This window comes from Bradyrhizobium sp. UFLA05-125 (genome assembly GCF_059803515.1).
This window is the reverse complement of sequence record NZ_JBANBJ010000005.1, coordinates 1-54253: the sequence shown is the minus strand read 5'-3', so window position 1 is coordinate 54253 and position 54253 is coordinate 1. Positions and strand designations below refer to the sequence as shown.

Annotated in this window: 60 protein-coding genes, 1 pseudogene and 1 riboswitch; of the genes and pseudogenes, 26 read left to right on the top strand and 35 right to left on the bottom strand. The window is 64.0% G+C overall.

All coding sequences use genetic code 11. The features are described from left to right. The first annotated feature begins 49 nt into the window (after positions 1–49). Positions 50–373 carry a DUF1476 domain-containing protein gene (locus SO156_RS07890; protein WP_458147130.1) on the top strand — a complete coding sequence of 108 codons (324 nt, stop codon included), beginning with the start codon at positions 50–52 and terminating at the stop codon, positions 371–373. A gap of 11 nt (positions 374–384) precedes the next feature. Here the strand turns inward: SO156_RS07890 and SO156_RS07885 are convergent, their stop codons facing one another. Beyond that, positions 385–1359: a LysR family transcriptional regulator gene (locus tag SO156_RS07885; protein ID WP_498534407.1), complete on the bottom strand. Its 975-nt coding sequence runs from the start codon at positions 1357–1359 to the stop codon at positions 385–387. A 116-nt stretch (positions 1360–1475) separates the two neighbouring features. Here SO156_RS07885 and SO156_RS07880 point away from each other — a divergent pair, with 116 nt between their 5' ends. After that, a complete protein-coding gene (locus SO156_RS07880; RefSeq protein WP_498534406.1) occupies positions 1476–2303 on the top strand; it encodes an isocitrate lyase/PEP mutase family protein in 828 nt (275 codons plus the stop codon). On the opposite strand, the gene cynS is transcribed toward SO156_RS07880, so the two are convergent. The 3 genes from cynS to SO156_RS07865 all read right to left on the bottom strand — a co-directional run bounded on the left by cynS (position 2290) and on the right by SO156_RS07865 (position 5866). Then, on the bottom strand, positions 2290–2778 hold the full coding sequence (cynS, locus tag SO156_RS07875; RefSeq protein ID WP_498534405.1) for a cyanase: 489 nt from the start codon (positions 2776–2778) through the stop codon (positions 2290–2292). The genes SO156_RS07880 and cynS overlap by 14 nt on opposite strands. 116 nt (positions 2779–2894) lie before the next feature. Continuing rightward, positions 2895–4517 carry a tetratricopeptide repeat protein gene (locus SO156_RS07870; protein ID WP_498534404.1) on the bottom strand — a complete coding sequence of 541 codons (1623 nt, stop codon included), beginning with the start codon at positions 4515–4517 and terminating at the stop codon, positions 2895–2897. A gap of 152 nt (positions 4518–4669) precedes the next feature. Further along, the gene (locus SO156_RS07865) at positions 4670–5866 is read right to left on the bottom strand and encodes a TrmJ/YjtD family RNA methyltransferase (RefSeq protein WP_498534403.1); all 1197 of its coding nucleotides are present in this window, start codon (positions 5864–5866) and stop codon (positions 4670–4672) included. Positions 5867–6204: 338 nt separating this feature from the next. On the opposite strand from SO156_RS07865, the gene SO156_RS07860 reads away from it, so the two are divergent. Both SO156_RS07860 and SO156_RS07855 read left to right on the top strand, forming a co-directional pair. Further along, positions 6205–7419, top strand: a complete 1215-nt coding sequence (locus SO156_RS07860) for an NADP-dependent isocitrate dehydrogenase (RefSeq protein ID WP_498534402.1) — start codon at positions 6205–6207, stop codon at positions 7417–7419. A gap of 97 nt (positions 7420–7516) precedes the next feature. After that, complete coding sequence (locus SO156_RS07855) at positions 7517–8014, top strand: DUF3455 domain-containing protein (protein ID WP_498534401.1); 498 nt, start codon at positions 7517–7519, stop codon at positions 8012–8014. A gap of 4 nt (positions 8015–8018) precedes the next feature. On the opposite strand, the gene SO156_RS07850 is transcribed toward SO156_RS07855, so the two are convergent. Further along, on the bottom strand, positions 8019–9245 hold the full coding sequence (locus SO156_RS07850; protein WP_498534400.1) for a cyclic nucleotide-gated ion channel: 1227 nt from the start codon (positions 9243–9245) through the stop codon (positions 8019–8021). A gap of 5 nt (positions 9246–9250) precedes the next feature. Next, positions 9251–11929 carry an alanine--tRNA ligase gene (gene alaS / locus SO156_RS07845; RefSeq protein ID WP_458147121.1) on the bottom strand — a complete coding sequence of 893 codons (2679 nt, stop codon included), beginning with the start codon at positions 11927–11929 and terminating at the stop codon, positions 9251–9253. A 207-nt stretch (positions 11930–12136) separates the two neighbouring features. After that, positions 12137–12227, top strand: a riboswitch (glycine riboswitch). Positions 12228–12370: 143 nt separating this feature from the next. Between alaS and gcvT the strand changes: the two genes are divergently transcribed. From gcvT to gcvP, 3 genes are read left to right on the top strand one after another with little or no spacing between them, the layout of a single operon-like run. Next, positions 12371–13519: a glycine cleavage system aminomethyltransferase GcvT gene (gcvT, locus tag SO156_RS07840; RefSeq protein WP_458147120.1), complete on the top strand. Its 1149-nt coding sequence runs from the start codon at positions 12371–12373 to the stop codon at positions 13517–13519. A gap of 9 nt (positions 13520–13528) precedes the next feature. Continuing rightward, positions 13529–13897 carry a glycine cleavage system protein GcvH gene (gene gcvH, locus SO156_RS07835; protein WP_284273791.1) on the top strand — a complete coding sequence of 123 codons (369 nt, stop codon included), beginning with the start codon at positions 13529–13531 and terminating at the stop codon, positions 13895–13897. A gap of 13 nt (positions 13898–13910) precedes the next feature. Next, complete coding sequence (gene gcvP / locus SO156_RS07830; RefSeq protein WP_498534510.1) at positions 13911–16778, top strand: aminomethyl-transferring glycine dehydrogenase; 2868 nt, start codon at positions 13911–13913, stop codon at positions 16776–16778. A 4-nt stretch (positions 16779–16782) separates the two neighbouring features. On the opposite strand, the gene SO156_RS07825 is transcribed toward gcvP, so the two are convergent. The 5 genes from SO156_RS07825 to SO156_RS07805 form a co-directional block, all read right to left on the bottom strand. After that, positions 16783–17406, bottom strand: coding sequence for a hypothetical protein (locus tag SO156_RS07825; RefSeq protein WP_498534399.1), 624 nt, complete (start codon positions 17404–17406; stop codon positions 16783–16785). Next, complete coding sequence (locus tag SO156_RS07820) at positions 17384–17761, bottom strand: hypothetical protein (RefSeq protein ID WP_498534398.1); 378 nt, start codon at positions 17759–17761, stop codon at positions 17384–17386. The genes SO156_RS07825 and SO156_RS07820 overlap by 23 nt, the downstream gene beginning before the upstream one ends. 106 nt (positions 17762–17867) lie before the next feature. Then, positions 17868–18128: a hypothetical protein gene (locus SO156_RS07815; RefSeq protein WP_498534397.1), complete on the bottom strand. Its 261-nt coding sequence runs from the start codon at positions 18126–18128 to the stop codon at positions 17868–17870. A gap of 100 nt (positions 18129–18228) precedes the next feature. Beyond that, a complete protein-coding gene (gene recA, locus SO156_RS07810) occupies positions 18229–19317 on the bottom strand; it encodes a recombinase RecA (protein WP_498534396.1) in 1089 nt (362 codons plus the stop codon). A 1724-nt stretch (positions 19318–21041) separates the two neighbouring features. Then, entirely contained in the window at positions 21042–21212 is a 171-nt protein-coding gene (locus tag SO156_RS07805; protein ID WP_458151035.1) for a hypothetical protein, read from the bottom strand. A 282-nt stretch (positions 21213–21494) separates the two neighbouring features. On the opposite strand from SO156_RS07805, the gene SO156_RS07800 reads away from it, so the two are divergent. Together SO156_RS07800 and SO156_RS07795 are read left to right on the top strand one after the other, a co-directional pair. Further along, positions 21495–21683, top strand: a complete 189-nt coding sequence (locus tag SO156_RS07800; protein WP_458151034.1) for a hypothetical protein — start codon at positions 21495–21497, stop codon at positions 21681–21683. 188 nt (positions 21684–21871) lie between these two features. Next, a complete protein-coding gene (locus SO156_RS07795) occupies positions 21872–22105 on the top strand; it encodes a DUF6894 family protein (protein WP_458151033.1) in 234 nt (77 codons plus the stop codon). A gap of 18 nt (positions 22106–22123) precedes the next feature. Here SO156_RS07795 and SO156_RS07790 read toward each other — a convergent pair whose 3' ends face one another. From SO156_RS07790 to SO156_RS07780, 3 genes are all read right to left on the bottom strand, one after another. Beyond that, positions 22124–22474, bottom strand: coding sequence for a hypothetical protein (locus SO156_RS07790; protein ID WP_458151032.1), 351 nt, complete (start codon positions 22472–22474; stop codon positions 22124–22126). Between the two features lie 102 nt (positions 22475–22576). Then, the gene (locus SO156_RS07785) at positions 22577–22807 is read right to left on the bottom strand and encodes a hypothetical protein (RefSeq protein WP_458151031.1); all 231 of its coding nucleotides are present in this window, start codon (positions 22805–22807) and stop codon (positions 22577–22579) included. 79 nt (positions 22808–22886) lie between these two features. Continuing rightward, positions 22887–23180, bottom strand: a complete 294-nt coding sequence (locus SO156_RS07780; protein WP_498534395.1) for a lysozyme inhibitor LprI family protein — start codon at positions 23178–23180, stop codon at positions 22887–22889. A gap of 353 nt (positions 23181–23533) precedes the next feature. Between SO156_RS07780 and SO156_RS07775 the strand changes: the two genes are divergently transcribed. Then, positions 23534–23998, top strand: a complete 465-nt coding sequence (locus tag SO156_RS07775) for a PaaI family thioesterase (RefSeq protein WP_458151029.1) — start codon at positions 23534–23536, stop codon at positions 23996–23998. A gap of 1 nt (position 23999) precedes the next feature. Here the strand turns inward: SO156_RS07775 and SO156_RS07770 are convergent, their stop codons facing one another. Beyond that, on the bottom strand, positions 24000–24293 hold the full coding sequence (locus tag SO156_RS07770; protein ID WP_458151028.1) for an HdeA/HdeB family chaperone: 294 nt from the start codon (positions 24291–24293) through the stop codon (positions 24000–24002). Between the two features lie 198 nt (positions 24294–24491). Here SO156_RS07770 and SO156_RS07765 point away from each other — a divergent pair, with 198 nt between their 5' ends. Continuing rightward, a complete protein-coding gene (locus SO156_RS07765; protein WP_458151027.1) occupies positions 24492–24734 on the top strand; it encodes a PilZ domain-containing protein in 243 nt (80 codons plus the stop codon). Positions 24735–24785: 51 nt separating this feature from the next. Here SO156_RS07765 and SO156_RS07760 read toward each other — a convergent pair whose 3' ends face one another. Beyond that, complete coding sequence (locus SO156_RS07760) at positions 24786–26771, bottom strand: pyrroloquinoline quinone-dependent dehydrogenase (protein ID WP_498534509.1); 1986 nt, start codon at positions 26769–26771, stop codon at positions 24786–24788. A 57-nt stretch (positions 26772–26828) separates the two neighbouring features. Further along, positions 26829–27059, bottom strand: a complete 231-nt coding sequence (locus SO156_RS07755; RefSeq protein ID WP_458151026.1) for a hypothetical protein — start codon at positions 27057–27059, stop codon at positions 26829–26831. 156 nt (positions 27060–27215) lie between these two features. Between SO156_RS07755 and SO156_RS07750 the strand changes: the two genes are divergently transcribed. The 3 genes from SO156_RS07750 to SO156_RS07740 all read left to right on the top strand — a co-directional run bounded on the left by SO156_RS07750 (position 27216) and on the right by SO156_RS07740 (position 29537). Further along, complete coding sequence (locus SO156_RS07750) at positions 27216–27620, top strand: hypothetical protein (protein ID WP_458151025.1); 405 nt, start codon at positions 27216–27218, stop codon at positions 27618–27620. Positions 27621–27760: 140 nt separating this feature from the next. Continuing rightward, positions 27761–28087: a hypothetical protein gene (locus tag SO156_RS07745; protein ID WP_458151024.1), complete on the top strand. Its 327-nt coding sequence runs from the start codon at positions 27761–27763 to the stop codon at positions 28085–28087. A gap of 259 nt (positions 28088–28346) precedes the next feature. Beyond that, positions 28347–29537 carry a GNAT family N-acetyltransferase gene (locus tag SO156_RS07740; protein WP_498534508.1) on the top strand — a complete coding sequence of 397 codons (1191 nt, stop codon included), beginning with the start codon at positions 28347–28349 and terminating at the stop codon, positions 29535–29537. 2 nt (positions 29538–29539) lie between these two features. On the opposite strand, the gene SO156_RS07735 is transcribed toward SO156_RS07740, so the two are convergent. The 3 genes from SO156_RS07735 to SO156_RS07725 form a co-directional block, all read right to left on the bottom strand. Further along, entirely contained in the window at positions 29540–30205 is a 666-nt protein-coding gene (locus SO156_RS07735) for a DsbA family oxidoreductase (RefSeq protein ID WP_458151023.1), read from the bottom strand. Between the two features lie 93 nt (positions 30206–30298). After that, entirely contained in the window at positions 30299–30850 is a 552-nt protein-coding gene (locus SO156_RS07730) for a hypothetical protein (RefSeq protein ID WP_498534394.1), read from the bottom strand. A gap of 75 nt (positions 30851–30925) precedes the next feature. Next, on the bottom strand, positions 30926–31747 hold the full coding sequence (locus SO156_RS07725) for a helix-turn-helix domain-containing protein (RefSeq protein WP_458151021.1): 822 nt from the start codon (positions 31745–31747) through the stop codon (positions 30926–30928). Between the two features lie 101 nt (positions 31748–31848). On the opposite strand from SO156_RS07725, the gene SO156_RS07720 reads away from it, so the two are divergent. Together SO156_RS07720 and SO156_RS07715 are read left to right on the top strand one after the other, a co-directional pair. Then, entirely contained in the window at positions 31849–32079 is a 231-nt protein-coding gene (locus tag SO156_RS07720; RefSeq protein ID WP_498534393.1) for a hypothetical protein, read from the top strand. A gap of 32 nt (positions 32080–32111) precedes the next feature. Next, on the top strand, positions 32112–32510 hold the full coding sequence (locus tag SO156_RS07715) for a hypothetical protein (RefSeq protein WP_498534392.1): 399 nt from the start codon (positions 32112–32114) through the stop codon (positions 32508–32510). A gap of 206 nt (positions 32511–32716) precedes the next feature. On the opposite strand, the gene SO156_RS07710 is transcribed toward SO156_RS07715, so the two are convergent. Then, positions 32717–33271 carry an SET domain-containing protein gene (locus SO156_RS07710; protein WP_498534391.1) on the bottom strand — a complete coding sequence of 185 codons (555 nt, stop codon included), beginning with the start codon at positions 33269–33271 and terminating at the stop codon, positions 32717–32719. A gap of 254 nt (positions 33272–33525) precedes the next feature. Here SO156_RS07710 and SO156_RS07705 point away from each other — a divergent pair. Beyond that, positions 33526–33819: pseudogene (locus SO156_RS07705) on the top strand (hypothetical protein); the annotation flags it as partial. Here the strand turns inward: SO156_RS07705 and SO156_RS07700 are convergent. Together SO156_RS07700 and SO156_RS07695 are read right to left on the bottom strand one after the other, a co-directional pair. Continuing rightward, complete coding sequence (locus SO156_RS07700) at positions 33816–33956, bottom strand: hypothetical protein (protein WP_458151017.1); 141 nt, start codon at positions 33954–33956, stop codon at positions 33816–33818. The pseudogene SO156_RS07705 and the gene SO156_RS07700 overlap by 4 nt on opposite strands. A gap of 30 nt (positions 33957–33986) precedes the next feature. Continuing rightward, a complete protein-coding gene (locus SO156_RS07695; RefSeq protein ID WP_498534390.1) occupies positions 33987–34703 on the bottom strand; it encodes a TetR/AcrR family transcriptional regulator in 717 nt (238 codons plus the stop codon). A 107-nt stretch (positions 34704–34810) separates the two neighbouring features. Between SO156_RS07695 and SO156_RS07690 the strand changes: the two genes are divergently transcribed. From SO156_RS07690 to SO156_RS07670, 5 genes are all read left to right on the top strand, one after another. After that, positions 34811–36211, top strand: a complete 1401-nt coding sequence (locus SO156_RS07690) for a carotenoid oxygenase family protein (RefSeq protein WP_458151015.1) — start codon at positions 34811–34813, stop codon at positions 36209–36211. Positions 36212–36344: 133 nt separating this feature from the next. After that, positions 36345–36827, top strand: a complete 483-nt coding sequence (locus SO156_RS07685; protein WP_458151014.1) for an MAPEG family protein — start codon at positions 36345–36347, stop codon at positions 36825–36827. A 77-nt stretch (positions 36828–36904) separates the two neighbouring features. After that, positions 36905–37477 carry a hypothetical protein gene (locus tag SO156_RS07680; protein ID WP_498534389.1) on the top strand — a complete coding sequence of 191 codons (573 nt, stop codon included), beginning with the start codon at positions 36905–36907 and terminating at the stop codon, positions 37475–37477. Between the two features lie 15 nt (positions 37478–37492). Continuing rightward, positions 37493–38047, top strand: a complete 555-nt coding sequence (locus tag SO156_RS07675) for an inner membrane-spanning protein YciB (protein WP_498534388.1) — start codon at positions 37493–37495, stop codon at positions 38045–38047. Between the two features lie 117 nt (positions 38048–38164). Then, the gene (locus tag SO156_RS07670; RefSeq protein ID WP_458151011.1) at positions 38165–38461 is read left to right on the top strand and encodes a hypothetical protein; all 297 of its coding nucleotides are present in this window, start codon (positions 38165–38167) and stop codon (positions 38459–38461) included. A gap of 113 nt (positions 38462–38574) precedes the next feature. On the opposite strand, the gene SO156_RS07665 is transcribed toward SO156_RS07670, so the two are convergent. Together SO156_RS07665 and SO156_RS07660 are read right to left on the bottom strand one after the other, a co-directional pair. Further along, positions 38575–40530 carry a DEAD/DEAH box helicase gene (locus tag SO156_RS07665; RefSeq protein WP_498534387.1) on the bottom strand — a complete coding sequence of 652 codons (1956 nt, stop codon included), beginning with the start codon at positions 40528–40530 and terminating at the stop codon, positions 38575–38577. Positions 40531–40664: 134 nt separating this feature from the next. Continuing rightward, positions 40665–42320, bottom strand: a complete 1656-nt coding sequence (locus tag SO156_RS07660; protein WP_498534386.1) for a fumarate hydratase — start codon at positions 42318–42320, stop codon at positions 40665–40667. 251 nt (positions 42321–42571) lie between these two features. Here SO156_RS07660 and SO156_RS07655 point away from each other — a divergent pair, with 251 nt between their 5' ends. From SO156_RS07655 to SO156_RS07645, 3 genes are all read left to right on the top strand, one after another. Continuing rightward, positions 42572–43051: a hypothetical protein gene (locus tag SO156_RS07655; protein ID WP_458151008.1), complete on the top strand. Its 480-nt coding sequence runs from the start codon at positions 42572–42574 to the stop codon at positions 43049–43051. A 112-nt stretch (positions 43052–43163) separates the two neighbouring features. Further along, on the top strand, positions 43164–43337 hold the full coding sequence (locus SO156_RS07650) for a hypothetical protein (protein WP_498534385.1): 174 nt from the start codon (positions 43164–43166) through the stop codon (positions 43335–43337). 81 nt (positions 43338–43418) lie between these two features. Next, complete coding sequence (locus SO156_RS07645; protein ID WP_498534384.1) at positions 43419–44093, top strand: methyltransferase family protein; 675 nt, start codon at positions 43419–43421, stop codon at positions 44091–44093. 1 nt (position 44094) lies between these two features. Here SO156_RS07645 and SO156_RS07640 read toward each other — a convergent pair whose 3' ends face one another. The 10 genes from SO156_RS07640 to flgB form a co-directional block, all read right to left on the bottom strand. Beyond that, on the bottom strand, positions 44095–44802 hold the full coding sequence (locus tag SO156_RS07640; protein ID WP_498534383.1) for a glutathione S-transferase: 708 nt from the start codon (positions 44800–44802) through the stop codon (positions 44095–44097). 142 nt (positions 44803–44944) lie between these two features. Continuing rightward, positions 44945–45634 carry a lectin gene (locus tag SO156_RS07635; RefSeq protein WP_498534382.1) on the bottom strand — a complete coding sequence of 230 codons (690 nt, stop codon included), beginning with the start codon at positions 45632–45634 and terminating at the stop codon, positions 44945–44947. A gap of 148 nt (positions 45635–45782) precedes the next feature. Then, on the bottom strand, positions 45783–46754 hold the full coding sequence (locus SO156_RS07630; RefSeq protein ID WP_498534381.1) for a Tim44 domain-containing protein: 972 nt from the start codon (positions 46752–46754) through the stop codon (positions 45783–45785). A gap of 149 nt (positions 46755–46903) precedes the next feature. Beyond that, positions 46904–49480 (bottom strand): cell cycle histidine kinase CckA, encoded by a 2577-nt coding sequence (cckA, locus tag SO156_RS07625; protein WP_498534380.1) that lies wholly within the window; start codon positions 49478–49480, stop codon positions 46904–46906. A 153-nt stretch (positions 49481–49633) separates the two neighbouring features. Continuing rightward, the gene (flhB, locus tag SO156_RS07620; RefSeq protein ID WP_458151689.1) at positions 49634–50713 is read right to left on the bottom strand and encodes a flagellar biosynthesis protein FlhB; all 1080 of its coding nucleotides are present in this window, start codon (positions 50711–50713) and stop codon (positions 49634–49636) included. A gap of 176 nt (positions 50714–50889) precedes the next feature. After that, positions 50890–51660, bottom strand: a complete 771-nt coding sequence (gene fliR / locus SO156_RS07615) for a flagellar biosynthetic protein FliR (protein ID WP_458151690.1) — start codon at positions 51658–51660, stop codon at positions 50890–50892. 17 nt (positions 51661–51677) lie between these two features. Then, the gene (fliQ, locus tag SO156_RS07610; RefSeq protein ID WP_007612284.1) at positions 51678–51941 is read right to left on the bottom strand and encodes a flagellar biosynthesis protein FliQ; all 264 of its coding nucleotides are present in this window, start codon (positions 51939–51941) and stop codon (positions 51678–51680) included. A 115-nt stretch (positions 51942–52056) separates the two neighbouring features. After that, positions 52057–52365 (bottom strand): flagellar hook-basal body complex protein FliE, encoded by a 309-nt coding sequence (gene fliE, locus SO156_RS07605; RefSeq protein WP_458151692.1) that lies wholly within the window; start codon positions 52363–52365, stop codon positions 52057–52059. Between the two features lie 17 nt (positions 52366–52382). Then, on the bottom strand, positions 52383–52808 hold the full coding sequence (flgC, locus tag SO156_RS07600; protein WP_498534379.1) for a flagellar basal body rod protein FlgC: 426 nt from the start codon (positions 52806–52808) through the stop codon (positions 52383–52385). Between the two features lie 18 nt (positions 52809–52826). Then, positions 52827–53231, bottom strand: coding sequence for a flagellar basal body rod protein FlgB (gene flgB, locus SO156_RS07595; protein WP_458151694.1), 405 nt, complete (start codon positions 53229–53231; stop codon positions 52827–52829). Between the two features lie 350 nt (positions 53232–53581). Between flgB and SO156_RS07590 the strand changes: the two genes are divergently transcribed. Continuing rightward, positions 53582–54253: flagellar biosynthetic protein FliO (locus tag SO156_RS07590; protein ID WP_498534378.1), on the top strand; the 672-nt coding region annotated here is incomplete at its 3' end.

Here is a 54253-nt window from a genome sequence, read left to right as displayed (position 1 = left end):
CAACGCAGCGCCACCGCCGGATTCAGCAAGGGAATTGGAACGGAAAAGCATGACCACTTTCGACAAGCGCGAGGAAGGCTTCGAGAAGAAATTCGCCCTCGACGAGGAGCAGAAATTCAAGGCCGAGGCCCGCCGCAATCGCCTGCTCGGCCTCTGGGCCGCCGAACAGCTCGGTCTCGCGGGGGATGCGGCCACGACTTATGCCAAGGAGGTGGTCGCAGCTGATTTCGAGGAAGCCGGCGATGGTGACGTCCTGCGCAAGGTTTTGGGCGATTTCTCAGCCAAAGGCGTGGCCGTCACCGAGCAGGCGATTCGCACCAAGATGAACGAACTGATCGCGGTGGCGGCGGCCGAGGTGAAGACGGGGAAATAAGCGAACGCCTTCTAGGCGGCACGCCGGCGCGCACGTGTTTTGCGCGCCGCGCGACCTTTCCGCGGACGCCCGGCCACGACAGCGCCGACAGCGCTGTAGTCACGCCGAATCGCCTCCAGCAACCGCCGCGCAGCCATGCTCAAAAATCCGTCTCGCCGGGTGACGACGGTCACATCGTGACTTGCCGACAGATCGCCGACAGCAATGGTCGACATGGTGCCCGAGGCCATCTCCTCGGCCACATGGCTTTGCGCGAGCAGCGCAAGGCCGAAGCCCGACTCGACGAGGCGCTTCTGCGCGGTGAGGCTATCGACCGGCGTCCACTCCACCTCGCCCAATCCTTGCGTGAGAAACAACGCAAAGACGTGTGAAGCCGCGATCTCGCGGCGCCCGGGTATCTCGGGAAACGCGATCCAGCGTTGCTCGCGAAGCTCGGCGAGACGACCGACGTGCCTGCCGGCGAGCGGATGATCCGGCGCGCAAACGACCTGTAGCCTTTCAGTCAGGACCGGCTCGCAAGCGAGGTCAGCCGACCGGTCGACATTGTAGCGCAGCCCGATCGTCGCCTCGCCGCGGCGGATGAGGTCGCTGACCTCGGCGCTGGTGGCGGTGCGAAGCGCGAGCGTGACGTCCGAATTCGCTTTCGCAAATCCTTTCATGATCTCCGAGAGGCGGCTGTCGGCGAGCGTGCCGGTCACGGCGAGCGAGACTGGTCCCGAATTCTGCTTCGTCAGAGCGCGTATCGCCTGCTCGGCATCCTGCGCGGCCGCGACGGCACGCTCGGCATAGGGGACCAGTACGCGCCCGGCATCGCTCAGCAGCGTACGGCCCGCGACCCGCTCGAACAGGGGCACGCCGAGCTCCTGCTCCAAGAGCGCAATGCGGCGCGAGATCGCCGGCTGCGAGCGATGCAGCACCTTGGCCGCATTCGAGATGCCTCCCCTGCGGTGAACGGTCAGGAACGTACCGAGGGCATCGCGGTCCATCGCGGACACCTCATGCAAAAAGCTGATGATGTGGAGAGAAATAACAAATTTGGCGAATGGAGGAAATGCTCCTATCGCTGGTGTCCGAACAGACACCAGCACACGGGAAGCAAGCCATGGCGAACCAATTGGAGAAGGCACAAACGTTTCGAGCCCTGCACGAGCGGCCAGGCGCCTTCATCATTCCCAATCCCTGGGACGCCGGCACCGCAAAACTGCTTGCAGCCATGGGCTTCGAGGCACTCGCCACCACCAGCCACGGCCTCGCCAACATGCTCGGCAGCGCGACCGTCAGCCTGGATGCCATCCTCGACAATTGCCGCGCGATTGCGGCGGCGACCGACCTGCCGGTGAGCGTCGATCTCGAGAACTGCGGCGCGCATGAGCCGAAAGGCGCGGCCGAGGCCATCCGGCGCGCGGCCGAGGCCGGCGCAGTCGGCGGCTCGATCGAGGATTCAACGGGCGATCGGGCGCGGCCGATCTATGATTTCTCGCTCGCGGTCGAGCGTGTGCAGGCCGCCGTCGAGGCGGCGCGCGCGCTGCCCTTCCCGTTCACGCTGACGGCGCGCGCCGAGAACCTGCTGAAGGGCCGCAACGATCTCGACGACACGATCAAGCGCCTTAGGGCGTTCGAGGCCGCAGGCGCCGATGTGCTCTATGCACCCGGCGTCTACGACCTCGCGACGATCAAGACGATCGTCTCGTCGGTGACAAAGCCCTTCAACCTGGTGATGGGCTTTGCTGACCCGACGCTGACGCTCGCGCAATTGTCCGAGGCGGGCGTCAAGCGCATCAGCGTCGGCGGCGCCATGTCGCGATTTGCGCTCGCAGCCTTCCTGCGCAGCGCGCGCGAGATGAAGGAGACAGGGTCCTTCACCTATGTTCGCGAGATGGCGCCGATCAAGGAGCTCCGCGACGCCTTCGCCGCGGTCACTCCTCCTTGAAACCGTACTCCGGCACGTTGCCGCTGGCGCCATAATATTTGTACGGCAGGAATTTGCCGCTCATGGTGACCTGGACGCGGTCACCCTTGGGGTTGGCGACGCGCTCGATCGCCATATCGAAGTCGATCGCCGACATGATGCCGTCGCCGAACTCCTCCTCGATCAGGGCCTTCCAGGCCGGACCGTTGACCATCACCATCTCGTAGAAGCGGTAGATCAGGGGATCAGTCGGCGGCATCGGCGAGCCCGTGCCGCGCATCGGCACCTCGTTGAGCATCGCAGTCTCCGCCTTAGACAGGCCGAACAGCTCGCCGGCATTGGCGGCCTGCGGCTTGGTCAGCTTCATCTGGCCCATGATCGCGCCAACGATCAGCACCTCGGAATAGCCGCCGATCTTGTCGCAGATGTATTTCCAGCTCCAGCCCTTCTCGCGCTTGATGTCGAGCAGTTTTTCGGTGAGGTCGGAACGTTTCATGTTGGGGACTCCCTTGCAGGCCGTTGTGTCGCGCTATCGCTTCCCTTGCGGCGGATAGGATAGCGGCAACCTCGTTTCGTGCCGTATGGACGAGCACGAAACGTGCCAATCGGCTGTCAGGGATTCGCGCTCAGGCCCTTCAGTTCGACAGTGGCGGCCTGACTTTCGATGAAGGTCTTCGGACAATCAGCCGCCGCTAGCTCAAACAATGGCCGCGCCTCTTCCTTTGAGCCGCGCTGCAAGGCGAACTCGGCGGCATAAAAATTCGCCTCGCAGACCTGCTCCTTTTTCTTCCTGGGGTCGGCATCGTCGGCAGCGCCGCGCACTTGCTGCGGCGTCATCGTGCCAAGAAAGAGGTTGACGATCGGCGCGGGCCATTTGGTCGCATCCAGTTGCTTTACATCTTCGCTGAGCCGGCTCGGTTGGTCGCTGCGCTTTGCGACGATTTCGCGCCACACGACCGGATAGGCGCCTTTTGGATCAAGCTGGATCGCCTGATCCAGGTCGGTCAACGATTTGGCGAATGAAGCACTCTGCCAATAAACCCTCGCACGATGAAAGTAGGCGCGCGCATTCTTGGTATCGAGTTGCAGGAGTTGATCGTAGTCCGCGATCGCGCGGCCGAAGTCCCCCTTGGTTTTGTACGCGTTGCCGCGAAGCGATATTGCATCCTTATCTTTGGGATTGAGGCGGATCGCCTCATGATAGTCTGCGATAGCGCGGTCAAGGTCCCCTTTTGCGTAGTAGGCTGCTCCCCGAGCGCGGAGCGCAGGGCCATCTGAGGCAGATACAACGGACTCACCATCGACGGACGCAGAAGCTGGGTCACCGTCTTGACCTTGAATCTGAGTCTTCCGATCGGGGGATCCTTCATCCTGATGTGCCAGCTGCATCGCCTGGGTGTAATCGGCAATGGCGCGGTCATAGTCGCCCTTTCGAGCATAGGCGACACCGCGACAGACGTAGACAGATCGGCTTCGTGGGTTCAGCTCGATGATCCGGTCATAGTCGGCCATAGCGCGGTCGAACTCGCCCAGCTGAAGAAAGGATTCGGCGCGGAAGTAGTAAAAATTCTCGTTCCTTGGCTTGATCTGGATGGTTTGATCGAGTTCGGCCAATGCGCGCTCTTTGTCACCCTTGGCGAAGTAAACCCGGCCGCGGCACAACTGGCCACCGCCGGTTTGCGGGCTGATCTCGACCGCTCGGTCACAGTCGGCCATGGCACGACCCGGGTCTCCATTGCGGATGTAAGCGAGGCCCCTGTCGACATGCGCTTTGACATTGTCCGGATGGATCAGAAGGGCCTGATCATAGTCGGCGATAGCGCGGACGAAGTCGCGTCTCGCCAAGTGGACTTGGGCTCGTCCAAGATATGCATAGGTACTCTTGGGATCGAGCTCGATCACCTTGTCGTAGTCAGACAGCGCGGCCTCGGGCTCTTGCTTCTGGATATGCGCAGAAGCCCGATAGAGTCGGGCGTTCAGATTGTTCGGATAGTGTTCGATGATCTGGTCGTAGTCGGCGATCGCACGGTCGACCTCACCTTTCTGGCGATAGAACATGGCGCGGCGGAGATGCGCCATGACAACACCTTGCTGCATCGCCGTCGCCGACTCGATAACAGCCGTGCATCCCGCGATCCGGTCATCGACACTGAAATTTCCGACCGCGTTGCACTTGGCGGTCAAGGGCATTTCCGCGCGGGCGGTCGATATTTCGAGCAAGGTCGTCAGCGCCAAAGCGCTTGCGCCTCCTGCCGCACAGACGAGTGCGCGGCCTGTCATTCCAAACATGCAGTCCCCAACTCAATTCCCAGGGACCATATTAGCAACCAACGACACTCCTGCACAGCCCTTGGTTGCGGCGCTCGCAAACCGCGGCGCGCCCAAAGCTATGTCGGCTGCGCCATCATATCTTGCAGTCGCACCAGCTCCGCTTCCAAATCCCGCTCCACATCCACCGCCTTGATCTCGATCACCCGATAGTCCCTCGCCTCGAGCCACGCCCGCCTTGCCGCTCGGTCCGCCGCGATGGTCTCGCCCTCGCCCGGATTGACCAGCTCGATCGCAAGCCGGTGCACGAAGGAAACGAAGTCCGGGATGTGACGGCCGACCGGCGTCTGGCGCTTGAACTGGCCGGCGAAGCGACGATCGCGGGTCAGGGCCTGCCAGAGCAGGCGTTCGGCGTCGGTCGGGTTGCGACGAAGCAGGCGCGCGAGCCCGCGCACGGTGCTGCCGCTGTCGGGCGCCGCGCCCTGGCCGTGCTCGGCGAGCAGCGCGCGCAGCCGCGTCGCCTGCTCGCCGTCGAGCACGCCGCCCTTGGCCGGGCCCTTGCGCCCTTCAGCGATCGCCATCACCACGCCGTGCAGGGTGTGCATGTCCTGCTTGGTCGGCTCCATGCGGGTGAAGATGTTGCGCAAATTGACCAGCATGGTGTCGCGCTTCTCGGCCGGGCGCAGGAATTCGACGCGGTCGAGCTCGCGCACGAGGTTATCGAAGAAGGCCTGGATCTGGTGCTGCGAGGCGCGCTCCGAGCGCTCCGGCATGCCGTGCGGCAAGGCGCCCTCCGTCGCCCGCTTGAACCATTCGTAGCCGACCAGCAGCACCGCCTGCGCGAGATTCAGCGAGGCGAAGCCCGGATTGACCGGGAAGGTGACCACCCGGTTGGCGAGCGCGACCTCCTCGTTGGTCAGCCCCCAGCGCTCGCGGCCAAAGAGAATGCCGGCCTTTCCGCCGGTGGCGAGATGGCCGGCGATCTCGGTCGTCGCCGCTTCAGGGCCGACCACTGGCTTCGCCTGGTCATGGGCCCGGGCGGAGGTGGCGAACAGCAGGTCGAGGTCGGAGACAGCCTGTTCGACGGTATCGAACAGCTCGACCCGCTCCAGGATATGGTCGGCGCCGGCCGCGGCGCGCTGGGCGGCGATGTTGGGCCAGCCGTCGCGCGGCTTGACGATGCGTAAACGGCTCAGGGCGAAGTTGCCCATGGCGCGGGCCGCCATGCCGATGTTCTCGCCGAGCTGCGGCTCGACCAGGATCACGATGGGACCGTCGAGGGCGAGGCCCGCCTTGCTCTTGTCAGTCCCCGACATCTCGTTTTGCTTTCACGCTGGTTCTCAAGGCCTTGGAGAGGCTGCCTTAGGAATTGATTCAAGCCGGCCACCGGCCGGCTCCGCCGATTGCGCCTCGTTTGCCTGTCCTGACGGAATTCTCAAGCGAAATAACAGGGTTAGATTCGACTATTGAATCTCGCCCGAAACTTCAGCGCCATCCCGGACCGCAGCGCCGCTGCGGCTCCCCATCTTAAGGATGCTGGATGGGCTAAAAGTGCATAATCCCTTGGCTTTCGCCCGCCGCTTCCCGGTGCTATGAGGCGGCGGATATTCCCGTTGGCGCCGCCTGGCGCCGTTCCCAAGAGGCTTCCCCGATCATGGCAAAAATCAAGGTGTCCAACCCCGTCGTCGAACTCGATGGCGACGAGATGACCCGGATCATCTGGCAGTACATCAAGGACAAGCTGATCAACCCGTTCCTCGATGTCCAGCTGCTCTATTTCGACCTGGGGATGGAGCACCGCGATCAGACCAACGATCAGGTGACGATCGACGCCGCCGAGGCGATCAAGAAGGTCGGCGTCGGCGTGAAGTGCGCCACCATCACCCCGGACGAGGCCCGGGTGAAGGAGTTCAACCTCAAGCAGATGTGGAAGTCGCCGAACGGCACGATCCGCAACATCCTCGGCGGCGTGATCTTCCGCGAGCCGATCATCTGCAAGAACGTGCCGCGTCTCGTTCCCGGCTGGACCAAGCCGATCATCATCGGCCGCCATGCCTATGGCGACCAGTACCGCGCCACCGACATCAAGTTCCCGGGCAAGGGCACGTTGTCGCTGAAGTTCGTCGGCGAGGACGGCACCGTGATCGAAAAGGAGGTCTTCAAGGCCCCCGGCGCCGGCGTCGCCATGGAGATGTACAATCTCGACGACTCCATCATCGACTTCGCCCGCGCCTCGTTCAACTACGGGCTGATGCGCAACTACCCGGTCTATCTCTCGACCAAGAACACGATTCTGAAGGTCTATGACGGCCGCTTCAAGGACATCTTCCAGGACGTCTTCGACCGCGAGTTCAAGAAGGAATTCGACGCCAAGGGCCTGACCTACGAGCACCGCCTGATCGACGACATGGTAGCTTCGGCGCTGAAGTGGTCCGGCGGCTACGTCTGGGCCTGTAAGAACTACGACGGCGACGTGCAGTCCGACACGGTGGCGCAGGGCTACGGCTCGCTCGGCCTGATGACCTCGGTCCTGCTCACGCCCGACGGCAAGACGGTCGAAGCCGAAGCCGCCCACGGCACGGTGACCCGCCACTACCGCGAGCACCAGAAGGGCAAGGAGACCTCGACCAACTCGATCGCATCGATCTTCGCCTGGACCCGTGGCCTCGCCCACCGCGCCAAGCTTGACAACAACCCGGAGCTGGCGAAGTTTGCGGCCACTCTGGAGAAGGTTTGCGTCGACACCGTCGAAGACGGCTACATGACCAAGGACCTCGCGCTCCTCGTCGGCGCCGACCAGCGCTGGCTCTCCACCACCGGCTTCCTCGACAAGGTCGCCGAGAACCTCGCGAAGGCGCTTGCGGCCTAGGCGCTGTCCGCATTTTCGCCTGAGTGACATTCGACAGCATCCTGGGCCGCGCTCAGCGCGGCCCTTCATTTTGACGCCCATTGCCCGGAGACCGACCATGTCCACCAAGCTCGCCGTCCCCACTTTGCTGCTCTCGGCCCTGATCGGACCGGCCGCAGCCGCGGAGCTCCCCGAGGCGATCGCCGCCCCCGGTGAGACCGTCGTGCTCAACGTCCACGCCGAGGGCGCGCAGGTTTATGAGTGCAAGGCTGGGACCGACGGCAAGCTCGCCTGGGCCTTCCGCGAGCCGATCGCGACTCTGCTTTCCGACGGCAAGACAATCGGCCGCCACTATGCAGGCCCCAACTGGGAGCACGCCGACGGCAGTGCCGTGGTCGGCAAGGCCATCGGCAACGCGCCAGGCGCAACCGCAGGCGATATCCCCTGGCTGAAGCTGGACGTTGCCTCGCGCCGCGGCAGCGGCGTTCTCACGCCCGTCACCACCGTCCAGCGCATCAACACCCATGGCGGCAAGCTCGACGGCGCATGCGAGAAGGCCGGCGAGTTCAAGAGCGCGCCCTACTCGGCCGATTACGTCTTCCTGCGCAAGGGCTGATCGCTCAGCGGTCGGTGTGCTCCTGCTCCGCCTGCGCGATCTCAGTCGCCGCGAGGTCGCCCGTCTCTTCGAGCCGCGCCTTGGCCGTCTTGTGCACATGCGCGGCGAGCGTCGGCATACGTTCGATCAGGGCATGAAAATGTTGGGCGTCGAGCACCAGAAGGCGGGTCTTGCGCGTGGCGGTCACCGTGCCGCTGCGTTTGGTTTTGTGCAGCAGTGCGATCTCGCCGAAGAAAGTGCCGTCGGCAAGCCGCACGCGCTGGCTCGGGAGTGAAATCTCGACCTCGCCTGCGGTGATGAAATACATCGACGAGGCGACATCGCCGCGGCGAACCAGGATCTCGCCCTGCTCGATGGTGCGGGCCCGCAGGAGCCGCATGATGTCCGCGATCTCTGATGCCGAAAGGGGCGAGAACAACGGCACGCGCGCGAGCATGCCCCAGGTGACGACGAAATCGCGCCGCTTCACCTCTTCGGCAAAGGCGCTCGAGATGATCGCGACCGGCAACGCGATCATGGCAAAGCCGCTGATGATGGCGAACACCGAGACGAACTTGCCGAGTGGCGTCACCGGCACGACGTCGCCATAGCCGACCGTGCCGAGCGTCACGATCGCCCACCACATCGCCTGCGGGATGGTGCCGAGCTTCTCCGGCTGAACCTCGCGCTCGATGGCGTAGAGGAGTGAGGCGAAGGTGAGCACCACGCCGATCAGGATGACAATGCATCCGATCAAGGCGCGCCGTTCGGCATGGACGGCTGCAAACAGCGAGCGCATCGCCGGCGAATAGCGGATCAGCTTGAAGAACGGCAGCACGCCGAGCGCAGCCAGCGTCGCGTGCCGGCCGGTGGCCAGCACGATCGCTGCGGGCAGGAACGCCATGAGATCGATGATGCCGAGCGCAGAGAAGACGTAGGACAACCGGTCGGCAAGCGCCGACCCCTTGCCCTGCGTATGGCCCGCGACCGTCCATAGCCGCGCCGCGTATTCCAGCGCGAACACCATCACTGAGAAGATGGCGACCGCCGAGAACAGCGGGTCGAATTGCGCATCCAGATCCGGCACCGAGGCAAGCGTCATTGCCACGACGTCGAGCACGATGACGGCAATGATCACCTGGATGAAGCGCGACCCGGCGGAATAGGCCAGCGGATCGTGCTCCAGAAGCTCATAGAGGCGATCCCTCAAATTGGGATCGCGCAGCCCACGTCCTCGCGGAACGAGGCGCACGGTGTCTACGCGCCGACCATGGCTTTTTCGATCGCCGAGAGCGCCGCCGCTGCATTGGCGCCGTCGGGCCCGCCAGCCTGCGCCATGTCAGGCCGGCCGCCGCCACCCTTGCCACCGAGCGCTTCGGAGGCGACGCGAACCAGATTGACGGCATTGAAGCGCGAAGTCAGGTCGGCGGTGACGCCGACCACGACGCCCGCCTTGCCGTCCTCGGTGACGCCGACGATCGCGACCACGCCGGAGCCGATCTGCTTCTTGCCGTCGTCGGCAAGGCTCTTGAGATCCTTCATCTCGATGCCTTCGACCGCACGCGCCATCAGCTTAACGTCGCCGACCTCGCGCACGCCTGCGGCAGCGCCATTGCCGGACGATGCGCCCCCGCCCATCGCGAGCTTCTTGCGGGCGTCGGACAATTCGCGCTCGAGCTTCTTGCGCTCGTCCATCAGTGCGGTGATGCGCGCCGGAACGTCCTCGAGCGAGGTGCGCAGCTCGGCGGCTGCGGTCTTCGCCAGCGCCATGGTGTCGTTGGCGTGCTTGCGCGCATGACGCCCCGTGAGCGCCTCGATACGGCGCACGCCGGAGGCGACCGCGCTCTCGCTCGTCAGCGTGATCAGGCCGATATCGCCGGTGCGCTTGACATGGGTGCCGCCGCAGAGCTCGACCGACCAGCCGAGCGCGTTGGCGCCGTGTTCGCGCGCGGTCTTGCCCATCGAGACGACGCGGACCTCGTCGCCATATTTCTCGCCGAACAGCGCACGCGCACCGGCTTCGCGAGCCTCATCCACGCCCATGACGCGGGTCGTGACCTCGTCATTCTCCAGCACCACGTCATTGGCGATGTCCTCGACGCGGGCGAGCTCCTCCGGTGTGATCGGCTTCGGATGCACGAAGTCGAAGCGCAGGCGATCGGGCGCGACCAGCGAGCCGCGCTGCGCAATGTGGTCGCCGAGCACCTGGCGCAGCGCCTCGTGAAGGAGATGCGTCGCGGAGTGATGCGCGCGGATCGAGGAGCGGCGCGCGTGGTCCACCTCGAGCTGAAGCGCAGTGCCGGCCTTCAGCGTGCCCTGCTCCACCGTGCCGATATGCACGAAGAGATCGCCAAGCTTTTTCTGCGTGTCGGTAACGCGGAATTTGATCCCGCCCTCGCCGACCATGACGCCGGTGTCGCCGACCTGGCCGCCGGACTCCGCATAGAACGGCGTCTGGTTGAGCACGATCGAACCAGTCTCGCCGGCCTTGAGAGTATCGATTTCCTTGCCGTCCTTGACCAGCGCCGCGACGACGCCTTCGGCGCTCTCGGTCTCATAGCCAAGGAATTCGGTGGCACCGAGTTTTTCGCGCAGCGGAAACCAGATCGCCTCAGAAGCGGCCTCGCCGGAGCCCGCCCAGGACGCCCGCGCCTTCTCGCGCTGGCGTTCCATCGCATCGGTGAAGGCGGACTGGTCGACACTGATGCCGCGCGACTTCAGCGCGTCCTGCGTGAGGTCGAGCGGGAAACCGTAGGTGTCGTAGAGCGTGAAGGCGACGTCGCCGTCGAACATGTCGCCCTTCTTCAAGGACGCGCTCTTCTCGTCGAGAATCGCAAGGCCGCGCGCCAGCGTCTTGCGGAAGCGAGTCTCTTCCAGCCGCAGCGTTTCCTCGATCAGCTTTTCCGCGCGCACCAGTTCCGGATAGGCCTGGCCCATCTCGCGGACCAGCGCCCAGACGAGGCGATGCATCAGCGGCTCTTTCGCGCCCAGGAGCTGCGCATGGCGCATCGCGCGGCGCATGATCCGGCGCAGCACGTAGCCGCGGCCCTCGTTCGAGGGCAGCACGCCGTCAGAGACGAGGAAGGCCGAGGAGCGCAGATGATCGGCGATGACCCGGAACGAGGCCACCGTCTGCTCATTCGGTCCGCTGCCGAGCGCGGACGCGGTCGCATCGATCAGCTGACGGAAGAGATCGGTCTCGAACACGCTGTCGACGCCCTGGAGGATGCAGGCCATGCGCTCCAGGCCCATGCCGGTGTCGATCGAGGGACGCGGCAACGGCTGGCGCTCCTCCTTCGTCACCTGCTCGAACTGCATGAACACGAGATTCCAGAATTCGAGGAAGCGATCACCATCCTCTTCCGGGCTGCCCGGAGGTCCTCCCCAGATGTGCTCGCCGCGATCGATGAAGATCTCCGAGCACGGGCCACACGGGCCGGTATCGCCCATCGCCCAGAAATTGTCCGAGGTCGGAATACGGATGATGCGATCGTCCGAGAAGCCCGCGATCTTCTTCCAGAGGCCAGCCGCTTCGTCGTCAGTGTGATAGACGGTGACGAGCAGCTTGTCCTTCTTCAGCCCGAAATCCTTGGTGATCAGATTCCAGGCGAGCTCGATCGCGCGCTCCTTGAAGTAGTCGCCGAAGGAGAAGTTGCCGAGCATCTCGAAGAAGGTGAGATGGCGTGCGGTGTAGCCGACATTGTCGAGGTCGTTGTGCTTGCCGCCAGCACGCACGCATTTCTGCGAGGTGGTGGCGCGCTGATAGGGGCGCTTCTCGACGCCCGTGAAGACGTTCTTGAACTGCACCATGCCGGCATTGGTGAACATCAGCGTCGGGTCGTTGCGCGGCACCAATGGCGAGGACGGCACGATCTCGTGGCCGTTCTTGGCAAAGAAGTTCAGAAAGGTCGACCTGATCTCGTTGACGCCGCTCATGTTCATCCAATCGGGTGTGGTCCCGCCCAAACCTGAATTAAGGCTGATATCTGCGGGCGATAGCGCTTTTAGACAAGGTGAGCTGCCCTGTCCAGAAACTGTGCAGAGAGATCAGAGGGTTGCCGCAGGCGCGCAATCCTCGTTGATAGCTGTTGCAGGCGCGTTGACAGGCTTGGCCGGCCTGTGTTCTGTACCTACCTGTATCGTACGGCCACGTCGGGAGAGACCGGCTTCAGGTAGCCGGCGCCGAAGGAGCAACCGCCCCGGAAACTCTCAGGCAAAAGGACCGCGTGGCTTTGACAGCATCTGGAAAGAGGCGCTGACGGGCATTGATGCCCGGGTGGCACCCGCCGACGGGATAATACTCTCAGGCACAGCGACAGATGGGGCTTCGACTGGTTTTTCGGGGAATCCTCCCCGGGAACCGCGAGGGCCCCTGTGATGCTTGCGCGCGACGACCAAAACTCCCTCAGACGCACCCCCCTTTACGCCCTGCATGTGTCCCTTGGCGGCAAGATGGTGCCGTTCGCGGGCTATGAGATGCCCGTGCAGTACCCTGCGGGCGTCCTGAAAGAGCACCTGCATACCCGCAGCTCCGCCGGCCTTTTCGACGTATCCCATATGGGCCAGATCGCGCTCCGGCCGAAGTCCGGCAAGGTCGAGGACGCGGCCCGCGCGCTGGAGCGGCTGGTGCCGCAGGACATCGTGGCGCTCGCGCCGGGGCGGCAGCGCTATGCCCAGTTCACCAATCCGGACGGCGGCATCCTCGACGATTTGATGGTCGCCAATTTCGGCGACCACCTGTTCCTGGTCGTCAACGCCGCCTGCAAGGCCGAGGACGAGGCGCATCTGCGCGCGCGGCTCTCCGATGGCTGCATCATCGAGTCGCTGAGCGACCGCGCGCTGATCGCGCTTCAGGGTCCGAAGGCCGAAGCCGTGCTGGCGAAACTTTGTGCAGAGGCGCCGTCCATGAAGTTCATGGACGCCGGCCCGCGCAAGGTCGATGGCATCGACTGCTTCGTGTCGCGCTCGGGCTATACCGGCGAGGACGGGTTCGAGATCTCGGTTCCCGCAGGCGATGCCGAACGCCTCGCCAAGGCGCTGCTCGCAAATTCCGACGTGCTGCCGATCGGCCTCGGCGCCCGTGACAGCTTGCGGCTCGAAGCCGGGCTTTGCCTTTACGGCCACGACATCGACACCGCGACCACGCCGGTCGAGGCCGCGCTGGAGTGGTCGGTGCAAAAGAGCCGCCGCACCGGTGGCGCCCGCGCCGGCGGTTTTCCGGGAGCGCAAAAGATCCTCGCCCATTTCGATCAGGGCGCATCGCGCCGCCGCGTCGGGCTGCGGGCCGAAGGTCGCGCGCCGGTGCGCGAGGGCGCGCTGTTGTTTGCGGACGCGACGTCGAGCGAAGCGATCGGCACCGTCACCTCCGGCAGTTTTGGCCCGAGCCTGAATGCACCGGTGGCGATGGGCTATGCGCCGACCGCACAGAGCGCGCTCGGCACAAAGCTCTTTGCCGAAGTGCGCGGCCAGCGGCTGCCGCTCACCGTCGCCGCCATGCCATTCGTGAAAAACACCTACAAACGCTGAGGACAGAGAATGACCACGACGCTGTACACCTCCGACCATGAATGGCTTGATATCGACGGCGATGTCGCAACCGTCGGGATCACCGATTACGCCCAGCAGCAGCTCGGCGATGTCGTGTTCGTCGAGCTGCCCAAGGTTGGCCGCGCGCTGAAGAAGACGGAGGCTGCGGCCGTGGTCGAGTCCGTGAAGGCCGCGTCCGACGTCTATGCGCCGATCTCGGGCGAAGTGCTCGAGGTCAATCAGGCGGTCGTCGACGAGCCGGCGCTGGTCAATTCGGACGCCGCAGGCAAGGCCTGGTTCTTCAAGATCAAAATTGCCGACAAAAGCGAGCTCGGCGGCCTCATGGATGAAGCCGCCTACAAGGCGCATACGGCGTAAGCGAGGACCAATGATGACCGCGCACCGCAAATCCAACGGCGACACCGCCGCTTCTTTCGTTCGCCGCCACATCGGCCCCTCCGCGCGCGATGTCGCGGCGATGCTGGACACCGTCGGCGCGAAAAGCGTGGACGCGCTGATGGCGGAGACGCTGCCGGCCTCGATCCGGCAGGCAGCCCCCCTCGATCTCGGCAGGCCCTTGAGCGAGACCGAAGCGATCGCGCATATGGGCGAGCTCGCGGCCCAGAACCAGGTCTTCACCTCGCTGATCGGCCAAGGCTATTCCGGCACCATTTTGCCGGCGGTGATCCAGCGCAACATTTTGGAAAATCCCGCCTGGTACACGGCGTATACACCCTACCAGCCCGAGATCAGCCAGGGCCGGCTGGAAGCGCTGTTCAACTTCCAGACCATGATCTGCGATCTCACCGGGCTCGACGTTGCCAATGCCTCGCTGCTCGATGAGGCAACGGCTGCGGCGGAAGCCATGGCGCTCGCGGAGCGGCACTCGCAGGTGAAAGCGCAAGCCTTCTTCGTCGACAAGGACGTGCATCCGCAGACGCTCGCGGTGATGCGCACCCGCGCCGAACCCCTGGGCTGGAACCTGATCGTCGGCGATCCCCTCACCGATCTCGACAAGGCAAACGTGCTTGGCGCGCTGCTGCAGTATCCCGGCAGCTCGGGTGCGGTCCGCGACCTGCGGCCGGCCATTGCGACGCTGCGCGCCAAGGGCGCGCTCGCGATCGTTGCGGCCGATCTGCTGGCGCTCACGCTGCTCGCCTCGCCCGGCGAGCTGGGGGCGGATATCGCGATCGGCTCGGCGCAGCGCTTTGGCGTGCCGATGGGGTATGGCGGTCCGCACGCGGCTTATATGGCGGTGCGCGATGCGCTGAAGCGCTCGCTGCCCGGCCGCATCGTCGGCCTGTCCGTGGATTCGCGCGGCGCGCCGGCCTACCGCCTCGCGCTCCAGACCCGCGAGCAGCATATCCGCCGCGAGAAGGCGACCTCCAACATCTGCACCGCGCAGGTGCTGCTGGCCGTGATCGCCTCGATGTACGCCGTCTATCACGGCCCCGAAGGCCTCTCGCAGATCGCACGCACTGTTCATCGCCGCGCCGCCGTGCTGGCCGCAGGCCTGCGCAAGCTCGGCTTCGCGCCACGGTCTGAAAACTTCTTCGACACCGTCAGCGTGGACGTCGGTACAAAGCGCGACGAGATCGTCGCGCGCGCGACGGCCGAGACAATCAATCTCGGCCTCGATATTTGCGCCCTGCGCATCGCGATCGACGAGACCACGACGCCCGCAACCATCGAGGCGGTCTGGCGCGCGTTTGGCGGCAAGCTCTCCTATGCCGAGATCGACGCGACGACGCGCGAGGCGCTTCCTGACGCGTTGAGGCGGACGACGCCCTTCCTCACCCATCCGGTGTTCCACGTGCACCGTTCGGAGACCGAGATGCTGCGCTACATGCGCAAGCTTTCGGACCGCGACCTCGCGCTCGACCGCGCCATGATCCCGCTGGGGTCCTGCACCATGAAGCTGAACGCGACTACCGAGATGATGCCGTTGACCTGGCCGGAGTTTTCCAGCCTGCATCCGTTCGCGCCAAACGAGCAGGCAAAAGGCTATCACGCGCTGTTCGCGCGGCTGGAAAAATGGCTGTGCGACATCACAGGCTATGACGCGATCTCGCTCCAGCCGAACTCCGGCGCGCAGGGCGAATATGCCGGGCTGCTCGCGATCCGGGGTTATCACGCTGCACGTGGCGAAAGCCACCGCAAGGTCTGCCTGATCCCCTCCTCCGCGCACGGCACCAATCCGGCTTCGGCCGCGATGGTCGGCATGGAAGTGGTCGTCGTCGCCTGCGAGAAGAACGGCGACGTCGACGTCAATGATCTTCGCGCCAAGGCCGAGAAGCACTCGAACGATCTCGCCGCTGTGATGATCACCTATCCCTCGACCCATGGCGTGTTCGAGGAGCATATCCGCGAGATCTGCGACATCGTGCATGGCCACGGCGGCCAGGTCTATCTCGACGGCGCCAATTTGAATGCGCAGGTCGGCCTGTCGCGGCCCGGTGACTATGGCGCCGATGTCAGCCATCTCAATTTGCACAAGACTTTCTGCATCCCGCATGGCGGCGGCGGCCCGGGCATGGGCCCGATCGGCGTGAAGGCGCATCTTGCGCCATTCCTGCCTGGACATCCCTCAACCAATCCGAATGCGACGGTCGGCCCGGTCTCGGCCGCGCCGTTCGGCTCGGCTTCGATCCTGACCATCTCCTACATCTACATCCTGATGATGGGCGGCGAAGGCTTGAAGCGTGCGACCGAGATCGCGATCCTCAACGCCAACTATGTCGCGGCGCGTTTGGACGCGCATTTCACGGTGCTCTACAAGAACGCAAAGGGCCGGGTCGCGCACGAATGCATCATCGATCCGCGCCCGCTGAAGGCGACCAGCGGCGTCACGGTCGACGACATCGCCAAGCGGCTGATCGACTACGGCTTCCATGCTCCTACCATGAGCTTCCCGGTCCCGGGCACGCTGATGATCGAACCGACCGAGTCGGAATCGAAAGCGGAGCTCGACCGCTTCTGCGACGCCATGATCACGATCCGGAAAGAAGTCGCCGAGGTCGAGGCCGGCCGCTTCAAGATCGAAGCGTCACCGCTGCGCAACGCCCCGCACACCGTGCACGATATCGCCGACGACGATTGGAAGCGTGCCTATACCCGCACTGAGGGCTGCTTCCCCAACGGCGTCTCACGCACCGACAAATACTGGTGCCCGGTGGGCCGCGTTGACAACGTCTATGGCGACCGCAACCTCGTTTGCTCGTGCCCGCCGGTGAGCGATTACGCGCAGGCGGCGGAGTGAGGCTCTAGGGCGCCACCAGCGAACGGCTTTTCGGATCCCAGCGCCAGAGCCGTTCGCTGGTCAGTTCAGTACCGCCCCACCAACGCTTGATCGTGTTGTGGCGGGAGAAGTCGTCCTCGCCTTTCATAATGGCCCGCCCGAGTTCGGTAACGGCCAACCGGCCCCCTCGGTATTGAAAGGGGCGAGGCTCCTCGCTCGCGTCGGACGGCGCCTGGCCAAGTTCAATGATTGCGGGGACCTTGCACTGCGCCAGTGCATGGAGCAGTTGACCGGCTTCCTGCTCGTCGTACACGTAGCGGAACTCGGCCGCACTGAGCACTTCTCGCGGCTCGGTACCTTCGTCTTCGATCCAGCCCAGCATTCCCATCTCCTTTTCGCCGAGACCCGTTTCTAAATCGGGCAATTCTTCGAGCATGGTGATAAGGGCCGACCGCAGTCGAGGAAGGATAGTCAGATCCTTCACGAGCAGAGCGAAGCAGCGTTCGGGCGTCGGCGCGCGCCAGGCATGCCAGGCGCGGCTGGCCAGTGTCAGGTGACTCTCCGTCACCTTGAACACCGGCAACTTCCATTTCGCCACAGATTGCGGGTGATACCGTGCAACGGCGTCATCGGTGTACACCAGGCTCAACTTCGTCGTGATCTCCTTGTGTGGACAGGTCGAGCAGCCAGACCACCACGAGTTGATCATTGGGCCGAGGATCGACCCACAATTCAATCGAATCGAACTTCGCACATAACTCGAAGAAACCGATATCGCGCGTGCCGAAACCATCCAGCGAGCTGCGACAAACGGCATCGAGCCAATGATCGCCAGGATTGCAGTGCTTTGCGGATCGCCGCTCCAGCCCCATCAAAAGTTGCTCCGCAGAGGGCAACTTCCCCGAAACGAAGCGTAGATAGAACCCGAGTGCGATGTTCGCGGCACCTGACTGGCGAAGCGTATTTGCCGCGAGATCGTTCGTGGCCAAAATCAAATGTGACACGGTCGCCTCTCAAAATTGGATTCCGGCCCGGAATGGGAGCTGAGGTGATCGAGCAGCCAAATCAGCTGCAATTGATCCTCGGGACTGGGATCGAACCAGAGTTCGATCACGTCGTACGGTTCGCAAAAATCGACAAGGGATAGATCTTTGCGGTCCCGGATGGCGCGCGGCCAGCGGATCCCCCAATCCGACCAATGATCACCCGGTGGAAGTGTCCCCGAACGCGCGCCGCAAAATAAGCAACAAGCATTTCAGGTGGAGGCACGGGTCCCCGCTGGAAGCGAAAAGAGAACATCACGACGATTTCGGCCAGCGCCGATTTTGCGAGCGCAAAGCCGGACGAACTCGTCAGGATCAGACGCTTCATGCCCCCAACTCCCCACGCAAAACGAAACGGGCGCCGAAGACGTCGGCAACTCAACGTCCTCAGCGCCCGCTCCTCGCGAAACTCGACTGGTGTTAAGCCCCTACTCCTCCGTCGGCTCCTCGCCGTCGGCGTCGCGCTCGGAATTGCCGGCCAAAATCTGCTCGGCGATCAAGCCAGAATTCTGACGGATCGCGGTTTCGATCTTGGCGGTGACATCGGGGTTAGCCTTCAGGAACGCCTTGGAGTTCTCGCGGCCCTGGCCGAGGCGCTGGCTGTCATAGGAGAACCAGGCGCCGGACTTTTCGACGATGCCGGCCTTGACGCCGAGATCGAGGATCTCGCCCATCTTCGACACGCCCTCGCCGTACATGATGTCGAATTCGACCTGCTTGAAGGGCGGTGCCAGCTTGTTCTTCACCACCTTCACGCGCGTGGTATTGCCGACGACCTCGTCACGCTCCTTGATCGCGCCGATGCGGCGGATGTCGAGGCGGACCGAAGCGTAGAACTTCAGCGCGTTGCCGCCGGTCGTGGTTTCCGGCGAGCCGTACATCACGCCGATCTTCATGCGAATCTGGTTGATGAAGATCACCATCGTGTTGGACTTGTTGATGGAGGCCGTCAGCTTGCGCAGCGCCTGGCTCATCAACCGCGCCTGGAGACCTGGCAGCGATTCCCCCATCTCGCCTTCGAGCTCGGCCTTCGGCACGAGCGCCGCGACCGAATCGATCACCATCACGTCCACAGCGCCCGAACGCACCAGCGTATCGCAGATCTCCAGCGCCTGCTCGCCGGTGTCCGGCTGCGAAATCAGGAGGTCGTCGATGTTGACCCCCAGCTTGCGCGCATAGACCGGATCGAGCGCGTGCTCCGCATCGATGAAGGCGCAGATGCCGCCCTTCTTCTGCGCTTCCGCCACCGTGTGCAGCGCCAGCGTGGTCTTGCCCGAGGATTCCGGCCCGTAGATCTCGACGATGCGCCCCTTGGGCAGGCCACCGATGCCGAGCGCGATATCGAGCCCGAGCGAGCCGGAAGACACCGCCTCGATGTCCATCGAACGGTCGCTCTTGCCGAGCTTCATCACCGAACCCTTGCCGAACTGGCGCTCGATCTGAGAGAGCGCGGCAGCCAGGGCTTTACTCTTGTCCATGGAAGATCCTTCGACGATTCGCAGTGCAGTGGCGGACATCTGGTCGTGCTCCTTATGACGGGGATTCGCGAGAGGGACAAACGGTTGGCGAAGCGGGCCGGCGATAAAAAGCAACGTACACTGTTTGTTCCGGGTTCGCAATATGTTCTTTTGCGCTCCAGACTGCCGTTCGTATTTTAACCCCTAGTGTCCTAAGCTGAATTTCGCGTTGTCCTAATTTGTTCGCGACCGCCGCAAGGTCGCCCAGCTCTGTTCATGCCTCAAACAGACTAGGCGGTTGTGGGTATATCTAGGTCCCAGAGAACACTCTGCGAACGTCGGTGCTCCGCCGGCGAAACTCGCAGTTCTGAGTGTCCGAATTCGTTATTAACGAGCCAAGCTCTGTTCATGACCGCTGTTCCCGATTGCCAGCATCGGCCAGTTCTGTTCCTGTCTCTGATGATCCAGGCGCTCCCCGCCTAGCCCGAATGGGGTAAGCCTATTGGTTTTGGGAACAATCTGCGTGGCGGCGCGTCGGTTTGGGGCCCCCAGCCGAAAGGTGCCCCCCCGACTGCTGGAGGAAAACCCCATCAAGCGGGTTGGCGGCCCCCCATTGGGGCCGTTTAAATTCCAAGTTGAGGCCGCCTCGGTTGGCGGCCTCTTTCATTTCATGACAGGGATCTCGCCAAGATCCGTAAAACAACCCCATGCAAAGTAGCCGGGCCGTACCGTGCCCCCCGGTGACACCGAGTTGATTTCGACAACTCCTTAAACCGTTTATCACCGGCGGACGCCGACCGGCGAGCGGTGGAAAAGATGCCTTCGCTTGTCTTCAAGATTGCCGCTGCCGGACTTTCGATCCCGGCTAGTCGCCTCGTGCTCCCAAGGTCGGGACTGAACGAGCTAGCAAAGGGCATGGCCGTTGCAGTATCGCTCACGGTCGTTGCGGCCGTTCTCATCGCCGCCGTCCACAGTCTTGGGCCATGAAGCGTCTTGGGCCATGAAGCGTCTTGGGCCATGAAGCGTCTTGGGCCATGAAGCGAGCAAGGCCACCCCGCCTGGCGGCCTCTACTCTCCGCGCATGCCGGCCTACAGCACGGCCAACAGAATGAGCCCCACGACCAGCACAACAAAACCCATCGCCGTCGCAGCGGCGAATGATCGCTCTACGTTATCCATATGCCACCCCTGATCGGCGGGCCACGTTCCCCCATGGCGTCGCCGAACACCCTGAGTCTCCCCAATCGCTGTGTCGTAATTTCTGCGAGTGGGTGTCGGAATTGGGACGGGATTCGTGCTTGAGATGGCAAAGCGACCTATTCGCAACCCGACCTTGAACAGCCGATCGCCCGCTTGCGCATGTAAGCTCCCTGTAAGCTGCAGGGGGTAACTTGGCGTGGCTACGGTGTTGCAGCCCAGCACCTCAGCCTCCAATAACCTTCTGCCCCGCCCGGCTCTCCCCTGGCGGGGCTTTTTTGTTCGCTGTCCCACAATCCTAACGCGATGATATTGGGGTGTCGGACTGGACTGCGCCGAATCCGAAATGACTGTAGCGATCGTTTCGACAGTCCCGCGAAGCGCCAGAAGATGATCACGCTCGCCTTGCGCACCACTCGCAAGCAAGCTCTGTCTTCACCCGCAAGACGGTCACACCGCGCTGCGCACTCACGCTGCATATCGCGTTCACGGCGCTTATCGTTCGCGGACATGTCGCTGGTGGAACCCGTGGTTCTCCGGCCATGAACAAAGTTCCTGCCCACTGCCGCGACCGGCGGCAGCCCCGGTCAGCTCGGATAGTTGCTTCGCCCGCCCTCCCGGTCGTGCATCTGAAGGATGCGGACGAAATCTGCCATGCTCGAACGGTCGCCGCCCTCGCTTGCGCGCAGGTTGTAGCCGTCTGTCTCGGGCCGGGCGCGCTGCCAAACCCGCTTGAGGAAGTCGACGATCAGTTTCATGGAATCCGAACGCGCCGGGTTTGAGCTGAATGGCTCTGGATGAATCCTTGCCGAGCCAATGCGCGGTCAGCCGACTGGTTCCCCACGGCCCAGCCGAAATTTGCGCTGCACCATAATGCAGGAACGTTTGTTTCGATGACGTCTTCGTTTGTTTCGTTCACGTATAGATCAAGGATTTCGTTGCATTATCTATGGCTTAGCGGCAAATTCGACGGATAGGGGGCAGAATATTAGGACGTTCAACATGTTGCGTTAACCGTAGGTGAATCGTGGAGGTAGGCCATGAATCACAGGGGCATTGAGTTCACCGTGGCCAAGACGGCGATACAAGGCGTCTGGCAGTGGCAATTCCGCATCGGTGAAATGGTCAAGACCGGCAAGACCGAGACCAAGATCGATCTGCTTGCCATCCGCCGCGTGCAGCTGCGTATCGACCGCGAGCTGAAGGCCATCGATCGCAAGACGGCTTGAGCCGGTCGCGAGGACATTGTCAGCTAGACAGCGCCGTACCCCGTTGGGTGCGCAGCAATACGCATTGGCCACCCAGTTTTGCTGCTCATGAATCCCGTAGAGTTCCGGAGTTGATCTGCCTGCGGTTTGGGATTCCACTGCGCGCCTCATGGCCTGGGGGCTCGGCCATCACGCGATCGGTGCCAGCCATGCCGCTCTACTTCTTCCGGATCCGGAACGGGCGCTATTCGGGCTCATCGGAGCAGGCCAGCGAATTTCCCGACCGCGATGCAGCCTGGAAGGAAATGACCCATGTCTGCGCCGACATGGCCGCCGGCATCGCCCGCAAATTGCAGGAGAACTCCGAATGGCACATGGAGCTTCTGGACGAGGCCAAGCAACCCGTCTTCCGGATTAGAATCGTCGCGGAGTCCTTTGATTAGAGCGCAGCTGGCGCGCGCCTAGCCACGTCCGGCCGCCCTGCCCTCCATCTTCCCGGCCGCCTCCCTGGCCGCTTCGCGCTGGCGCTTCCGCCGCAGATCCCTGGCACGAATGAAGCGCGCCCCGACGCGCTCGCCATTGCGCCAGGTCAGGATGCAGATCCGGATTACCTCGCCGCCGGTCGTGAACGACAGGCCGAACACTTTCGGCACCGGCAGCGCACCGACGTCGAGAGACACGCCGTCGTCGGAGACATCGACGATCGTGCATTCGATCCATGGCGCATCGGGCGCGGGAATCAGAAATCCGGGCCTGTAGAGATCGACCCGCACATGTCTGCGTGCGCCGAGATCTTTGCGGTGCCGGGCCATCGCTCTCCCCTGGAAAAGGAGACTCTAAACCGCAATGCTTTGAATGGGGTTTCCGAAAAAGACTCAAAGTTGCTGCAAGCCGAAGATCGCTTCGAAGCGACCCTAGTCCGCGCTCGGCAGGCGGCGCATCGTGAATTCGATGTCGCCGCCAGGCAGTTCGCGCCAGCTTTCGACCTCGCTCATATAGCCGGCCTTGGGATAGCGAGCGAAGAAGGCCTGAGCCTTCGCCCTCGCCGCCTCGCGCGGCAATGTGAAGGTCTCGCGCAAATAGCCGTCGTCCGCCTTGCGCCGGCGCGCCATCCGGTCTGCAAGATCCCGCGGACGAAACACCATGCCGCTACTCCTTCAGCCCTACGCCCCCCTCGAATATAGGAGATCGGGGAACGAAGAGGAGTCCGGCCGACCGGGGCGGTCAGTTGGCAGTCGGAGCGGTCTTGGTCTTCTTGGCCGCAGCAGAGGTCTTTGGCGCGGCGGCGGCCTTAGGGGCATCGGCGCGCATCCCGCCCCAGGGATCGTTCGCGGCCTTGGAGTCCGGGATCTTCTTCAGCGTCTCCTTGTAACGCTGGTCGCGCTCGGCATCGGCCGCTTTCTCATCGTCTGTCTTGCCCGGTCCATCCTGCATCATATTGATGTGAGGCATCGCATTTTGCGCGTAGGCCGGGCCGGCGAGCACAGCCAGCAGCGCCGCCATACGGAAAACCTTCATCACGTCACTCCATTGATCATCGACATCGAACCGGCGCGTCGTCAGCCGTAACGCAGCATGCCCGCGCGACCCGCTAGAAGCGGTCCGATTTGCAGGATTTTGGCGATTGCAGCCAGTCGTCCCAGATCGGGCCGCATTTGGTGCACCCGCCCAGCGCCAGGCCGACCAGGCCCAAGCAAAACACCAAGACAAATCGCCGCAACATCGTCCACCCTGTTCCCAAGCGCGGCATCATAGGGGGCGAAGTCGGGCATTTTCAAGCCAAGGCAGAAGCGCCCGGGACGAGGTGACTTTGCCGTGCCATACCGGGCAGAATGGCCGAAACATCGGGCAACAAGGGGGAAACGGAATCCATGCCAGTGCAGCCAACGACCGAATTCGGAATCGAGGAGGCGAGACGCGTGCTGGGCGACGTGTTCGCGCCCTGGGTTCAGGACCTGGGTCTGTCGGTCGAGCGCATCGACCACGAACCGCCGCCGAACGATACGGACTGGCAGCCAGGCGCAGTGCTGCGCATGGCGTTCTCGGAGCGGCTGTGCCGCAGCGGCGGCGTGGTCTGCGGCCAGGCCCTGATGGCGCTCGCCGACACCTCAATGGTAATCGCGATCCTCGCCGCCAACCGCGGCTACCGGCCGATGACGACCGTCGACCAGACCACGCACTTCATGCGCGCGGTCTCATCGTCGGACGTTCTGGCGGATGCGAAGGTGGTGCGGCTCGGACGCACCATGAGCTTCGGTCGTGTCACGCTGTTGTCCGCCACCGACAACAAGCCGGTGGCGATGGTCTCGAGCGCCTTTGCGATGCTGCCGGGTTAATTTACTTGCCCAGCACTTCGTCGGCTGCGGTGACGATGCTGACCGTCGGGTTGTTGCCGCAATAGGTGCCGAACTTCTTGGCATTGTCGACGAACACGTCGGTGTCGATGATCGCGTTGTCCTCGTCACCCTTGTACCAGCCGTCCATCCAGGTCAGCACCAGCTTGATGGTGTCGTCGCCGCTCTCGAGGAACTGCTTGCAGCTCATGGTCGATAGATCGAGCTTGGTGGCGTTGACGGGAGCCGACGACAGCGTGACGGCGGCAGCGAACAAAATCGAAATCGTGGTCTTCATCAATATCTCCATTGGCGGGGACGCCACAATTGATCAGCCTCTTTGCGAGGCCGTGGGAAGCGCGTGCGCAACGCACGCGCCCGCCGCGCATTGTCGTAAACGAAGTATTAAGCGCACGGCAAGCACGACGTACATTGAATTTAGTTCGATGTAATTTCTGTGCCGTAATTTATGCTCTTTCAGTTTGGAATAACGGACATGATTGAGAAGCGTGCAGCGCAGCGACATCGGGTTTTCAAGGGTGCGACGATCACCTTTGAAAGCCGCGGCGTTGCGTGCACGGTGCGGAATTTGTCGAGCGGAGGCGCTGCAATCGACCTCGACGGCGGCGTTTTGCTGCCGCCATCGTTTACTCTGTCGATCTCCAGCGATCACTTCGTGCACAAGTGCCGCACCGTGTGGCGCAACGACAAACGCCTCGGTCTCGCCTTCGAACACTAACGCGCGAGGCTGTGAACCGCGGTTCGCAAAACGCGTCTTTCGCGCCTGGGGTTAGACGGCCCTGCGGCGACTCATGCGCCAGCGAAAGCCAGCGATGACGAGTGCGATCACCACGAGCATCAGCACGACGAGCGCGGCCCAGAACCGGCCGCCGGGACGATCGAGCGTGCGCGACATCAGCGAGGGCGACTCCCCTTCCCGCGCCAGGCGGAACGCGACCACGCTGTCGCCGATCGACGTGCCGCCTTCCGAATGGCCGCCGGCGCCGATCGCGACATATTGCTCGCCCTTCCAGAGATAGGTCATGGGATTGGCAACGCCGGGCACGGGCAGCCGGCCCTGCCACAACTCGCGTCCGCTTTTCGCATCGAAGGCGCGCAAGTAGGCGTCCATCGCACCGGTGAAGACGAGACCGCCCGCCGTGATCGCGACGCCGTTGACGAGCGGCGTGCCCCACGCAAACGGCAGGCCGAGCGGCGCGAGATCCTCGGTGGTGCCGACCGTGGAGCGCCAGAGGATCTTGCCGGCCTTGAGGTCGACCGCGACCATCTCGCCCCATGGCGGTTTGACGCAGATCAGCCCCATTGGCGACATCACCACCGAACGCGACATCGCGAACGGCGCGCCCTGCTGCTGACCGAAATCATGGCCAGGCGGCGGATTGAAGCCGGCTGCGTCCGCACGCGGGATCAGCTTGATGAGATGCGCAACCCGGCTGGTGTTGGCATAGAGGATCTGGTTGACGGGATCGAACGCCGCGCTGCCCCAGTTCACGCCGCCGCCGGTGAACGGAAACTCCAGCGTGCCCTGTGTCGAGGGCGGCGTGAACAGGCCCTCGTTGCGTGCCGCCGCGAACTGCTCTTTGCAGGCGGAGCCCATGCCGGGAATCAGCGAGAAGGTATCGTCCGCCGAAATGGTCTGCTGCGTCAGCGCCGGCACATGGGTCGGGAACGGCTGCGTCGGCGACAGCTTTTCGCCCTCAGCCGCGCTTTGCGGAACGCTGCGCTCCTCGACCGGCCACACCGGCTTGCCGCTGTCGCGGTCAAGCACGAACACGAAGCCGTGCTTGGTCGGTTGGATCACGACGTCGCGCTGCCCCGCGCCGGTGTCGATGCGCGCGAGCGTCGGCTGCGCCGGCAGATCGTAATCCCAGAGATCGTGATGCACGGCCTGGAACGACCATGCGAGTTCGCCGGTCTCGATGCGCAGGGCAACCACCGAATTGGCGTGCTCATTGTTGCCGGGCCGCTTGCCGCCCCAGAAATCCGGCGACGGCGAGGTGGTCGGCAGGAACACCAGTCCGCGCGCCTCGTCCACCGACATCGGCGCCCAGACGTTGGCGTGGCCGGCTTCGATGCCGTCGTGCTTCAGAGGCTCAAAGCTCCAGCGCGGCTGGCCGCTGCGCGCGTCGAACGCGCGCACCGTACCCGCCGGCGCGTTGACGCGCCGGTTGTCGCCGATCGCAGAGCCAACCACGACGACGCCGCGCCCGACCGCAGGCGGCGAGGTGATCTGGAATTCGCCGGGCCATTCCAGCTTCATGCCGACGTCGATCCTGACCTCGCCCTTGTCGCCAAAACCGGCACAGGGAATTCCGGTCTTCGCATCGAGCGCGATCAGTCGGACATCGTTGGTGCCCATGAAGATGCGGGCGCGGCACGCAGCATTCGAGGGCGCCTGATCATCGACCCAATAGGTGACACCGCGACAGACGAAGCGGTTTGCGGGACGATAATCGGTCCTGATCTTCGGATCATAGCGCCACTTCTCGGCGCCTGTGCCGGGATCGAGCGCGATCACCTCGTTGAAGGGCGAGCAGAAGATCAGGCTGTCCTCGACGAACAACGGCGTCGCCTCGAACTTCGTTCTCTTCATCACCTCGCTCGGACGCGCCACGAGATCGCCGGTGTGATATTCGAAGGCGCGAACGAGATTGCCGACATTGTCGGGCGTGATCTGCTTCAGTGCGGAGTATCTTTGACCGCCGGCATCGCCGCCCCAAAACTCCCAGCCGGAGGCCGGACCCAGCCCAAGCATCAGGACAGCGAAGAGGCCGACCAGATGACGCAGGCGGATCATGGGGCTCGCCCGGCGCTATTTCGGCTTCTTGGCAGGCTCGGTCTGGCGCGCCCCGCCCCACGGGTCGTACTTCTCCTTGGGATCGGGAATGCGCTCGAGGGCTGCCTTGTAGGCCTTCTCGTCGACCTCGGGAGCCTTCTTGTCGGTCTTGGCGCCATCATTGCCGTGGCGCCGGCCGCCCATCTGGGCCTGCGCAGGCGCGGCAACGAATGCGAGCACGGTCACCGCGACGACAAAAAATCTCATGCGTCAATCCCTCCCACCTGGCGTTTCAGCCTAACCTGCATTGGCCTATTGGCAAATCCCCGCGACCCTTCGGTCCCGCTCAGCAATTTTTGATTGAGGGGGACTTCGATCGGCCGTCTTCGTACCCATCTGTCGGGACGCAGGGGATCTTCGCGGATGTTACGGATTGTTGCTCAAGCGGCACTGCTCGCCGCCGCGCTGGCGGTCGGCGCGTGCGGCTTTGCCGACAGCCGCGCGCCGGTGCCCGAATTCATGCGCATGAAGGACGCCGAGCAGCCACCTCCCGAACCGCCACCCGACGTCAAGAAAATCGTTCGTGAGCAGCTCGACGTCGTCTTCATGGCGGCGTCATATCCGCGCGAGGTGCAGGTCGCCCCGCCCCATCACGAGGTCCGCGGGCTGGGCTGGACGTCCTGCGTCCGGGCGCAGCTCACATCGGCGACCGGCACCGGGCTTGGTACCCAGACCTACGTCGTGACCATCAGCGGCGGGAAGGTCGTCGACCGGCGGCGCGCCGAGGCCGACGACATCTGCGGATCCGAAACCTACGAGCCGATCTAGGGAACACCATCGTTTACCGCGCAATGTCATCATGTTCCCCGGAACACCGGTCATGTGAGGGAAAAACCCGCAAAAGCGCCCGGAACGAATGCGTGCGCCCATTCTTGTCACCCCGAGGGCAGTTGCCACGGAGAGGACTGATGAGGACAACGATGATTGCGCTGCTGGCAAGCGTCGGCGCACTGGCCGCGACGGGAGCCGCGAAGGCTGCCGACATCTACACGACCAGCGAATACACCAATCCCGATCTCGTGCAGCAGGTGCGCCTCGTCTGTGACGACACCGGTCGCTGCTATCGTACCCACAACGGCGCGCGGGTGATCATCCGCGATCGCGATTCCTACAACTATATGCCGCGCGACCGCTACTATGAGCGCCGCACCTATCGCGACTACGATAGACCGCGCGCCGGCGTCGACATTCACGCGCCCGGCGTCAGCGTGGGGGTCGGCGAGGATCGCTACTAGTTCCAACGCGTGAAATCGGAAGGACCGGACGACGCCGTCGTCCGGTCCTTTTTCGTTTTTGCGTCATTGGTGATGATGGCGCCGGTCGACCGGTAACAGGGCGACATCCGGCGGCGTGCCGCCGGATGGTCAACGGGACGTTAACGCTACCGCTCGAATTGACGGCTTGCGCCAACGGTATCTTCCAATCTTTGCGCTAAGCATGAGCAGACGCGGTTCGGGCTTCGGCCCGGCCGGCGTGAGCGAGGAAATGCGGGACGTGGTCGATATCGCACATCGAGCTGCGATCAAGGGCGCATCGGCAAGCGATGCCACGGTTCTGCGTGCCCGTAACCTCTCCGACACCGCGCCGCTCGTCCCGCTTGCGTCGGTTGACTTGGGGCAATGGCAGGCACTCAGCGCGCAGGCGATCGAACCGAACGGCTATTACCTGCCGCCCTGGACGCTCGCCGTCAGCGCGACGGCCCGCGGCCGCACCGGCGCAATGGCGCTGTGCGCGGTCAACGCATCGGCACAACTGATCGGCCTGATGCCGGTCGTCTCGCTATGGCGCGCCTGGAACATCCCCCTGCCCGGGATGGTGAGCGCGCATCCTTACGGCACGCTGTGCAGCCCGCTGCTTGATCGTGACACGGCGAGCGAAGCCGCAGCGCGGCTGCTCGATCAGGCACGCGATGCCGGCGCCCACGCCTTGATCCTGCGCGACCTCGCGCTCGACGGCGCAGCGATGAGATCACTGACTGCAATCTTGACCCGCGACGGTTTGAAGCCGCGCGTGCTGAGCTCGTACATGCGCGCCAGTCTCGATGCGACGCAGGATGGCGATACGCTACTGCGCGAGGCGCTTGGGGCAAAGAAGCTCAAGGAGCTTCGGCGCCAGCGGCACCGGCTCGAAGAGCATGGCCCGGTCTCGTTCCACGTTGCGCGCACGCCTGACGAGGTCAAAACAGCGCTCGAAACATTCCTGCGGCTCGAGGCCAGCGGCTGGAAAGGCAGGCGCGGCACAGCGCTGATCCAGCACGCCGGCGATGCCGCCTTCATTCGCCGCGCCGCGCCCGCGCTCGCCGAGACCAGCCAATGCGAGATCATCAGCCTGCGCGCCGGGGAAACGCCGGTTGCCGGCGGCGTCGTGCTGCGCCACCGCGATCGCGCCTTCTTCTTCAAGCTCGGCATTGACGCGCGCTTTGCGAAATATTCGCCGGGCGTGCAGCTCACCGTCGACCTGACGCGCCATCTCTGCGCCGATCCAGCCATCGCCAGTGCCGACTCCACCGCAAGCGCCGACCACCCCATGATCGACCCGATCTGGCGCGGCCGCTTTGCCATTGGCGATGTGCTGATTCCGTTGCGGGGGAATGATCCGGTGGTGACATTGATCCATGCAGCGCTGATCGCGCGCAATGCCGCGCTGGAAGCCGCGCGGCGAGCGCTTCACCTGCTCCGCAAGTAACGCTACTCCGCCGCCTGTGCGTTGATTTCCTCCGACACCTGGCGGATGGCGCGGGCGAGCAGGTTCGGATCCTGCGCGCCGGAGACGGCGTATTTCTGCGCGAAGACATAGGTCGGGACGCCGGAGATGCCCTTCTCGGCAGCGTCCTGCGCCTGCGCCGAGATCAGCTCGACGTCCTCGTCCGTCGCAAGCCGGCGCCGCACGTCGTCAGCATTCAGCCCGACATCGGCGGCCGCCTGCACCAGCACGTTCACATCGGTGAGATCGCCGCCGTCGCGGAAATAGAGCTCCATCAGCCGCTGCTTCATCTCGGGCGCCTTGCCGGCAGCCTCCGCCCAGTGGATCAGGCGATGACAGTCCGTGGTATTGGGCTGGCGCTGCACGAGATCGGGCCGATAGGTCAGGCCCTCCTCGCCCGCGGCTGCGACGACGCGGCCGGCGATGCCCTTATAGGCCTCGACCGAGCCGAACTTCTTGGTCAGATATTCCTCGCGGCTGATGCCCTCGCGTGGCACCCAGGGATTGAGGAAGTACGGGCGGAAGTTGAGCTCGACCGGCACGTCCGGCACCAGCGCGAGCGCATTCTCGATCCGGCGCTTGCCGATATAGCACCAGGGGCACACCACGTCGGAGACGACATCGATCTGAAGCGGCTTGAGCGTGCTCATGGGAGACTCCCGGACTGGTCTGACCGGTCCAAGATAAGCCGAACGCATTGCAAAACAAGCAGCGAACCCATTCTTTGTCGCACGGCCCCAATACTATGGCGCCGGCAAGATCGGGGGGATCTGCAACAAATAACTCCTGATCTCGGCGAGCAGATCAAGCGCCGGTATCCGCTGCAAGGCTTCGTCCGCGCTGCACCATGGATAAGAGAGTGCAGATAGCCAAACCATGGCGGGTGAAAGGCTGTCCGGTGGGAACACCTTCATCACGTCGATTGTAATGATGAGCTTTTCAACGCGACCCTGGCTGCCGAAACGCCAGTCGTATCGACCGCAGCCGATACGCACAGGACCATTGCCTTTCCCGGACATTCCTACGAGCCAGTGACAAGAGAAATTCACGCATTCGGTGGCGGGTGGCACCGCAAGACAAAAGGTGAAGATGTTTTCGTAGTCAACGCCGAACCGGCGCACCAAGATGTCCTCCAGAGACGCAACGCCTCGAGCCGAACTTGGAAAGCTGATCGCGTCGGTCTTGACGACCATTTCGAGCTCGGCATTTTCGGCGAACGCTTTCCGCATCAGGAACGGGCGATTTCCGTCCTTAGCAAGGATGTACGTTGTCACGGCGTTGGCAGGTGTCAGCATGGCCTGGCGAGCCTACATCCGGCCGAGTGGCTAAACCAGAGACCGATGGCGCGATATGCGCGCTGTGCAAGGGCGCTAGCCCATCTTTGCCGCCATGTGCTTCAACCGCTCTGCCGTGCGCTCATCCGCCGGAAAGAAAGTCTCCAGCGCCAATTCCGACAGCGTGATGTCGACCGGTGTGCCGAACACCATGGTGGTGGAGAAGAAACTTAGTATCTCGCCCTCATGCCGCAGCTTGAACGGGATCGCGACATTGTCGCCCGAGAGCGGAGCGGAGCGTGCCGGAATCGGATAGCTCTTCAGATCATTGTAGAGCTTGATCAACTCCGGATCGGCTGTCGCCTCGCATTGCCGGTGCAGCCGCTCCAAGAGATGCCCGCACCATTCGGCGAGGTTGACGGTGCGGGGCGCCAGCGCTTCGGGATGGAAGGCGAGCCGCAGCACGTTGAAGGGCTGGCCGAGCAGCCGCTGGGGAATGCCGTCGAGCAGCGGCGCAACCATGCGGTTGGCGGAGACCAGATTCCAGTGCCGGTCATAGGCGAGTGCCGGATTTGGCTCATGTGCCCTGAGGACGAGGTCGATCGCCTGGCGGGCTGACTTCAAGGCGGGATCCTCCAGCGGGCGCTGCGGAAAGGCCGGCGCGTAACCTGCCGAAACCAGCAGCACGTTGCGTTCGCGCAAGGGAACATCGAGCCGCTCGGCGAGCTTCAACACCATCTCGCGCGAGGGCGTCGCGCGGCCGGTCTCGACGAAACTCAAATGCCGCGCCGAGATCTCCGCCTCGCCCGCGAGATCGAGCTGGCTCATGCGGCGGCGCTGCCGCCATTCGCGCAAGTGATCGCCGATATGGATGGGCTGGGCGCGCTCGGCCTGCGCCGTGGATGCATGTGCGTTCATGGTCAAAAACCTAGCATGCGGATTTCGTCCCTTCCATTACGTCCGAGGTAATCGAATTGCGCAGGGCCGTGGCTCATCTTCTCGGGCAACAGGAGATGACCATGATCGCGCTGCTTCTCTACCGAACCGTTGCCGACACCCTGCTGCCTTGGGCGGTGAAGTTTGCAACCCGCCTGCTCGCGCGCAGCCTCAACATGCCGGAACCGCTGGTGCATTCGACCGGCGACTTCGTCGTCGCGCAAGTGCTGGCGTTCGAGCACAGCGTCGGAAAAAGCCTCTGCCCGTTCCGCCTCGCGCGCCACATCCGCGCCTTCTGGCGCGGGCTGCGCTGATATTCACCCCGAAGCCCACAAGGAGAACGACAATGATCTTCGCATCCACCTTCCTGCGCCGCGCCTTGCTCGCCGATGCCATCTTCAGCGGCGTCTCGGCCGTTGGCTTCGCCTTTGGTGCGAGCGCCTTCGCCTCGCTCTTCAATCTGCCCGAAGCGCTGCTGCGGGAGACTGGCCTGCTCCTGATCGCCTATGCCGCTCTGGTCGGATGGCTCGCTTCGCGCAGCTCGGTGCCGAAGGCGCTCGTCATCCTCGTCGTGGTCGGCAACGCCGCCTGGACGGTTGCGAGCATCGCTCTGCTGTTCTCCGGTGCAGTGTCGCCGAACCTTGCCGGCGAGCTCATGGTCGTCGCCCAGGCGATCGCGACCGGCGTGTTCGCGGAATTGCAGTATGTGGGGTTGCGGAGGAGCGGCAGCGCCGTGACGGCTTGACCAACGCCGTTACCACGCAAAGAAGTCGTCGCCTGGCTTGCCGCCTTCGCTGAAGCTTCGGCGCGCCAAGTTCGCGAGCCTCGTCGGAGCCTTGGCGGAGACGGGACCGGGCGACGGAGTATTCCAGAGACGGCAAACGTATGCGGATAAGCCGCGGCGTACTGGATGCCCCGGTCAAGCCGGGGCATGACAGCGGGAATAAATGATTACGCGCGTGCGCGCCCGTTGGTCTTGCCGTTGGCGTGCTTGCCATTGAGCTTCTTCTTTTTCGCGCCAGCCTTCTGCGCCTTGCGCTCGGCGCGCGCCTTCACCTTGGCCCGCTCGGCCCGCGCCTCGGCGCGGAGCTTCTTGCGCTTCTTCTCGCAGGCAGCGCACTTGCAGCCGATCGGCTTGAGATAGGCTTTGAAATAGTCGGTGCCGTAGTCGTAGTTGATCTCGTCGCCGGCCTCGATGTTCTTGATGGCACGGATGAAGACCTTGCGCTTGCGCGGGCGGACGTCGGATTCCGCGTTCGGCCGGCAGGAATGGTTGATGTAGCGGGCGACGTTCTTGCGCACAGAACCGTCGATGGTCCAGCGGTCGTTGAGCTCGAACAGGTATTTGTTCTCGATGTCGTCCTGCTCGGGGATCCGAGAGTCCAGGATCGGTCCGAAATAACGGATGATCCGCGCACCCTTCTTGATCGGTTTGGTGGCGAAGAGGCCAAGTCCGGTTTTGGAGCGGCCGACGCGATAGGGTTTGTTCAACGTGATGGCTGGCATGATCGAGATAAGTGACAACGCAGGACGAGGCGAAGGCGCTCTTCTAGAACGATTCCGCGGTCATGTCAGGTGTTTCAAGGCCCCGTTTGAACCTTCCCCACAGTGAACACGTCTGAATGGGGGGAAGTTCCGCGTCATGAGGACTTCATCGTGAAGCATGTCACACTTGGATGCCTGACTGCGCTGCTGGTTTGTGCCGCGCTTGATCAGGCCGGCGCCCAATCCTTCGGCAGCACCTACACCTCAACCTCGCCGAATGGCGCGCCGAGGGCACCAAACCGTTCGCCATCATCCAGCGCTGGCATATCGCCGACGGCGCCGATCCCGACGAGCAGGGGCGACCGAACACCAAGGCGATGCTCGCGGTGACGCGGCTGCCGCCGGGCCCGGTCTGCCATGTCGCCTATGTCGACGTGACGGCGAACGCGAACGCCAACGAGCTGGCGCAGCAGGCCGCCGACCGATATGCGCGCGACTTCACATGCGGCAAGGACGAGGTGAAGGTGATCGGCACCAGTGGACGCGCGATCGAGCTTGCGACGCGCTAGGCCTTGTTCTTCGCGCGGCGATAGCGAGCCAGCAGGCGCTCGCCCTTGGCCGCGATGCGCCGTGCTGCCGCGACCGTTTTCGGCACCGGCTCGCCCCAGGCATGGGCGGAGAGCGGATGCCGCGTCGGCCGACGCACGACGATGGCAAGGGTTGCGGTCCCGAGCGATCAGGAGGGCGGCAGCTTCCCGTGTGCCGCCGACTTCAGGATCGCCTCCAGAAGTTGCTCGGCCGTCGTGCCTTTCGGCAACCGCCCCAAAATATCCTCGAGCCGCCCGTCGAGCAGCAGCATGGTGAAGCCGTGCACCATCGACCAGGCGCGCGCGATGGCTGCAGCCTGGTCGAGCGTCAGCGTATCGCCGGTGATGCGCTCCTGCCGCATCGCGCCGATGGCATTGGCGAGCCCCGCGAACGAGGCATGCGCCGCCTCATGCAGCGAGGGCCTGGAATAATCCAGCCGTTCGGTGCGAAACATGATGCCGTACATGCCGGGATGGGCCTGCGCATAGGCGACATAGGCCTTGGGCCGTGCCAGCGCCTGCTCCAGCGGCGTCCTGGCGACATCGCAGGCCGAGGCCATCGCCGCGTTGAACTGGCGGAAGCCGACCGCGGCGAGCTCGCTGACGAGGCCGGTGAGATCGCCAAAATGATGGGTCGGCGCGGCATGCGACACCCCCGCCTCGCGCGCCACGGCACGCAGCGTCAGGCCGGCGAGCCCGTCGCGTTCCAGCACGCTTTCCGCCGCCTTCAGCAACGCCTCGCGCAGGGCACCATGATGATAGGGCGTCTCGGCCTTTGGGCTCGCGGCGCGCCGCGGCCGCTCCTTCGCGGCGGATGACGGCGCTTTTCTGGGGCGGGCACGGCGGGTGATTTCGGTCTTGGCCATGAAGGGCGTTATATGACGTCATTTTGACAGTGTAAAGATTTCGCTTGACCGGGGTCTGAAGCGGCACTAGCGTATCTTTACGTTGTAAAGATACGGGAGGATCCGCCATGCAGCAGGACGCGTTCAGCCACCCACCGGCAAATCGTGCGCCGATCCCATTCGAGGCCGACGCGCTGTTCCTCAAGGTCGTCGGCGAGTTGCCGCGCGAATTGAACGGGACGCTCTATCGCAACGGCCCCAATCCACAGTTCGACGTACCCGGCGCGCACTGGTTCGTCGGCGACGGGATGCTGCACGCCTTCCATCTCGAAAATGGCCGCGCGAGCTACCGCAACCGCTGGGTCCGTACCCCGAAATGGCAGGCCGAGCATGATGCCGGCCGCGCATTCTTCGGCAAGGGCTTCGGCAGCAAATTGCCGGATGCGCCTGCGCATGTGACCGACGGCGGCGTCGCCAACACCAACGTCATCTTCCACGCCGGCAAGCTGCTCGCGCTCGAGGAAGGTCATCTGCCGACCGAGATCGAGCCCGGCACGCTCGCCACGCGCGGCTATTGCAACTACCAGGGCCGCGTCGCCGGCCCCTTCACCGCACATCCGAAGATCGATCCCCTAACCGGCGAGATGGTGTTCTTCGGCTACAATGCGAGCGGCCCGCTCACGCCCACCCTCTCCTACGGCGCGATCGACGCTAGCGGCAAGGCGACTCGCCTTGCGCGTTTCGAGGCGCCCTATGCCAGCATGGTGCACGACTTCATCGTCACCGAGAACCACGTGATGTTTCCGATCCTGCCCATCACCGGCAGCATGGAGCGCGCGATGAAGGGCCGGCCGCCCTACGCCTGGGAGCCGGAGAAAGGCGCCTATGTCGGCGTTATGAAGCGCAATGGAAAACCAGAGGACATTGCCTGGTTCCGCACTGAAGCCTGCTACGTCTTCCACGTCATGAACGCCTGGGAGGACGGCAACCGCATCGTCGCCGACGTCATGCAGTTCGAGGAGGCGCCGCTGTTTCCGCATCCCGACGGCAGGCCGACCAATCCCGACAAATCATTCGCGCGCCATTGCCGCTGGACCTTCGATCTCACCGGGAATACTGACCGCTTCCAGCAGACCTATCTCGACGATCTCACCGGCGAATTCCCGCGCGTCGATGACCGTCGCGCAGGATTGAAGACCAACCACGGCTGGTACGCCTGCGCCAACCCAAGGCTGCCGATGTTCGCCGCGCTGTCCGGCATCGTGCATGTCGATGGTGCGGGAAAACGCCTCGGCCATTATCTGCTGCCGGCCGGCGACAGCATCTCGGAGCCGGTGTTTGTCGAGCGCGCCAAGGATGCCGCGGAAGGCGATGGCTGGCTGCTCGCGGTAATCTGGCGCGCCCGCGAGAACCGGAGCGATCTCGCCGTGTTCAACGCCACCGACGTCGAGGCCGGCCCCGTGGCGCTCGTGCAGCTCGGCCACCGCGTGCCCGACGGCTTTCACGGCAACTGGGTTGGGGCGGCCTAGACCCCATCCGCTGTCATTTCGGGACGGGGCGAGCGAAGCGACGAGCCAGGAATCCACGCGCGATGGATTCCGGGCTCGCGCCAAATGGCGCGCCCGGAATGACGATCGTTTGCGCGTCACGAGGGAGCCTCAAATGCACATGCCAGCCATCACTGCCTTCTATCTCGCCATCCTCGCCCTGCTCTACGCCGTCCTCGCGCTTCAGGTGATCCGGCTGCGGCGGAGCAACAAGGCCGCCTTCAGCGATGGCGGCAACACGAGCTTGCGCAACGCGATCCGCGCCCACGCCAATTTCATGGAGTATGTTCCGATCATTACGCTGATGGTCGCCATGATCGAAATGTCCGGCGCATCAGCACTGCGCGTTCACCTCCTGATGGGCGCACTGCTGGTGTCGCGGCTGATCCATCCCCTCGGCCTGTCCGCCGCGCCGAACTCGCTGCGATTTCAGATCGGCCGCGTCGGCGGCATTTTCATCACCATCAGCCTGTTGATCACCTGTGCCTTGACCATCCTGTCGCGGCTGCCCTGGCGCGATTTCGCCGAAGAAGCGTCGGCGCAAGCCATTGCGGCAATTCACTTTTTACAGGTCATTCACATCATTTTGACGCTGTAAAGATTTCTCTTGACCCTTGCCTTGGCCTGAACTATTGATCTTTACACTGTAAAGATACAGCCTGATCGAGGCGGCTCATGACAATCTTCCTGATCCTCGCTCCCTACGGCGCCTTCGGCTTCTTGATGTTCCTGACATCGGCAAAGGTCAGCGTGTTCACGGCCTCCGCGATCTGCCTTGCCACCATCGCAATCGACGTTGTCTTCGGCCGCTCGGTGAAGATCCTCGCCGCCGGATCGGCGATCCTGTTCGCCGGCATCGGTATCTATCTCGCGCTGCTCAATCCCCTGCTGAGCGCGCTCGCGGTGAAGTTGTCGGTCGATGCCGGCATCTTCGTGATCTCGCTCGGCTCGATGCTGGCCCGCCACCCGTTCACGCTACAATACGCCCTCGAAGAGGTCCCTGCCGAGACGGCGGCAATGCCCGGTTTCCTGCGCGCCAACTACATCATTACCGCCGCATGGACCGCAGCAGCGCTGTTGATGATGGCCTCCAACGTCGTGCTGCTCTATGTGCCGGGCCTGCCGATCTGGTCAGGCCTCGCGGTGGCGTTTGCCGCCCGCAATAGCGCGATGTATTTCACCAAATGGTATCCCGAGTACCGCAAGACCAAATACGGTACGCCCGTCAGCGCACTGCCCTCCTCCTAACCGACAGGACCGACGATGAAGGACGTATTCGCCCGCCTCGCCTCCGATTTCCTCTCGACCATCGTCTTCCTCGTCGTCTATCTCATCACCGACAACATCATCCTGGCGACGTCGGTGGCGATTGCAGGCGCGATCGCGCAGGTGATCTACGCCCGCGTCAATGGCAAATCACTCGGCTACATGACCTACGCATCGCTCGCGCTCGTCATCGTGCTCGGCACTGTCACCATCCTCACCCAGGATCCGCGCTTCGTGCTGGCAAAGCCCTCGATCGCGCATTTTGCGATCGGCGCGATCATGCTCAAGCGCGGCTGGATGTTGCGCTACATGCCGGCGCGCGTGACCGACGTCATTCCGGAATATGTCACCGCCGCAGGCTATGCCTGGGCCGCGCTGATGTTCGCGCTCGGCGCCGGCACGATCGCGGTCGCCGCGACCGGCGACCTCAAATTGTGGGCCTTCTACGTCTCGGTCGTCGCCGTCGGCGCCAAGATCGCGGCGTTCGCCATCCAATACGTCATCTTCCGCATCATCATCACCGGCCGCCTTCGCGCCGCCGCCCGCGCCTGACCGTCGCACCCATAAGACAGGGTTGGGCAGGCGCTGCGAGTTGGGCTATAGGCTTCGCCTCTAGGCTAGGCCGCGGAGGGTCGCGGCGCGCCGGAAAAGTCAGAACGGGAGACAGGAATGGCCGTCGACGGAAACTGGAATATTGTCTTGAGCACACCCATGGGCGACCGCAACACGACCCTCACGCTGAAGAGCGCGGGAAGCGCGCTCACGGGCACGCAAGGTGCCGAGGGCGAATCTGGCGAAATCTTCGACGGGAGCGTTGACGGCGACGATGTCGCCTGGAAAATCTCGATCACCAACCCGATGCCGCTGACGCTCGCTTTTTCCGGCAAGGTTTCCGGCGACAGCATCTCCGGCGAAGCGAGCATCGGCCCGATGGGTAGCTTCCCCTTCACCGGCACGCGGGCCTAGCCGCCCCCTTGCACTCATGCGCGCTCTTTGCTGCGACGGCAGCGGGGAGCAGTGCAGGTGACAAAGATCCGGCGTAGCGCGCAGGGCGCGCTCGCCCTCTGTTCGGCAACAAGTCAGCCGCGACGATCCTTCCTTGCCTTCTTTCCGCGCGCACCCTTCGCAGGCCATGCACTTGCCTGGTGCGGCTGGCCGACTTGGCCCGGCTTGCTCCGGTGCTTCTTCTTCCCGAATTCCGGATTGCTTTCGAATTTCGACCCGCCGTCGGTGCGCGGCTTGCCGCGTTGCTTCGGAGTTGCCGGGTCACGGGAATCGTCACGGCGACGAGCGCCGTGATCGATGTCACCGGCCTCGCGCCGGGGCGCGTGCGTGCGCTTGTCCGAAGGCACGTGGCCCTTTGGAGCGTCTGCCATCGGCTCGATGCGGATGCTGTCTTCCTTGTCCGGACGCCGGATCTTGACGGCGAAGGATTCCGCGACCCGCTCGGAAATCTCGAACTCGGTGGTGGTGTCCATGATCCGGATGGCGCCGATGTCGCGCTTGTCGATGCCGCCGCGACGGCAAATCATCGGCAAGAGCCAGCGCGCCTCCGCATTCTTTCTTCGTCCAATGGCGGCGCGGAACCATACGCTGGCCTCCGCCATGCCGTGACGCGACGATGATTTTCCCGTCTTCGATCGGGGCCCTGCGGGACGGTCATCGCCGCGCGAGGTTCTCGCGTTGTCTCGACCGCGCCCATCGCGCGGCCGGCCGCTCCCCTCACCGGGATCGAGAATGTCTTCGGGCGAAGGAAGCCGCGCGCGATAGAGACGCGCGAGCGCCGCGGCGATATCCTCAGGCGACCGCTCAGCAAGCAGGGCCCTTGCGAGCATCAGATCGTCGGAAGTCGTCTCCTCTGTGAACACCGCATCCTTGAGCATGCGCTCGTGATCGAGCTTGCGGATCTCATCTGCCTGCGGAGCCGTGCCCCAGACGGCGTCAGTGCCGGACAGGTTCAGCAGCAGTTCCGCACGCCGTCGCCGTGCGGGCGGCACCAGCAGGACGCTGACACCCTTCCGGCCTGCACGGCCGGTGCGGCCCGAGCGATGCTGCATGACCTCCGCGTCATTCGGCAGATCCGCATGAATGACGAGGTCGAGGCTCGGCAGATCGATGCCGCGCGCCGCCACGTCGGTCGCCACGCAGACGCGGGAACGTCCGTCCCGCAACGCCTGCAGAGCCTGGGTTCGCTCGTTCTGCGTCAACTCGCCGGAGAGCGCGACAACGGAAAAACCACGCTCGAGCAGCGCCGCCTGCAAATGCCTGACGGCGTCTCTCGTGTTGCAAAACACGAGTGCGCTTGGTGACTCGAAAAAACGCAACACGTTGACGACCGCGTGCTCGACATCGCCAGGAGCGATCCGGATGGCGCGGTACTCGATATCGGCATGCCCGCCTTCGTCGCCGGCGACCTCGATCCGGAACGCCTGTTGCTGATATTGCTTTGCCAGCGCGACGATGCCACGCGGAAAGGTTGCCGAGAACAACAACGTGCGGCGCGTCTCCGGCGTGGTCTCGAGGATGAATTCCATATCCTCGCGAAAACCGAGATTGAGCATCTCGTCGGCCTCGTCGAGAACGACGGTCTTCAATTCCGAGATGTCGAGATGGCCGCGCCGCAGGTGATCGCTCAATCGGCCGGGCGTCCCGACCACGATGTGAGCGCCGGCGGCAAGCTCGCGCTGTTCGCGGCGCGGATCCATGCCGCCGACACAGGAGACGACGCGCCCATCCGCAAATTGATAGAGCCATGCGAGCTCGCGCTGGACCTGCAAGGCTAGCTCACGGGTGGGCGCGACGATCAAGGCAAGCGGTGCGGCAGCCCGCTCGAAGCGCTCCAGGCTGCCGAGCAGATTCTTTGCCATGGCGAGCCCGTAAGCAATGGTCTTGCCCGAGCCCGTCTGTGCCGAAACGAGCAGGTCGCGGTCAACGGCTTCGTCGGCAAGCACGGCGATCTGAACAGGGGTCGGCCGGTCGTAGTTGCGCTCGGCGAGAGCGCGAGCAAGCGGCGGACTTGTGGTCGGGAATGACACGAGATGAATAGCCTTGGTTGGTTCAGGCCGAGATGGTCCGGCCGAACGAAACGAAGCCGCGCGCCCGGCCGAGGCGCGGCCGAACGCGTGGCGACTTGATCAGGATGCTTTGCGAGCTCTTACGAGGACGCGTGCTAGCCCAGGTTCAACTCCTTGAAGAAGTCGTTGCCCTTGTCGTCGATGATGATGAACGCCGGGAAATCGACTACTTCGATTCGCCAGATCGCTTCCATGCCGAGCTCTGGATATTCGAGCACCTCGACCTTCTTGATGCAGTGCTCGGCGAGGTTCGCCGCCGCGCCGCCGATCGAGCCGAGATAGAAGCCGCCGTACTTCTTGCAGGCCTCGCGCACCGCCGGCGCGCGGTTACCCTTGGCGACCATCACCATTGAGCCACCCGCGGCCTGGAACTGGTCGACGAAGGAATCCATACGGCCCGCCGTGGTCGGACCGAACGCGCCGGAGGCGTAACCCTCGGGCGTTTTCGCGGGACCCGCGTAATAGACCGGATGGTTCTTGAAATAATCCGGCAGCGGCTCGCCCTTCTCGAGCCGCTCACGCAGCTTGGCATGCGCGGAATCGCGCGCGACGATCATGGTGCCGGTCATCGAGACCCGCGTCTTGATCGAATATTTCGCGAACGTCGCCAGAATGTCCTTCATCGGCTGGTTGAGATCGATCTTGACGACCTCGCCGCCAAGCGTCTCTTCGACCTGCGGCAAATATTGCGCCGGATTGTGCTCGAGCTCCTCGAGATAGATGCCGTCCTTGGTGATCTTGCCGAGCACCTGGCGGTCGGCCGAGCAGGACACGCCAAGTCCGATCGGGAGCGAGGCGCCATGGCGCGGCATGCGGATCACGCGCACGTCGTGGCAGAAATACTTGCCGCCGAACTGCGCGCCGACGCCCAGCGACTGCGTCATCTTGTGGATTTCCTGCTCCATCTCGACGTCGCGGAAGGCGTTGCCGTCCGGCGAGCCATGGGTCGGCAGCGCGTCGAGATAGCGGGCGGAGGCGAGCTTCACCGTCTTCATGCAGAGCTCGGCCGAGGTGCCGCCGATCACGATCGCAAGGTGATAGGGCGGGCACGCCGCGGTACCCAGCGTCAGCACCTTCTCCTTGAGGAAGGCGAGCAGCCGATCCTTGGTGAGCACCGAGGGCGTCGCCTGGAACAGGAAGCTCTTGTTGGCGCTGCCGCCGCCCTTCGCCATGAACATGAACTTGTAGGCGTCGTCGCCCTCGGCGTAGATCTCGCACTGCGCCGGCATGTTGTTGGCGGTATTCTTCTCCTCATACATCGACAGCGGAGCGACCTGCGAGTAGCGCAGGTTGCGGCGCAGGTACGCATCGCGCGCACCTTCCGACAGCGCCGCCTCATCCTCGCCGTCGGTGATGACGTTGCAGCCCTTCTTGCCCATGATGATCGCAGTGCCGGTGTCCTGGCACATCGGCAGGACGCCGCCCGCCGCGATATTGGCGTTCTTCAGGAAGTCGAGCGCGACGAACTTGTCGTTCGGGCTGGCCTCGCCGTCTTCCAGGATCGCGCGAAGCTGCTTCAGATGCCCCGGCCGCAAATAGTGGTTGATCTCGCCGAAGGCCGCTTCCGACAGCGCCCGCAGCGCCTCGCGCGACACCACCAGCATGTCCTTGCCGAGCACCTTTTCGACCCGCACGCCTTCGCTCGAAACCTTCTTGTAGGGCGTCTCGTCCTTGCCCAGCGGAAACAGCGGGGTGTGCTTGTAGGGCGGAACGGGCTGGGACTGGTCGGGAAAGGCGGTGGGAGCGTTCATGGGGGCGATCTCGGGTTTTCGGAGCCCTCTTGCAGGCCCTGGCATGGAAGCGTTCTAAGCGCATTTTGGGCGCAAAAGGAAGGGAGCTCTGTGCCGTCCGGCCATCCGGATTCGCTATCCTGGTCCGGGCGTTCCGGCCCCTGTCGTGCGGCGGTCACGGTTCACTGCTCCAGCACAACCCACGCCGGGTTGCACCCCTTGCACTTCGGTCTCGCCGACGGTTGAATGCGCCCCCGAAGGGGCTTTTCATCATGACATTGAACTTGAACGTCCGCGGCGCGATTCTGGCCGCCGCCGCCATCTCCGGCCTTGCCGTCCTCGCCTCCCCCGCCCGTGCGGACCAGTGCGACGACATCGCAAAGCAACTTGCCAGTGGCGTCGATGGGCTGAAGGTCAACTTCAAGGCCGCCAACATCATCTATCTCACTCACCCGGCGGCGAAGGAATTGTCGCTGGGCTGCCGCGCGCAGGGACAGACCTATTCCAACGAGCTCTATGCCAAGGGCGAGCGACGGCCGACGCCGCAGTTCTACGATCTGGTCGCCTCTGCGGCGGCGATCATCTTCACGCTGCCGAAGGACGACACCTCGACCGGTGCGACGCGTTGCCTGAAACGCATGGGCCTTTTGCGCGGCGACAAGGTGGCGATGCGCTACAAGCGGCTGAACATGGAGTGCACACGCACCAAGACCGAAGCCTCGATCGCGATCACGCGGCCGAAGGACGAGTGAGCGGGAAGCGCAAGCGCGCCCAGGATTCCCTCGCATTTTAACGATCTGCTTCACGGAAGTTTCGGCTCCCGCGAGTCATGTTCGCGTGTTTCAATCTGTGAGGATTTGCGTGATGAGCGTTTCCAGTGTTGCGCCGCCGCCGATCGGGATCGTGGTGCCGAACTACGACACGACCAAGCAGCAGGACGACCAGGCCAAGACCAACGATTCCGATTCCAGCTATCAACCGCCGCCGGCTCCGCCGTTGCCGCCGGGCCAGGGCACGCGGATCGATCAGTACGCCTAACCCCGGGCTCTCGCCCGCCTTCAGCCGCATCTTCGCCAGATAGCGGCACTAGCATCATGTGCGAGCTGCAGGGAAACGCGCATGATCGCAAGGCTGCTCTTGCAGAACTCGATCGTCGTCATCGCGATGGGCGCGCTGCTGTTTGCGGGCGCCGGCACGCTCGATTGGCACGGTGCATGGGTGATGCTGATCACCTCCGCCCTGCTCGGCCCGGTCTGCGGCTGGTGGCTGCACCGGCTCGATCCGGCGCTGCTCGCCGAACGCCTCCGACCCGTCATCCAGAAGGATCAGCCGGCCGCCGACAAGATCTTCATGGCCGTGTTCATCCTGGCGATGTTGGTCTGGCTGGTCGCGATGGGCCTGGAACGGCGCTATCGCGCCTCCGACATGCCGCTTGCGTTGCAGGCGCTCGGCTTCGTGCTGTACCTCGCCTCGACCGCCTTCACGCTATGGGTGTTTCGCGAGAACTCCTTCGCCGCACCCGTGGTGAAGCTGCAAACCGAGCGCGCGCAGCACGTGGTCTCGACCGGACCCTACGCCCATGTGCGGCATCCCATGTACAGCGGCATGGTGCTGTTCTTCCTCGGCGTGCCGCTGCTGGTCGGCTCATGGTGGGGCGTTGCGATGCTGCCGCTGTTCGTCGTGCTGTTCGCGATCCGCATCCGCATCGAGGAGCGCACGCTGATCCTGGGCCTTCCAGGCTATGCCGACTACGCGCTGCGCGTGCGCCATCGGCTGCTGCCCGGCGTCTGGTAGCTTACGCGTCGAGCTCCTTGTAGCGGCGGAAGATGCCCTGCTCGTTGAATGCAATGCGGCGCTCGCTTGCGAGATAGGCCTTGATGTTCGGCCGGGCCGCGACGCGGTCGCGCAAGGCGACAAGGCCGGGGATATCCTTTTCGAAGGCGCGCATGCGCTTTGGAAACGCATAGCGCAGGCCGTCGACGATCTGGAACAGCGAGAGATCGACATAGGTCAGCCTGCGGCCGGTGACGTGGATACCGCCATTGGCATCGAGCAGCTCCTCGAAATAGCCGAGATATTTCGGCACGCGCTCCTTCCAGAGCTCGGCCGTGCGCTTCTTCGCAGCCGGCCGCGCGTCCTCGTAATAGAGCGATGGCCCGAGCGGATGATGGGTGTCGTGGATCTCCAGCACGAAATCGGCGATCGTGAGCTGGAGCTGGTGCACCCACAATTTGCCGGCCTCGGTCTTTGGCGCGAGGCCGTGGCGGCTGCCGAGATAAAGCAGGATGTTGGCGGTCTGGCCGATGACGCGTTTGCCGGCTTTCAGGAACGGTGGCGCAAAGGGCGGCGTTCCGCCCTGCGCATCCATCATCTTCATCATCGCAGCCGTTCCGCGCTGCCCGCGCACCACGTCGACATAGGCCGCCTTCGCCTCCTCCAGCGCCAGCCGCACATATTCGCCGCGGCCCTGGATCTCGGGCCAGTAATAGAGCTCGTATTTCATGAGGGGCAGTCCTGTGATTGGGCTGATGCGAGCGTAGCACGCGATCCCAAACACCGTCATTCCGGGGCGATCCGAAAGGACCGAACCCGGAATCTCAAGATTCCGGGTTCGATGCTTCGCATCGCCCCGGAATGACCTTCGGTCAGTTCGCAGCGAAGCAGTACAGCAGCCCGTCACCGCCGGTGCTCTTCAGGTCGGCCTGCGAGCAGCCGCCATCCGGTCCGCGCGAGGGATGCGAGCTGTTCCAGGATTTCGAGGGCTCGTCGTCGCGCAGGCCCCGGCGATCGAGATGGCCGACCATCGCGGCGCCTTGCGTGCTCGACGTCCAGTTCTTGCAGGTGCGATCGTCCGGACCGGCAAACGCGGTACCGTCGGGTTGCGATCCCGTCAGGACGTCGTGGCGGTTCGGCTGGTCGCCAACACCATTGATCCCCTCGCCTTTCTCCGTCAGCGCAGTCTGCTTGGTGAGATTGTTGGCGGGGCTGTGCAGGTCGGCAACGTCCTTGGCGATCACGGCGCCCTTCGCATTCTGCCACGGCCCCTTGCCGATGCGATCGCGCGCGTTGACGGCCGGCTTGCCGTCGACGGCCTGTGTCGAGAGATACGCGTGCCAGGTCTTGGTGCCTGCGCCGGCGGATTGGGCGAGCTTCTGGCATTGCGCGTCCGCGCCATCGAGGCCGCCGAGATCGGCGCCCTTGCCGGGACCGCTGGAGGTCACGAAGAAGGTCATGCCGGCCGATTGCGCCAGCGCGGACGGCGCCGCGAGCAAGGCGAGCGCAGCTACGGCGAACGCGAGGCTGGGGAACGTCGTCGTTCTCTCGAAACGGGTCATCGCTTCCTCCGGTTGTGCTTGTATTTTGGCCGCCGCCTGACTCGAACCCGACGCGCGCCGCATTATTCCGCCGCCGTGACGCGAAGTACCCAAACAAAAAGGCGCCGTGCCGCAGCACGACGCCCTTGTTCCCTCATTTGCGAACCGATCAGTTGGTCTGCTGGATCGCCGACAGTTCCCAGTTGCTGCCGGGCCGGCGCGCGAAGGTCCAGACCTCCGTGACTTCGCTCGGCTGCTCGCTGCCGGCGACGATCGCGCCGGTGTTGCGATCGACCGTCTTGTCGGTCAGCGCAAAGCGCATCGCGACGGTGGCATAGTCGGTGACGTCCTCGCGCCAGGCTTCCGCCAGGTCGCCCTGCAACAGCTTTACGTTCGAAACCTTGTTGACGACGTTGCGGGCGCGGTTCTCAGCCAGATCCTTCTCGAAATAGGCGACCATTTCCGGCGTCGCGAGCGTATGCAGTTTTGCAACGTCCTCGCTCGACCAGGCGGCCTGGATATCCCCGAGCAGGCGCTCGAAGCTCTCGTAGTCGGCCGGCTGGATTTCCAGCGGCGCGTTGTTGGCGCCGAGCCCGAAACCAAGTCCGCTGCGATAGCTTGGCTGCGGACCGCTGCCGGCACCGGCGCCGGCATAGGCCGCCTGCGGCGTGTGACGGCGCTGCCACCAGGACATCGCCATCCGCACCAGGAACACCACCAGCACGATCTGGAGGATCAGGCCGAGGATCGACGACAGGCCGCCGAGACCACCGAACAGGCCGCCACCGAACAACAGGCCGAACAAGCCGGCGCCGATGAAGCCCGCCGCGAGCCCGCGCAGCATGCCGCCGCCCGGACGATTGAACAGGCCGCCACCCATCGGCGCGGTCGAGTTCGCGCCCGGCTGACTATAGGTGCGATTGAACGGTGTGGCCGTGCCCGGGGCGGTCGAGGTCGACGGCGGCGCGGAGAAGGTGCGCGAACCGCGCGAGCCCGACGAGAAGCCGCCACCGACGCGGGCGTCGGCGGAAGTGATCGCGAGCGCGGTCGGCAGCGCCAGCGCCAGCACGACGGCCATCGTCTTCACGAGACTGCGGCTGCGTAACGAGAAATTCATGTGCGTTTCCCAAATCCCCGGCATGGGGAAGTGTCCCTAAGATGGGCAGCGGAACGCAAAAGTGAAGCCAGTATCGGAACCTCAGGCTGCGGCCCTCAGTCGCGGGATGGTGCGGAATTACCCCTTTCGTCGCGGGCGCCCTACCGTCGGAGCCCCCTTACGAGATCAGAACCTCACCCCGCCTTCATCGTCTCCTTCACGGCCGCGACAAGCTGGCTCAGCGTGAACGGCTTTGGCAGGAAGTCGAACTGCTGTCCTTCGGGCAGGCTCTTCTCGAAGGCATCCTCGGCATAGCCGGAGACGAAGATGAACTTGATGTCGGGGTTCTTCTCCCGCATCGCCTTCAGAAGCGTCGGACCATCCATCTCCGGCATCACCACGTCGGAGACGACGAGATCGATCGCGCCGCTCTGCTCGTCCAGAACCTCCATGGCCTCGACGCCGTTCTCGGCCTCGACCACGGTGTAGCCGCGTGAGCGCAGGCCACGCGCGTTCAGGGCGCGCAGGCCCTCCTCGTCCTCCACGAGCAGGATGGTGCCCTGCCCAGTGAGGTCGGTCCGCGGCTTTGCTTCGGTCGCAGGCGCTTCCTTGGCCGCGCCGTTCGTCGGGGCGGCGCCGGTCGCCGGCGCCTCGACCTGCGCTTCGGGTTCGGCATGATGGCGGGGCAGGAAGATGTGGAACGAGGTGCCCTTGCCCGGCTCGGAATCCACGTAGATGAAGCCGCCGGTCTGCTTGACGATGCCGTACACGGTGGACAGCCCGAGGCCCGTACCCTTGCCGACCTCCTTGGTCGAGAAGAACGGCTCAAAGATCTTGTCGCGGATGTCGGCGGGGATGCCGGTGCCGGTGTCGGCGACCTCGATCCGCACATAGTCCGCCGCCGGCATGCCCTTATAGGCGAGCTTGCCCGCTTCGTCCGTGGCGACGTTGGCGGTGCGGATGATCAGCTTGCCACCGTCGGGCATCGCATCGCGCGCGTTCACGGCGAGATTGACGATGACCTGCTCGAACTGGGAGACGTCGACCTTCACCGGCCAGAGGTCGCGGCCGTGGACGAGATCGAGCTTCACCTTCTCGCCGATCAGCCGGCGGAGCAGCATGGTGAGATCGGAGAGCGCATCGCCGAGATCGAGCACCTGCGGCCGCAGCGTCTGCCGGCGCGAGAACGCAAGCAGCTGCCGCACCAGGGTCGCAGCCCGCGTCGCGTTCTGCTTGATCTGCATGATGTCCTGGAACGACGGATCGGTCGGCTTGTGCGCGTTGAGCAGGAAGTCGTTCGCCATCATGATGGCGGACAGCACGTTGTTGAAGTCGTGGGCGATGCCGCCGGCGAGCTGGCCGACCGTCTCCATCTTCTGCGACTGGTTGATCTGGTTCTCCAGCGCGCGCCGCTCGGTGGTCTCGAGCATGTGCACGATCGCGGCCTCGGCGTCGTTCTCGCCCTCGTCGACCGGCGTAACGAAGAACTGCCCCCAGCGCTCCTTCGTTCCCTCCAGCGCCACCTCGACCGGCGCGATGTCGCCCTTCCCTTCGGCGGCTTGGTTGATCGCCGCGATCAGCAGGTTCCGATCGCGCGAATTGATCGCGCGGAAGATTGACCTGGCGGCGCTGTCGAGGCCAAGGCCCTGCGCCAGCTTGGCGTAACGCGCATTCGCCCGCACCACATTGCCGCCGCGATCGACGGTGGCGATCGCCATTGGCGTGTGGTCGAAGAAGCGCATGAAGCGCACCTCGGCGGCGCGGTCGGGATCGCTGCGCTCGTCGCGGGCGCGGCTGATCACGAGGGTGCGCGACGGGCCCGGCGTGCCGTCGGCTCCGAAGGCCAGCTTGTGATAGAGCCGCACTGGCATGGTCCTGCCGGTGCGCATGCGCAGGTCGATGTCGAAGACTTCCGTCTTCACTTCGCCCGGCACCGCCACGATCGAGGTCAGCAGCGAGGCGCCGTCGCCGGAGACGATGTCGGTGAGCTTGAGGCCGCCCGAGCCGATCTCGGCAAGATCATAGTCGAGCCAGTTGGCGAGCGTCGCGTTGACGTAAGCGAGCTCGCCGGCAGGATTGACCGAGAAGAAGCCGCACGGCGCGTGATCGAGATATTCGATCGCGTGCTGCAGCTCCTGGAACACGTCCTCCTGGCGCTCGCGGTCGCGCGTGATGTCGGCGATCGACCACACCGCATATCTGGCCTCGCGCTTACCCGTACCGAGTGGACGCACCCGCATGCGCAGCCAGCGACCCTGGCTGCCGTCATGGCCGGAGATGCGCACCTCCTCCTGCTGCCGTTTGCCTTCGCGGGCGGCCTTCAGCAGGCGGAAAACGGCCTCCGACACATCGGGGTTGCCGATGAAGACGCGCTCGACGGGCCGCACGTCCTGCGGACCGGAAGCGCCGGTCATGGTCAAGTAGGCCGCGTTGGAATAGACGACATGGCCGCGCGGATCGGTCACCGCGAGCCCGTCAAAGGCATGATCGGAGATGCGCGCAATGATGGGATCGTCGAGATTGCGGTCGGCGAAACGGACGATGCCGGCCGCAAAGGCGAACAGGTTGAACAGACCAACCATCGCCAACACGGCGAGAATGCCGAGGATGTAGGGCTGCGCCTGCGTCCGGCCGAGCGTCATCAGCCCGACGGCAACTGCCACGAGCGTCGCCGCCACCAGGAACACCAACGCGATGCTGCCCGAGCGCTGCGGCGGCTCATGCACCGCAACAGGCTCGCGTGACAGGTTGTGGTCGGTCTCAGCGGTCATCCCAGGTCAGCGCAGCCTGTTGACAGGAAAAGAACGCGCGAATTGCGCAACGGACCCTCCCTGCCTGAATCGGACCCGCAGGCGCAAGGGCGGCAGGGGCGAAACGTACGCTGATTCCCAGGTTACGGCCATTTCCGGTACTTTTCGGGTGTTTTATTGCCGTCCGGCGCCGAATCCGCGCTTCAGCCGCATGACGTAACCGATGACCTCGGCGACAGCATGGTAGTGCTCGACCGGGATTTCCTGGTCGATCTCGACGGTGGCATAGAGCGCGCGCGCCAGCGGTACGTTCTCGACGATTGGAATGTCGTGGTTGCGGGCGACCTCCCTGATCTTGAAGGCGAGATTGTCGACGCCCTTGGCGACGCAGATCGGCGCCTGCATGCCACGCTCGTAGGACAGCGCCACCGAGTAGTGGGTCGGGTTGGTGATGATCACGGAGGCCTTGGGAACCGCCGCCATCATGCGCTTCTTGGCGCGCTGCAGGCGGAGCTGCCTGACCTTGCCCTTGATGTGCGGGTCGCCTTCGGACTGCTTGAACTCTTCCTTGATCTCCTGGAGCGACATCTTCTGCCGCTGGAACCAGCTGCGATATTGGAAGAAATAGTCTGCGATGGCGATGATGGCGAGCGCCGCGACCACCGCGCCGAGCAGATGGATGGTCATGCTGGTGGTGACGCCCAGCATGGCGGACGGATCGAGCTTGACCATCGACTCCACGCGATGCCGCTCCGGCCACAGGATCATGGTCATGACCGCACCGAGCACGATCAGCTTGCCGATGCCTTTGAGAAAGTTCGCCGCTGCCTGCTTGCCGAAAATGCGCTTGAGGCCGGCTGCAGGCGAAAGCTTGCTGAATTTGGGTTTCAGGGATTCGGCCGACCACACCAGGCGGTGCTGGAGCATGTTGCCCGCGATCGCCGCCAGCACCAGCATCAGCAACGGCACGCCGACCGCGGCGACCACCGCGAGCTCGATCTGCTGCATCAGCGCAAGCAGGTTCCCCCCGTCGGTCTTGATCATCCAGGAATTGGCGAGCAGGTTGCGCATCGGCGTCACCAGCCCGCTGCCGACCGAGCCCGAGAAAGTCGAGATCACGAGCGTGCCGCCCGCGATCATGAACCAGGTGTTGATCTCCTGGCTCTTGGCGACGTCGCCACGCTCGAGCGCTTGCTCAAGACGTTTTTGTGTCGGGTCTTCTGTTTGGCTCTCGGGATCGTTGTCGTCCGCCACGTAGCGCCCACTTTCCGAAGTTCGTCACTTTCGCGGCCCCCGTGCACGAACTTCGGAAAGCAGAAGGGCGCTACAAGACTTCAGTTTGGGTAGTGCCGCTTATCGATTTGAAGTTCCTCACAGAACTCGCGGCAAACACTGGAGGAACTTCAAATCGGCGGCACTAGGGATTCCTCTTACTTAAGCGGCATCATCTGGTGCATCACACCGATGAAATAGTCGAGGAAGGTGCCCATCAGCGCCGTGAGCACCACGGCGAGCACGAGGAAACCGGCGAAGATCGAGAGCGGCACGCCGACGAAATAGACCTGCATCTGCGGCATCAGCCGCGCCAGCACGCCAAGCCCGATATTGAAGACGAGGCCGAACACCAGGAACGGCCCGGAGAGCTGCAAGCCCAGCCGAAACGCGGCAGCGAAGGCGCGCGTCGCCAGCGAAGCGACGTCGCCGCTCGACATGGTCTCGCCCGGCGCGAAGATCGCATAACTGTCGTTGAGCGCGGCAATCACGAGGTGATGGCTATCGGTCGCAAACAGCAGCGTCACGCCCAGCATGGTCAGGAAGTTGCCGACCAGCACACCCTGCTGGCCCTGCGTCGGATCGACTGAGGTGACGAAACCAAGCCCCATCTGCTGCGCGATCACGGCGCCGGCGACCTGGAGGGCGGCGAGCGTCACGCGTGCGGTCGCACCCAGCACGATGCCGATCGCGATCTCATGCAGCATCAAAACCAGGAGCGAGGCTATCGAGCCCATGTCGACATGGTAGGCGTTGCGATGCAGCGGCAGGATGATCAGCGTGAGCAGCAGCGCGATCGACAGTTTGACGCGCGTCGGGATATTGGTCTCGCCGAGCCCCGGCAGCAGCATCACCATCGCGCCGACCCGGGCGAAGGCGAGCATGAAGGCCGCGGCGAGCGCCGGCAGCAGCGAGACGTCGATGCGCATGGTTTACGCATACTGCCTCAGCCGCCGATGATTCGCGACGATATCCGCAGCATGTGGGAATGAAGCGCGTCGGCCATGAAGGGCAATGCCAGCAGCATGGTCGCGAAGATCGCGAGGATTTTCGGCACGTAGATCAGGGTCTGCTCCTGGATCTGCGTCAGCGCCTGGAACAGTGACACCACGACACCAACCACGAGCCCCACCACCATCAGCGGCGACGATACGATCACGATCGTCCAGATCGCATCGCGGGCGACATCAAGCGTCTCAGGTCCGGTCATTTTGATTCTCGCTTTACAACCCACTCAGTCATTCCGGGCCGCGCGCAGCGCGAACCCGGAATCTCGAGATTCCGGGTTCGGTGCTTCGCACCGCCCCGGAATGACGTGACGAAAATCAGATCGCCATCTTCATGATGTCTTCGTAGGACTGGATCACCCGGTCGCGCACCGACACCAGCGTCGACACGGCGACGTCGGTTTCCGCCACCGCCGTCACCACGTCCATCACGTTGGCTTTGCCACTCGCCATGGCCACGGTCTGCGCATCGGATTTGTGGCCGGATTCCATGACGCTGCCGATGGAGTCCTTGAGCAGCGCGGCGAAGGACGGACCGCTCGTCTCCGATCCCTTCCCGGCAGCGCTGTTTTCCAGCACGCGCGCGAGGTTGGCATAGGCATTGGCGGCAATCGTCGGTGAAGCCATGGCTTTGAGCCTCCTGTTCAGGCCTTGAGGATGTCGAGCGTGCGCTGGATCATTCGGCGCGTCGCACTGATGATGTTGAGATTGGCTTCATAGGACCGCTGCGCGTCGCGCATGTCGGTCATTTCGACCACCGAGTTCACGTTCGGATATTTGACGTTGCCGCTCGCGTCGGCGGCCGGATTGTTCGGCTCGTATTTGACGCGGAAGTTGGACTGGTCGGACTTGATCTTGCCGAGGGTGACGACTTGCGCGTCTAGCGTGCGGTCGAGCGCAGAGGAGAAGGTCGGCACCTTGCGCCGGTAGGGATCGCCGCCGGCGGCCTGGGAGGTGGAGTCTGCGTTGGCAATGTTCTCCGAGATCACCCGCATGCGGCCGGCCTGGGCGCGCAGGCCGGAGGTCGCAATCGCCATCGAGCGGGCAAAGTCGCTGCTGTCGTTCGCCATGATGCGCCTCCGCTAGCTCTAGCCTTTGCCGATCGCGGTCTTCAGAAGGTGCAGGCTCTTGGAGTAGAGCGAGGTCGCGGCCGCGTAATCCATCTGGTTCGAGGCGGACTTCATCATCTCCTCCTCGAGATTGACGGCGTTGCCCGCCGGGCGTGTCTCGAAGCCCGCATTCTTGTTCTGGTCGAAACTCGACGGCGCGCCTGACGGCGTCATGTGCGAGGCGCTGGTGCGGGCCATCGCGAGGGGCCCCATCGAGCCGGCGACCGCGCCGGTCTTGTCGAACTTGGGCTCGACCAGGTCGCGCGGCCGAAAGTTGGGCGTGTCGGAATTGGAGACGTTCTCGGACAGGACGCGCTGGCGTTCCTGGTGCCACTGCATCTTGGTGCGAAGCGCAGAGAGCACCGGAAGGTCGTTGATGGACATGGCTTGCGGCTCCTTGCCCCGGATCAGGCCCGGAGCTAGGCAGAATTTGCCGCGTGTATGGTTAACGGCTGGTTAAGATATCAGCGACAGATGTACCGCCCTGAAACGCCAAGGTTTCGCCCCCGTGATTCTACGCCTCCGAAACACTCGTTAACCCAATCGCTTGGCTCCGGGACAATCCCCAAGAAGTCGTTTTGGATCGGGCGATTCATGGGTTATTAAGAACTGGGGACGGCAGAACTTGCCGTAAGGTGTTAAGGGATCGAACTTCTGGGGCGTCGCGGGCTTGCGGTCGGGATGGATTTCGACCATTGGCCGCATGAGACAAGCGCCATTTGCCGGGGACAAGCATGCAAGGCCCTTTGACCTTTATCTTAGCGTTCATCGTCGTTCTGGCGCTGATCGGCTTGGCCGCGTGGCTGGTTCGCCGATTCGCCTCGAACCGGCTGGGCGCCAACACCCAGCGCGGCCGGATGCCGCGGCTTGCCGTGATCGACGCGGCCGCCGTGGATGGCCGCCGCCGCCTGGTGCTGGTCCGGCGTGACAATGTCGAACATCTCCTGATGATCGGCGGCCCGACCGACATCGTCGTCGAACCCAACATCGTGCGCGCGGCCGCGAGTCGCGATCAGCTGCCGCAACGGTCCGGGAATGCCGAGCCCCCGCGCCTCGCCCCGATGCCCGAACCTGCCGCTTGGGATGAGCCCGCGCCGCGCCCCGAATTGCTCGACCATCCCGAGCCGCAGATGCCCGAGCCACCGCCACGGCCCGCGCGCCCCTCCTTCGCCGACGAAGTGCGCAGGCCCGCGCCTGCGCTCGGCGAGCGCCGCAGCGACCCGCTCGCCGGTTTTTCGGCCGAGCCGATCGCGCCGCGTCCCGAGCGCGAGCCACAGGCGAGGGCCGAGCCGATGCCGCCGCGCGTCCCGCGCAGCGAACCGATGATGCCGCGTCCGCCGCGCCAGAGCGAGCCGATGAAGGTTCCACCCGTGCGGGCCGCCGCGCCGCCTCCGCCTCCCCCGGCG

Excerpts from the sequence above, each read along its gene's own strand:
- SO156_RS07750 (WP_458151025.1), top strand. The coding sequence starts at position 27,216 with ATGTTACGGATTGTTGCTCAAGCGGCACTGCTCGCCGCCGCGCTGGCG.
- SO156_RS07655 (WP_458151008.1), top strand. The coding sequence starts at position 42,572 with ATGACATTGAACTTGAACGTCCGCGGCGCGATTCTGGCCGCCGCCGCC.
- gcvH (WP_284273791.1), top strand. The coding sequence starts at position 13,529 with ATGACCACGACGCTGTACACCTCCGACCATGAATGGCTTGATATCGAC.
- SO156_RS07640 (WP_498534383.1), bottom strand. The coding sequence starts at position 44,802 with ATGAAATACGAGCTCTATTACTGGCCCGAGATCCAGGGCCGCGGCGAA.
- SO156_RS07760 (WP_498534509.1), bottom strand. The coding sequence starts at position 26,771 with ATGCTTGGGCTGGGTCCGGCCTCCGGCTGGGAGTTTTGGGGCGGCGAT.
- SO156_RS07790 (WP_458151032.1), bottom strand. The coding sequence starts at position 22,474 with ATGGCCCGGCACCGCAAAGATCTCGGCGCACGCAGACATGTGCGGGTC.
- SO156_RS07710 (WP_498534391.1), bottom strand. The coding sequence starts at position 33,271 with ATGCCAGCCATCACGTTGAACAAACCCTATCGCGTCGGCCGCTCCAAA.
- SO156_RS07690 (WP_458151015.1), top strand. The coding sequence starts at position 34,811 with ATGCAGCAGGACGCGTTCAGCCACCCACCGGCAAATCGTGCGCCGATC.
- fliE (WP_458151692.1), bottom strand. The coding sequence starts at position 52,365 with ATGGCTTCACCGACGATTGCCGCCAATGCCTATGCCAACCTCGCGCGC.
- SO156_RS07720 (WP_498534393.1), top strand. The coding sequence starts at position 31,849 with ATGATCGCGCTGCTTCTCTACCGAACCGTTGCCGACACCCTGCTGCCT.
- SO156_RS07885 (WP_498534407.1), bottom strand. The coding sequence starts at position 1,359 with ATGGACCGCGATGCCCTCGGTACGTTCCTGACCGTTCACCGCAGGGGA.
- flgC (WP_498534379.1), bottom strand. The coding sequence starts at position 52,808 with ATGGCGAACGACAGCAGCGACTTTGCCCGCTCGATGGCGATTGCGACC.
- SO156_RS07865 (WP_498534403.1), bottom strand. The coding sequence starts at position 5,866 with ATGTCGGGGACTGACAAGAGCAAGGCGGGCCTCGCCCTCGACGGTCCC.
- SO156_RS07715 (WP_498534392.1), top strand. The coding sequence starts at position 32,112 with ATGATCTTCGCATCCACCTTCCTGCGCCGCGCCTTGCTCGCCGATGCC.
- SO156_RS07770 (WP_458151028.1), bottom strand. The coding sequence starts at position 24,293 with ATGAAGACCACGATTTCGATTTTGTTCGCTGCCGCCGTCACGCTGTCG.
- gcvT (WP_458147120.1), top strand. The coding sequence starts at position 12,371 with ATGCTTGCGCGCGACGACCAAAACTCCCTCAGACGCACCCCCCTTTAC.
- SO156_RS07860 (WP_498534402.1), top strand. The coding sequence starts at position 6,205 with ATGGCAAAAATCAAGGTGTCCAACCCCGTCGTCGAACTCGATGGCGAC.
- SO156_RS07735 (WP_458151023.1), bottom strand. The coding sequence starts at position 30,205 with ATGAGCACGCTCAAGCCGCTTCAGATCGATGTCGTCTCCGACGTGGTG.
- SO156_RS07725 (WP_458151021.1), bottom strand. The coding sequence starts at position 31,747 with ATGAACGCACATGCATCCACGGCGCAGGCCGAGCGCGCCCAGCCCATC.
- recA (WP_498534396.1), bottom strand. The coding sequence starts at position 19,317 with ATGTCCGCCACTGCACTGCGAATCGTCGAAGGATCTTCCATGGACAAG.
- SO156_RS07645 (WP_498534384.1), top strand. The coding sequence starts at position 43,419 with ATGATCGCAAGGCTGCTCTTGCAGAACTCGATCGTCGTCATCGCGATG.
- SO156_RS07675 (WP_498534388.1), top strand. The coding sequence starts at position 37,493 with ATGAAGGACGTATTCGCCCGCCTCGCCTCCGATTTCCTCTCGACCATC.
- flgB (WP_458151694.1), bottom strand. The coding sequence starts at position 53,231 with ATGTCCATCAACGACCTTCCGGTGCTCTCTGCGCTTCGCACCAAGATG.
- SO156_RS07745 (WP_458151024.1), top strand. The coding sequence starts at position 27,761 with ATGAGGACAACGATGATTGCGCTGCTGGCAAGCGTCGGCGCACTGGCC.
- SO156_RS07890 (WP_458147130.1), top strand. The coding sequence starts at position 50 with ATGACCACTTTCGACAAGCGCGAGGAAGGCTTCGAGAAGAAATTCGCC.
- gcvP (WP_498534510.1), top strand. The coding sequence starts at position 13,911 with ATGACCGCGCACCGCAAATCCAACGGCGACACCGCCGCTTCTTTCGTT.
- fliR (WP_458151690.1), bottom strand. The coding sequence starts at position 51,660 with ATGCGCATCGACGTCTCGCTGCTGCCGGCGCTCGCCGCGGCCTTCATG.
- cynS (WP_498534405.1), bottom strand. The coding sequence starts at position 2,778 with ATGAAACGTTCCGACCTCACCGAAAAACTGCTCGACATCAAGCGCGAG.
- SO156_RS07855 (WP_498534401.1), top strand. The coding sequence starts at position 7,517 with ATGTCCACCAAGCTCGCCGTCCCCACTTTGCTGCTCTCGGCCCTGATC.
- SO156_RS07650 (WP_498534385.1), top strand. The coding sequence starts at position 43,164 with ATGAGCGTTTCCAGTGTTGCGCCGCCGCCGATCGGGATCGTGGTGCCG.
- fliQ (WP_007612284.1), bottom strand. The coding sequence starts at position 51,941 with ATGACCGGACCTGAGACGCTTGATGTCGCCCGCGATGCGATCTGGACG.
- SO156_RS07775 (WP_458151029.1), top strand. The coding sequence starts at position 23,534 with ATGCCAGTGCAGCCAACGACCGAATTCGGAATCGAGGAGGCGAGACGC.
- SO156_RS07635 (WP_498534382.1), bottom strand. The coding sequence starts at position 45,634 with ATGACCCGTTTCGAGAGAACGACGACGTTCCCCAGCCTCGCGTTCGCC.
- SO156_RS07685 (WP_458151014.1), top strand. The coding sequence starts at position 36,345 with ATGCACATGCCAGCCATCACTGCCTTCTATCTCGCCATCCTCGCCCTG.
- SO156_RS07805 (WP_458151035.1), bottom strand. The coding sequence starts at position 21,212 with ATGAAACTGATCGTCGACTTCCTCAAGCGGGTTTGGCAGCGCGCCCGG.
- SO156_RS07630 (WP_498534381.1), bottom strand. The coding sequence starts at position 46,754 with ATGCCGGGGATTTGGGAAACGCACATGAATTTCTCGTTACGCAGCCGC.
- SO156_RS07730 (WP_498534394.1), bottom strand. The coding sequence starts at position 30,850 with ATGCTGACACCTGCCAACGCCGTGACAACGTACATCCTTGCTAAGGAC.
- SO156_RS07780 (WP_498534395.1), bottom strand. The coding sequence starts at position 23,180 with ATGAAGGTTTTCCGTATGGCGGCGCTGCTGGCTGTGCTCGCCGGCCCG.
- cckA (WP_498534380.1), bottom strand. The coding sequence starts at position 49,480 with ATGACCGCTGAGACCGACCACAACCTGTCACGCGAGCCTGTTGCGGTG.
- SO156_RS07765 (WP_458151027.1), top strand. The coding sequence starts at position 24,492 with ATGATTGAGAAGCGTGCAGCGCAGCGACATCGGGTTTTCAAGGGTGCG.
- SO156_RS07755 (WP_458151026.1), bottom strand. The coding sequence starts at position 27,059 with ATGAGATTTTTTGTCGTCGCGGTGACCGTGCTCGCATTCGTTGCCGCG.
- SO156_RS07880 (WP_498534406.1), top strand. The coding sequence starts at position 1,476 with ATGGCGAACCAATTGGAGAAGGCACAAACGTTTCGAGCCCTGCACGAG.
- SO156_RS07680 (WP_498534389.1), top strand. The coding sequence starts at position 36,905 with ATGACAATCTTCCTGATCCTCGCTCCCTACGGCGCCTTCGGCTTCTTG.
- SO156_RS07800 (WP_458151034.1), top strand. The coding sequence starts at position 21,495 with ATGAATCACAGGGGCATTGAGTTCACCGTGGCCAAGACGGCGATACAA.
- SO156_RS07695 (WP_498534390.1), bottom strand. The coding sequence starts at position 34,703 with ATGGCCAAGACCGAAATCACCCGCCGTGCCCGCCCCAGAAAAGCGCCG.
- SO156_RS07795 (WP_458151033.1), top strand. The coding sequence starts at position 21,872 with ATGCCGCTCTACTTCTTCCGGATCCGGAACGGGCGCTATTCGGGCTCA.
- SO156_RS07815 (WP_498534397.1), bottom strand. The coding sequence starts at position 18,128 with ATGAAGCGTCTGATCCTGACGAGTTCGTCCGGCTTTGCGCTCGCAAAA.
- SO156_RS07660 (WP_498534386.1), bottom strand. The coding sequence starts at position 42,320 with ATGAACGCTCCCACCGCCTTTCCCGACCAGTCCCAGCCCGTTCCGCCC.
- SO156_RS07670 (WP_458151011.1), top strand. The coding sequence starts at position 38,165 with ATGGCCGTCGACGGAAACTGGAATATTGTCTTGAGCACACCCATGGGC.
- alaS (WP_458147121.1), bottom strand. The coding sequence starts at position 11,929 with ATGAGCGGCGTCAACGAGATCAGGTCGACCTTTCTGAACTTCTTTGCC.
- SO156_RS07785 (WP_458151031.1), bottom strand. The coding sequence starts at position 22,807 with ATGGTGTTTCGTCCGCGGGATCTTGCAGACCGGATGGCGCGCCGGCGC.